The sequence below is a fragment of the Rhodospirillales bacterium genome, assembly GCA_016872535.1.
Classification (GTDB): Bacteria; Pseudomonadota; Alphaproteobacteria; order Rhodospirillales; family 2-12-FULL-67-15; genus 2-12-FULL-67-15.
The window spans coordinates 1-49228 of the sequence record VGZQ01000010.1 but is presented as its reverse complement, the minus strand read 5'-3'; the positions used below and the strand labels follow the sequence as shown (position 1 = coordinate 49228).

The 49228-nt window shown below is 62.2% G+C and carries 41 protein-coding genes and 1 tRNA gene; 7 read left to right on the top strand and 35 right to left on the bottom strand.

Annotated features, from left to right (window positions below; genetic code table 11):
• Nucleotides 1-290: 290 nt before the first annotated feature.
• Both FJ311_03615 and FJ311_03610 read left to right on the top strand, forming a co-directional pair.
• Nucleotides 291-364: transfer RNA gene (locus FJ311_03615), tRNA-Gln, on the top strand.
• Between the two features lie 37 nt (nucleotides 365-401).
• Nucleotides 402-1022: an SIS domain-containing protein gene (locus FJ311_03610; protein ID MBM3950522.1), complete on the top strand. Its 621-nt coding sequence runs from the start codon at nucleotides 402-404 to the stop codon at nucleotides 1020-1022.
• Nucleotides 1023-1092: 70 nt separating this feature from the next.
• On the opposite strand, the gene FJ311_03605 is transcribed toward FJ311_03610, so the two are convergent.
• From FJ311_03605 to FJ311_03550, 12 genes are all read right to left on the bottom strand, one after another.
• A complete protein-coding gene (locus FJ311_03605; GenBank protein ID MBM3950521.1) occupies nucleotides 1093-1830 on the bottom strand; it encodes a glycosyltransferase family 2 protein in 738 nt (245 codons plus the stop codon).
• A gap of 81 nt (nucleotides 1831-1911) precedes the next feature.
• A complete protein-coding gene (locus FJ311_03600; GenBank protein ID MBM3950520.1) occupies nucleotides 1912-2913 on the bottom strand; it encodes a glycosyltransferase family 2 protein in 1002 nt (333 codons plus the stop codon).
• Nucleotides 2825-4507, bottom strand: a complete 1683-nt coding sequence (locus FJ311_03595) for a hypothetical protein (protein ID MBM3950519.1) — start codon at nucleotides 4505-4507, stop codon at nucleotides 2825-2827. Before FJ311_03595 ends, FJ311_03600 begins: the two co-directional genes overlap by 89 nt.
• 17 nt (nucleotides 4508-4524) lie before the next feature.
• Nucleotides 4525-5463, bottom strand: coding sequence for a phosphoglycerate dehydrogenase (locus FJ311_03590; GenBank protein ID MBM3950518.1), 939 nt, complete (start codon nucleotides 5461-5463; stop codon nucleotides 4525-4527).
• Nucleotides 5463-6149: a phosphoglycolate phosphatase gene (gene gph, locus FJ311_03585; protein MBM3950517.1), complete on the bottom strand. Its 687-nt coding sequence runs from the start codon at nucleotides 6147-6149 to the stop codon at nucleotides 5463-5465. The genes FJ311_03590 and gph overlap by 1 nt, the downstream gene beginning before the upstream one ends.
• Nucleotides 6146-7213 (bottom strand): class I SAM-dependent methyltransferase, encoded by a 1068-nt coding sequence (locus FJ311_03580; GenBank protein MBM3950516.1) that lies wholly within the window; start codon nucleotides 7211-7213, stop codon nucleotides 6146-6148. Before FJ311_03580 ends, gph begins: the two co-directional genes overlap by 4 nt.
• Nucleotides 7210-7467: a hypothetical protein gene (locus FJ311_03575; protein MBM3950515.1), complete on the bottom strand. Its 258-nt coding sequence runs from the start codon at nucleotides 7465-7467 to the stop codon at nucleotides 7210-7212. The genes FJ311_03580 and FJ311_03575 overlap by 4 nt, the downstream gene beginning before the upstream one ends.
• 710 nt (nucleotides 7468-8177) lie before the next feature.
• Entirely contained in the window at nucleotides 8178-8951 is a 774-nt protein-coding gene (locus tag FJ311_03570; protein MBM3950514.1) for a 3-deoxy-manno-octulosonate cytidylyltransferase, read from the bottom strand.
• A gap of 1 nt (nucleotide 8952) precedes the next feature.
• Complete coding sequence (locus tag FJ311_03565) at nucleotides 8953-10020, bottom strand: hypothetical protein (GenBank protein ID MBM3950513.1); 1068 nt, start codon at nucleotides 10018-10020, stop codon at nucleotides 8953-8955.
• Nucleotides 10017-11108, bottom strand: a complete 1092-nt coding sequence (locus FJ311_03560) for a Gfo/Idh/MocA family oxidoreductase (protein MBM3950512.1) — start codon at nucleotides 11106-11108, stop codon at nucleotides 10017-10019. The genes FJ311_03565 and FJ311_03560 overlap by 4 nt, the downstream gene beginning before the upstream one ends.
• Complete coding sequence (locus FJ311_03555) at nucleotides 11065-12180, bottom strand: Gfo/Idh/MocA family oxidoreductase (GenBank protein ID MBM3950511.1); 1116 nt, start codon at nucleotides 12178-12180, stop codon at nucleotides 11065-11067. The genes FJ311_03560 and FJ311_03555 overlap by 44 nt, the downstream gene beginning before the upstream one ends.
• The gene (locus FJ311_03550; GenBank protein MBM3950510.1) at nucleotides 12173-13759 is read right to left on the bottom strand and encodes a hypothetical protein; all 1587 of its coding nucleotides are present in this window, start codon (nucleotides 13757-13759) and stop codon (nucleotides 12173-12175) included. The genes FJ311_03555 and FJ311_03550 overlap by 8 nt, the downstream gene beginning before the upstream one ends.
• 152 nt (nucleotides 13760-13911) lie before the next feature.
• Between FJ311_03550 and FJ311_03545 the strand changes: the two genes are divergently transcribed.
• A complete protein-coding gene (locus tag FJ311_03545; GenBank protein MBM3950509.1) occupies nucleotides 13912-14892 on the top strand; it encodes a class I SAM-dependent methyltransferase in 981 nt (326 codons plus the stop codon).
• Here the strand turns inward: FJ311_03545 and FJ311_03540 are convergent.
• The 3 genes from FJ311_03540 to asnB are packed head-to-tail and all read right to left on the bottom strand — an operon-like array spanning nucleotide 14873 to nucleotide 19189.
• Nucleotides 14873-16234 (bottom strand): MBOAT family protein, encoded by a 1362-nt coding sequence (locus FJ311_03540; GenBank protein MBM3950508.1) that lies wholly within the window; start codon nucleotides 16232-16234, stop codon nucleotides 14873-14875. The genes FJ311_03545 and FJ311_03540 overlap by 20 nt on opposite strands.
• Complete coding sequence (locus FJ311_03535) at nucleotides 16221-17276, bottom strand: hypothetical protein (GenBank protein MBM3950507.1); 1056 nt, start codon at nucleotides 17274-17276, stop codon at nucleotides 16221-16223. Before FJ311_03535 ends, FJ311_03540 begins: the two co-directional genes overlap by 14 nt.
• Entirely contained in the window at nucleotides 17273-19189 is a 1917-nt protein-coding gene (asnB, locus tag FJ311_03530; protein ID MBM3950506.1) for an asparagine synthase (glutamine-hydrolyzing), read from the bottom strand. Before asnB ends, FJ311_03535 begins: the two co-directional genes overlap by 4 nt.
• An 82-nt stretch (nucleotides 19190-19271) precedes the next feature.
• Between asnB and FJ311_03525 the strand changes: the two genes are divergently transcribed.
• The 3 genes from FJ311_03525 to FJ311_03515 are packed head-to-tail and all read left to right on the top strand — an operon-like array spanning nucleotide 19272 to nucleotide 23680.
• On the top strand, nucleotides 19272-20498 hold the full coding sequence (locus FJ311_03525) for an NAD-dependent epimerase/dehydratase family protein (protein ID MBM3950505.1): 1227 nt from the start codon (nucleotides 19272-19274) through the stop codon (nucleotides 20496-20498).
• Nucleotides 20495-22087, top strand: a complete 1593-nt coding sequence (locus tag FJ311_03520; GenBank protein MBM3950504.1) for a GMC family oxidoreductase — start codon at nucleotides 20495-20497, stop codon at nucleotides 22085-22087. Before FJ311_03525 ends, FJ311_03520 begins: the two co-directional genes overlap by 4 nt.
• 42 nt (nucleotides 22088-22129) lie before the next feature.
• Complete coding sequence (locus FJ311_03515; protein ID MBM3950503.1) at nucleotides 22130-23680, top strand: radical SAM protein; 1551 nt, start codon at nucleotides 22130-22132, stop codon at nucleotides 23678-23680.
• A 4-nt stretch (nucleotides 23681-23684) separates the two neighbouring features.
• Here FJ311_03515 and FJ311_03510 read toward each other — a convergent pair whose 3' ends face one another.
• The 3 genes from FJ311_03510 to FJ311_03500 form a co-directional block, all read right to left on the bottom strand.
• Nucleotides 23685-24557: a glycosyltransferase family 2 protein gene (locus FJ311_03510; GenBank protein MBM3950502.1), complete on the bottom strand. Its 873-nt coding sequence runs from the start codon at nucleotides 24555-24557 to the stop codon at nucleotides 23685-23687.
• 47 nt (nucleotides 24558-24604) lie between these two features.
• Nucleotides 24605-26356 (bottom strand): hypothetical protein, encoded by a 1752-nt coding sequence (locus FJ311_03505; GenBank protein ID MBM3950501.1) that lies wholly within the window; start codon nucleotides 26354-26356, stop codon nucleotides 24605-24607.
• A gap of 68 nt (nucleotides 26357-26424) precedes the next feature.
• Complete coding sequence (locus tag FJ311_03500; GenBank protein ID MBM3950500.1) at nucleotides 26425-27462, bottom strand: methyltransferase domain-containing protein; 1038 nt, start codon at nucleotides 27460-27462, stop codon at nucleotides 26425-26427.
• A gap of 322 nt (nucleotides 27463-27784) precedes the next feature.
• On the opposite strand from FJ311_03500, the gene FJ311_03495 reads away from it, so the two are divergent.
• Nucleotides 27785-29791: a radical SAM protein gene (locus tag FJ311_03495; protein MBM3950499.1), complete on the top strand. Its 2007-nt coding sequence runs from the start codon at nucleotides 27785-27787 to the stop codon at nucleotides 29789-29791.
• 29 nt (nucleotides 29792-29820) lie between these two features.
• On the opposite strand, the gene FJ311_03490 is transcribed toward FJ311_03495, so the two are convergent.
• The 17 genes from FJ311_03490 to hisH all read right to left on the bottom strand — a co-directional run.
• Nucleotides 29821-30600 carry an SDR family oxidoreductase gene (locus tag FJ311_03490; GenBank protein MBM3950498.1) on the bottom strand — a complete coding sequence of 260 codons (780 nt, stop codon included), beginning with the start codon at nucleotides 30598-30600 and terminating at the stop codon, nucleotides 29821-29823.
• The gene (locus FJ311_03485) at nucleotides 30588-31397 is read right to left on the bottom strand and encodes a sugar phosphate isomerase/epimerase (GenBank protein ID MBM3950497.1); all 810 of its coding nucleotides are present in this window, start codon (nucleotides 31395-31397) and stop codon (nucleotides 30588-30590) included. Before FJ311_03485 ends, FJ311_03490 begins: the two co-directional genes overlap by 13 nt.
• A gap of 3 nt (nucleotides 31398-31400) precedes the next feature.
• A complete protein-coding gene (locus FJ311_03480) occupies nucleotides 31401-32501 on the bottom strand; it encodes a hypothetical protein (GenBank protein ID MBM3950496.1) in 1101 nt (366 codons plus the stop codon).
• Nucleotides 32502-32506: 5 nt separating this feature from the next.
• The gene (locus FJ311_03475; protein ID MBM3950495.1) at nucleotides 32507-33040 is read right to left on the bottom strand and encodes an adenylyl-sulfate kinase; all 534 of its coding nucleotides are present in this window, start codon (nucleotides 33038-33040) and stop codon (nucleotides 32507-32509) included.
• Nucleotides 33037-35190 carry a sulfate adenylyltransferase gene (locus FJ311_03470; protein ID MBM3950494.1) on the bottom strand — a complete coding sequence of 718 codons (2154 nt, stop codon included), beginning with the start codon at nucleotides 35188-35190 and terminating at the stop codon, nucleotides 33037-33039. The genes FJ311_03475 and FJ311_03470 overlap by 4 nt, the downstream gene beginning before the upstream one ends.
• Nucleotides 35187-36467 (bottom strand): cation:proton antiporter, encoded by a 1281-nt coding sequence (locus FJ311_03465; GenBank protein ID MBM3950493.1) that lies wholly within the window; start codon nucleotides 36465-36467, stop codon nucleotides 35187-35189. The genes FJ311_03470 and FJ311_03465 overlap by 4 nt, the downstream gene beginning before the upstream one ends.
• On the bottom strand, nucleotides 36464-38257 hold the full coding sequence (locus tag FJ311_03460) for an ABC transporter ATP-binding protein (GenBank protein MBM3950492.1): 1794 nt from the start codon (nucleotides 38255-38257) through the stop codon (nucleotides 36464-36466). Before FJ311_03460 ends, FJ311_03465 begins: the two co-directional genes overlap by 4 nt.
• Before the next feature lie 25 nt (nucleotides 38258-38282).
• Complete coding sequence (locus FJ311_03455) at nucleotides 38283-39956, bottom strand: radical SAM protein (GenBank protein MBM3950491.1); 1674 nt, start codon at nucleotides 39954-39956, stop codon at nucleotides 38283-38285.
• A 30-nt stretch (nucleotides 39957-39986) separates the two neighbouring features.
• Nucleotides 39987-40886 carry an FkbM family methyltransferase gene (locus tag FJ311_03450; protein MBM3950490.1) on the bottom strand — a complete coding sequence of 300 codons (900 nt, stop codon included), beginning with the start codon at nucleotides 40884-40886 and terminating at the stop codon, nucleotides 39987-39989.
• 11 nt (nucleotides 40887-40897) lie between these two features.
• Nucleotides 40898-42640 (bottom strand): hypothetical protein, encoded by a 1743-nt coding sequence (locus FJ311_03445; protein ID MBM3950489.1) that lies wholly within the window; start codon nucleotides 42638-42640, stop codon nucleotides 40898-40900.
• A complete protein-coding gene (locus FJ311_03440; GenBank protein ID MBM3950488.1) occupies nucleotides 42637-44589 on the bottom strand; it encodes a glycosyltransferase in 1953 nt (650 codons plus the stop codon). Before FJ311_03440 ends, FJ311_03445 begins: the two co-directional genes overlap by 4 nt.
• 18 nt (nucleotides 44590-44607) lie before the next feature.
• Nucleotides 44608-45561 (bottom strand): dihydrofolate reductase, encoded by a 954-nt coding sequence (locus tag FJ311_03435; protein MBM3950487.1) that lies wholly within the window; start codon nucleotides 45559-45561, stop codon nucleotides 44608-44610.
• Between the two features lie 29 nt (nucleotides 45562-45590).
• A complete protein-coding gene (locus FJ311_03430) occupies nucleotides 45591-46346 on the bottom strand; it encodes a 3-deoxy-manno-octulosonate cytidylyltransferase (protein ID MBM3950486.1) in 756 nt (251 codons plus the stop codon).
• Nucleotides 46347-46375: 29 nt separating this feature from the next.
• Entirely contained in the window at nucleotides 46376-47011 is a 636-nt protein-coding gene (locus FJ311_03425) for a cyclase family protein (protein MBM3950485.1), read from the bottom strand.
• Nucleotides 47008-47991 carry a UDP-glucose 4-epimerase GalE gene (gene galE, locus FJ311_03420; GenBank protein ID MBM3950484.1) on the bottom strand — a complete coding sequence of 328 codons (984 nt, stop codon included), beginning with the start codon at nucleotides 47989-47991 and terminating at the stop codon, nucleotides 47008-47010. Before galE ends, FJ311_03425 begins: the two co-directional genes overlap by 4 nt.
• A gap of 5 nt (nucleotides 47992-47996) precedes the next feature.
• Nucleotides 47997-48677: an acylneuraminate cytidylyltransferase family protein gene (locus tag FJ311_03415; protein ID MBM3950483.1), complete on the bottom strand. Its 681-nt coding sequence runs from the start codon at nucleotides 48675-48677 to the stop codon at nucleotides 47997-47999.
• The coding region (gene hisH / locus FJ311_03410; protein ID MBM3950482.1) for an imidazole glycerol phosphate synthase subunit HisH at nucleotides 48674-49228 on the bottom strand (555 nt) is incomplete at its 5' end. The genes hisH and FJ311_03415, both read right to left, overlap by 4 nt.

The following is a 49228-nucleotide window of genomic DNA, read 5'->3' as shown; positions in this document are numbered from 1 at the left end:
TAGGTGGCGCCGCGGTTCGCATCGATCGGGCGCGGCGCGCGCGCCGGAGGACGGCGGCGGTGGCGGCGGGCGCGGGGTCGGGGCGACGCGGCGGGCATGGGCGGGACTCTATAATAAGCCGCGCCGTCGGCTCCGCCAGGGCCGCAGCGCGGGCGGGTTGGGGGGGCGGGTTGGCGCTAAATGTTGGCGGGGCGGCCCGGCCATGCTAAACCCCGGGCCTTCCCGTCTCGGCTTTCCCGCCCGGGCCGCGGCCGGGGCGAGGCCCCGCGTCTCGGGCGGGGTGTTCCGACTGGGGGATCGTCTAACGGTAGGACAGCGGACTCTGACTCCGCGAGTCTAGGTTCGAATCCTAGTCCCCCAGCCAATCCCGATTGGGCCAGCTTCGATCAGGATGGCGACGCATGACGTTCCCCGATAAACGGCCGACCGACATCGCGGCGTTCGCCGAGGCCTATTTCCAAAACGTGGCCAAGGCCGCCGGTTCCGTCGACCGCGCGCGGATCGCCGCCGCCGCGGCGATAGTGGAAGACGCGCACCGGCGGGGCAGCGCGATCTTCGCCTGCGGCAACGGCGGCTCGGCGGCGATCGCCAATCACCTGATGTGCGACCACTGCAAGGGCGCGGCGACCGACACCGCGCTTCGCCCGCGGGTCCATTCGCTCAGCGCCAATATCGAAATCATCACCGCCATCGCCAACGACGTATCGTACGCCGATATTTTCGCGTATCAGGTTCGCAATTTGGCTCGCCCAGGCGACGTTTTGGTTACGATCAGCTCGTCGGGCGATTCGGAAAACATCGTGCGCGCCGCCGACGTGGCCGCGAGCGGCGGGATGAAGGTAATCGCCCTGACCGGATTCGACGGCGGCCGTTCGGCCCGGATCGCCGACGTCAACCTGCACGTCGCCGCGGACAACTACGGCGTGATCGAGGACGTGCATCAATCGCTGATGCATATCCTGGCGCAATGGCTGCGCCTGGCGCACATGGATCCGGCGTTGATTCCGCAGCGGAAGTTCTAGGGAAAGTTCTACGAACAAAAAAACCGCGAGGGGCGCCTCGCGGTTTTTTCTTGGTCGTTGAGACGTTGTGCTATGGGAAAAGATTGTAACGCAAGATACACCAGATGGCGCGAATGCCGTCCTTGAAGCCGATTTTCTTTCCTTCCTCGTAGGTCCGACCGCTATAGCTGATGCCCACCTCGTAAATGCGAGGCGCCGGCCGCAAGCGCGCAATCTTGGCGGTAATCTCGGGCTCGAATCCGAACCGATTTTCGCAAATCGCTACTTTGGAAATTACTTCACGGCGAAAGACCTTATATCCGGTTTCCATGTCGGTAAGATTCAAATTGGTCATCATGTTCGAGAAGAACGTCAGCACCCTGTTGGCGAAGTCGTGCCAGAAGTAAATGACCCTGACTTCATCGGAGCTTCGAAACCGCGAGCCGAAAACGACATCTGCGCGACCGTCGATGATGGGTTTGAGCAGCTTCGGATAGTCTGCCGGGCTGTATTCGAGATCGGCGTCCTGAACGAGAAGAATGTCGCCGGTCGCCGAAGAAAATCCCGTGCGCAGCGCGGCGCCTTTGCCCTGGTTGCGCGTATGCCGGAGGAGGCGGACTTCCGGATGGGCGCGGGCAAGTCTTTCGATGGTTCCGTCGGTTCCGTCCCGTGATCCGTCATCAACGCATAAAATTTCGATTTCCAGCCCACTCCGGTCGGCCGCCAGAGCCTTGCCGATAACGGTTTCAATGGTGGCGATTTCGTTATAGCAGGGAATGATAACGGAAAGTTTGCGGAAACTAAGCGACGAGGACGATGAGGAAGTCATCAAGGAAAGGCTTTCAATAGCAATTGCCGACGGGTCGACCGATCGCGACGATTTCGCTCGAATATACTTGATCGATGCTAATCATGGCACGGACAAAAAATCGGGCCGCTGTCCGGCAGCCGGATTAGCCAACAAGCGCATGAGGGACGATGGGGTCGAAAGAATATCTAGCAGAGCAGCCACGGGGCGTCTCGCTCCGAGGTTCATGCCGGCGGCTTGCAGGTGGACGATCACGGTACGGGCGGCGGCAGCCAGTCGGGGGGAGGTCGTGCGACCTTCAAGGGCCAGCCTGTGCCGGGAAAGAGCCGCCAGGGACGCGGCGCGACGCAGGGCAACGTTGCTCGTAATTCCTCCCGCCATGATGTGGTAACGGGAAAGAGCCTCTGGGATCACGCAGAATCGAACGCCGTCGGCGGACAACAAAGCGAGCCAAAGCTCGTAATCGTGGCTGGAACGCAACCCTGGATCGAATCCGCCTGAGCGGACAATTAATTCCCGGCGCACGACTACGGTGGTGCTGGAGATGAATCCATACAGGAATTGAGCGACGAAGGGATCGGCGCCGGGCGGGCAATGACGGGCGCAGTTTACGGCGCGTTCGAACCCGTTTTCGGCATGGAGGTAGTCGTGCGAAACCATATCGGCGCCGCAATCGGCCAACTTGGCCATGCAGCGCTCGATTTTGGCGGGTAGCCATTCGTCATCGGCGTCGAGAAACGCGAGCCATTCGCCAACGGCGGCGCGAATGGCCGTGTTACGCGCCGCTGCGGCGCCTGCCGTTTCCTGGCGCAGGACCTTGAGGGCAATCCCCCCCATGCGGGGCGCGAACGCCTCAGCGACGGCGGCCGTTCCATCGGTCGAGCCGTCGTCGACGACGACCACTTCACGCGGGCGCAACGTTTGCGCCGCAATACTGGCCAGTGTGCGCGCAATGGTTCCCCCGGCATTGAGGGCCGGCGTGATGACGCTGATGTCGGCGAAGCCGTTGGGCATGTCAGGCGCGCTCGATCCGCAGACGACCCGACCAGGGCAACTTCGCGCGGGTTTTGAAGCCGATGCAATGGGCGGAATGACCGACGCCATACGCCGTCCAGCGCGTCGCCGGAGCGATCTGCGGTTCGGCGCCGTCGGCCCGCACGCGAAACGCGCCCGCGGGCGAGCGGATCACGGCGGCTTCGGCCGCGACCTCGCACGGCCATGGAGTGTGCAGTCGACGCATGACGACGGGTGAACCTTGTCCGTCGACGGAATCCCCGATCTCGAAGCCGTTTTGGAAAAACGTCCAATGCCGCCGCACCACGGGGGCGCCCATCCGGCCGTAACCGGCGAAGACGAGGGCGACTCCGTTCGCATCGACCCGCGACACCGGCGCCGCGCCGCCCTCGCGACGGCGAAAGCTTTCGTCGTAGTAGGGCTTGTTGGGGGGATAAGGATCGGCTTCGTCGAGAGTCAGCCCGTTATGGACGCGGGCAGAGCGATACAGCGCCGCCTCGCCGGTTTCGCCGTAGGCGCCGCGGCCGGTGTCGACGAACAACGGAACGTTCCCCCAATGAATTTCGAAAGAACCGATGTCCTGATGGCCGTGGCCGGGGATCGCGGACCAGCCGCCGGGGGCCGTGTGCCACAGCCCGTTCCACTCGCCGAAATCAGCGCGCAGCCAGCCGTCGGCCGCGAGGAGCGCGGACCCGGCGGGAGGCGTTCCGGCTTGCAACGAAAGAAACGCTGCGCGTTCCGCATCGTCGAGCAACGATCCCCAGCCCGTGCCGGTCGGGCCGCCCGGCAGGAACGCGGCCAGATGATCGGGCGGGCAATCGGGAGAGATGTCGCCGATCAGCGGCCATCCGCCCCTCAGGCAGAGGCGGGGGAGGGGGGCAAGCGTTTGAGCGGCGATGGCCTCCAATTCCGGCGCGGCGCCGTGACCGTGACGGCGTGCCCACAGCCAGGCCTCGACGTAGTTGCGGGCATAAAGCAGGTGATAATGGCTGGAGCCCTCGCGTAGGATGCCGGAGCGCATGAAAATCCGTTTCGCTTCCTCGATCAGGATTTTCGTGCCCATGTCGGCGTAGGAGGGCATGCCCAGTTCGAGGCCGATGGCCAACAGGCCCCGGCCGTTATTGGCAAGATGATTTCCGGTATTGTGCTCACCGAAATATTCCAGTCGTCCGGCGATGGCCGGCGCATGGATGGCCAGGAAGGCGCGGGTTTCGTCCGCCGGTTCGGGCCAGCCGTGCCGACGGAAAAATCCGAGGAAATTTACCGCCCGCTCCGCCGCCGTATAGGGGTGCCAGGCCCAGGAATCGTCCGGTATCGCAAATCGTCGACGCCACGCGTTCCACAGGGCGATCGCCCACGCCGGATCGGCGTTGTCGCCCATGATCGGGATCCAGGCGAAGCGATGGACCGCGAGCAGCGTTTCGACGTCGGCGTAGGTGCGCTCGAATAAGGACGATTCCATGCCGGGTGCGACGACGTCGGTCCCGCCCGGCAGCGGCAGGGAGATCGGCATGGCGGGCGCGGGAAAACAGCGTTCCCGTACCCGCGCGGCGCCGGGGACGGCGGCCGGCAAGGGCCCGTCGCCCAGATACGGCGGACGGTGCGGTGTCGGGCGCGGCGGCGCCGACACGCGACCTAACGCGCGGGCGGCCAGCCAGCGCCGCAGCGTCGGATCGGCGGCCAATTGTCTCAGTTTGCCGATCAAGATTTGACGATGGCCAACGGATCGCCGAAAGACTCGAGCCCGGCGATAGCCGCCCGGCCCATGGCGAGGATCGCTTCCTCGGCCGCGCCGCCGATGTGCGGTGTCGCGAGAAAATTGGGCAGCGTTAAAAGTTCCGCGTCCCGCGGCGGCTCGACGGCGAAAACGTCGAACGCGGCCGCCGCCAGCCGGTTGGTTTTGAGCACGGCCTTCAGGGCCGATTCATCGATAATTTCACCACGCGCGGTATTGATCAGGATCGCATCGGGGCGCATGAGAGCGAGCCGGTCCGCCGACAGCATGCCGCGCGTCGAGGAATCGAGGGGCAAATGCAGAGTCACGACGTCTGCTTCGCGCAGAAGCTCGTCCAGCGACGTCGCCCGGACGCCGTGACGGGCGTAGAAGTCGGGAAAATCGCGGATGTCATGGGCGAGAACCCGGCATCCGAACGCCCGCAACAAGACGGCCAGATCCTTGCCGACATGGCCGCATCCGACGATCCCGACGATCCGGTCCGACAACTGACGGCCGACGGGCTGCCGCCACGTTCCGCCGCGCAGTTCGGCGTTCGCCGCCGGCAGGTGACGCAACAGAGTGATGGCGAAAGCGATCACCAATTCGGAGACGGAGCGGCGGTTGACGCCGCCGGTCCAGCCCAGCTTGACGCCGCGCCGGGTCATCGCTTCCAGGTCGATCGCGTCGAAGCCGACGCCGTATTTGCTCACCACCTTCAATTCGGGCAGCGCGGCGAATGCGGAGTCGTCCAGCTTTTCCAGCCCGATGATCGCCCGTCCGTGCCCGCGCAGAAAGGCGATCAGCGATTCGCCGGCCAGGGCCAAGCCTTGATCGTTGAAGGTGACGTCGGGATACCGGGCCGTCAGTTCGGCGCGCAGGACCGGATGGCGCGAAAATGAGCGCGAGGTGACGGCAATGCGCATCAGGGGGTGGCCTCTCTTCGGGCCGCGATCCGAGCGACGGCCGCCGGCAATTCGTGGAAACGTTCGATGCGCGCCGCCGCGGGCATTGTGGCGGGATCGACGTAGCCATAACCGTAGGCGACGACGATGGCGGGTACGCCCGCGTCCCGGGCAGCGGCGAGATCGGGCGCGGAGTCGCCAACGAATATGGCGCTATTACGGTCCGCCTTCATCGCAGCGAGCGTTGCCAGCACGTGCCGGCCGTCGGGCTTGCGGTGGCGGGTGTCGTCGGCGGTGATGACGGCGGCGAAGTATTGACTCAGGTTCAATGCATCAAGGACGGGTCGCGTGGTCGCCCCGGGCTTATTGGTGCAAATGCCCATGACCGTGCCCAGGGCGCGGAATTTTCGAAGCACTTCGGTCACCCCGGGAAAAATCGTAGTGTGCGAGGAAGGGTCAGCCAGGTAGTGGATGAGATAGCGCTCGACCATCGCGTCGATATCGATGTCGTCAGTGCCGCCGGTCGTGGCGAAGGCTCGCACGAGGGTGGTGCGCGCGCCCTCGCCGATTATTCCGCGCACGGCGGTTATCGACAGTGCGGGCCGGGCCGCTTCCGTCAGGGTCATGTTGACGGCCGCCGCGACCTGCGGAACGCTGTCGATCAGGGTGCCGTCCAGATCGAAGACGAGAGCGGGGTGGGGGGTCATTTACGCACCACGATGGCCCAACCCCAACCCACGGTTGGCGCCAGTGCCAATTCGAGATCGGTTTCGGCATAGAATGGTTTTCCATAAACCAGCATACCGCCACCGCAAAATGGCTTATGGCCCAGAGTTTTCAAAGTCCAGTCGCGTATTTGGGTCAAGCGGGGAACGCAGAAGTTGTCGAATTGGAAGCTGAATTTACGAAGGCTCTCAACCGTGAAATCCCGAAAGAGATCGCGCAAGGCGCGCGCAGAATAGACCCGGGTAATGGGATTGCGCGTCGTGCTGTACTTGGGCGTTCCCTCGGTGACGCGGCCGACCCACTCGGCCTCGGGCAAGCAGAAAATGCCTCCTGTCAAAATCCCGCGCGGCACGATGCTCAGCCAGTAGTTTGCCGAATGGCGGGAATAGAGCATGATCACCGCCCGCCCGTCGGGCTTGAGCACGCGGCGCACTTCCGCGACGCAGGCGGCCGTGTCCTCGGAATGGTGCAGGACGCCGTTGGAATAGACGATATCGAAAGTTTCGTCGCGGAAGGGCAGATTTTCGGCGTCGGCTTGGTAGGCTCGCGCCGGACCCGGCCCGCGAGCCAGCGCGAGCTTGCGCGCTGTGGACAAGGCTCGGGTGGGAGTCAAGTCGATGGCCGTCACGTCGGCGCCGCGCCGCTTGAACAGGCATGAATGCGCGCCCGCGCCCGAGCCGATCTCAAGAACGCGCTGGCCGGCGAGATCGAGCGCGCCCATCTCGACCGACGCCACATGGCGGCGGCGGCGGAACATGGTCTCTAAATCATCGAGGTCGGTATCCAGACCGGTGCCAGTCATTGCTCGGTCGTAATCCTCGTAGATCTGATTGTAGAGATCGCCCCACCATTTCTGGATGTCGCTTTTGATCGCACCCTCGGCGTGATGGGCAGAAAAGGCGATGACGCCGGTTTCCGCATCGATGGGAAAAATCGCGTGGCAGGCGGAACACGTTACCGTAGAGACATCGGTCTGGCGCACGAGCTGCGCCCGGCAACAAGGCGAACAAAGCATATCCGCCGATGACGTTGAGGGGCCGTTCATGCTGGTGACGCGCTTCCCTTGGCCAACCGCGCCAATCGATGCCAGATCACGCGCCCCGCTCCCCGACGGTAATGCCAAAACGGCGGTTGCCGGGAATAGGTCCACTGAGCCCAGGGACAGACGGCGTCGACCCAGACCGCGTCTCCCGCGTGCCATGGATAATCGGCAAAGCGCGCCTCTGTTCCGTCGGGCAGGGGCTTGACCAGCTTGTTGGCGCAGTAAAAGACGGTTTCCGCCGCCGGATTGCCGCGCAGGATGGCGAAATAGGCGGCGATGACGTCCGCGTCCATTTCCTGCATGGACACGATATTGATCGCAAGCCCGATCGGTGCATGAACCAGGATGGCAGCGTTGTCGGCTTGTGCGGCGATGAAGCGGATCTCCGGATCGCCCAGCGCTTCGCGTACATCAAGCGCCGTTTCGACCAACGCGACCGTTTTTTCCGGCACGGCGCGGCGGATGTTGATGACGTCAAGTAGCAGAGACTTGGTCAGGTTGACGGCAATGACCTTGCGCGAAGGCGCCGCCAGCGCCAGCAAGGAGGACATTACTCCGAACCCATCGCCAATCACCATCGCTGCCGGTCCATCGCCGTCGAGCGACAGATGCTCGCGGATCAGGGCCAAGGACAGGACTTGGCGCAGGATATCGTACGTGAACAGCCGGTTCGTTCGGCGTGCGACGGTGCGGCCGAGGTCTAGGCATTCGCGAAAGTGGCGGTATTTGGCATAGCCCATCGCGACAAACGGTAGTTGCAGCGCGCGATGTGCGAAAATCCGGACCGGATCGGTTGCCGGCGCCGGCAGGCCGAGGACGGTTGAGCCGCGCAACGCACCTTCCCGGTCGACGACGAAATGATCCAGCGCCGCGCTCCAATAGGACGACGCGGCGCAATCCGTCCGGTTTTGGCGAGCATGCAGCGCCGCCAGGGCATCATTGTTCGTTCGCAAAACGGGAGGCCCGCCTAGTAATGGCCCCACAAGGGATCGGCTTCGATGACAGCCTCGACCCGGCCGATGTCCTCGGGGCTATCGACGGAAACATAAGGCCGGTGAGGAACCAGCGCGATACGCTGCCGGCGGCCGTGATCGCATATCCGGTTGGAATCGCAAGCTTCGGCGATTTCCAGGGGCGATTCGGGGATGGCGGTGAACCATTTCAAGAAATGCCAGCGGAACCCGAAGATGCCGCCTACCCGCTTCGCGCCCAAAGCCGGCGAAAACCGGCCCGGCTTGCAATAGGGCACCGGCGCGCGCGACGTGTACAGCACGTCACCCTTCATGTCGTGAACGATCTTGACGATATCCGGATTGAGAAAGATCCCTTCCTCGTGGATCGGCATGGCGAGCATGGTTCCTTCGATCGAGGCGTCCTTGCCGAAAAGTGCAATTACCGCATCGAGCATATCGGGGCCGAGCAGCGGCTCGTCGCCCTGCACGCAGACGACAATATCATCATCGGCAAGAGCGGGAGCAGCCCTGGGCGCGGCCTCGGCAACCCGATCGAGAGCACGGGTGTGACGGTCCGAGGTCATGATCACCGGCCAACCCCTCTGGTCGGCAAAATCCGCGATTTCTTTGTCGCAGGTTGCTAGCGCTAGTGCATCCCAGCGTGCGTACAGACGGGCCCGCAGATAACAGTGTTCGATCAAGGGGCGGCCGCAGATAGGGTACAGAGGCTTTCCGGGGAACCGGCTAGCGGCCATACGAGCGGGAACGATACCGACAACCTTCGTCATGTCAGTTCTTTATGGAATGGGCTGGCGATAAGTCAGCGGCATTTATGGAAAACCAGCGGGCGATCGCTTCGCCTGCAATGCGGTGGCCTCGCGCGTTCCAATGGCCGTCATGGGAAAAGTGAGTAGCTTCCAATCCTGCGCCCTGGATCGCGGAGAAAAGATCGAGCGTCGATATCCTACGCCAAGCGAGCGCCTCGGTAATGCCTAGCCGGAGATAGCGAAAATGACCAGATTGATCTCGCAGTTCGAAGCGGGCGGGGAATAGCACGACGACGAAAGGAATGCCTTTCGGTACCAGAGTGCGCAGCCGGTCGATCTCAATAGCTGTAGCGGCGATCATGGCGTCGGCCTTGGCTGGATCGTGACCATGCAGGATGATCCGTGAAGGATCCTCGATCAGGCCAACCCTCACTAGGATCGTATTGATGATCTCAATACGCTTCAGGGAAACAGAAACGACGTTGTAAAGAGCCGCATGCCGTGTCAGGAACGCTTTGACCGCCAATAATGAGAGTACCGTCGATTCTTCAGGTTGTGGCGCCATGGCAGTGGCAGCACAGTCGAGAAGCGCAACGCGATTTTCGATGGTCAGGCCGACAACGACGGCGGCGGGGCGAATTCCCTTCGGCATTCGGGCATAGAGCGCCTGCCAGCCGCATACGCTGGAGCCAGGCGTGGCGACATTGTAGGTTGGAAAACCCAGCTGGTCGGCAAGAACCTGGGTGTAAGATTCTTCCCGTGCAACGCCCCAGCCGAAGGAGAAGGAATCGCCCAGCACCCAGATGCGTCCATCGGCGGCGGCAACGGGCTCGTCATTACGTAGGCCGAAGGCGTTAATGCGGATACGGGTACGAAAGTCGCCGTTGTTCTGGGAAAACCAGCCATCGAAGCCAGGAGTGCCGATCGAAGTTATGCCGTAGCCCGGCACCTCGACAGACGTGAGAAAACGGGCTGAGGAAAAATTCCTCCATTCGGGCATTAATATGCGGATTGCACCTTCCAGAATAAGGATACTCACAACCGTAGCGGCGGCCGTTAACAACACATTCGGTAACAAGCGTCGAATCATTTTGTCGTCGAAATCGAATCGCTTAGCCCCCATCGTGCCTTCCAATTCGGATCGGCGCAATAAATGCGATAAACAAGCCGCATGGTCGCCAGTGCCTCGTCCGCTGAGCCATCGACAATGGGGCGATCGTGCATGATGGCTTCGGTGAAATCAGCGATCTCGTCGGCCCAGGAAGAGTCATGATCGTATCGGGTGATTTCTTCCTTGGGGTCGCCGGCGTCGTTGGGCGTAGCCCGAGCGACCGTTAATGTTTCGTCGCCGTAACTTTTCGACCCGGACAAAATACCGGAAAGGATCACGCTCCCCTTTTCCAGTGTCATTTCCAGCTCGAAACGGTGGCGCCATAGGGTCGCCGACGAATGCAGCATGGCGACGACCCCGGTGCGGGTGCGCATGAGGGCGTAGACATTATCCTCGACGTCGTGGTTCCAAAAGCCGTTCGAGACGAAACTGCGAATATCCTCGAAATTTTCACTGGTGAACAGACGCATCAAATCGACCATGTGAATGCCCTGGTCGAGAAGGATTCCGCCTCCGGCCTTGACGCGCATGGTGCGCCAGTGGGACGGCGAGCGAAAATCGATGATCGCCGACTTACCGTAAACGCCGCGCAGGTTGACGACGCGGCCGAGCGTACCCTCGCGTATAATCGCCAGCGCATCGCGGACCGAATCGTGATAGCGATGATTGAACCCGTATTTGAGTTTCAGATGCGGCCGCTCGCGCGCGCATTTCATGACGCGGGCGATGTCCGCCACATCACGGCCAGGTGGCTTTTCGCAAAATACGTGTAACCCCTTTCGCAGGCCCGCGACGGTGACGTCGGCCGCCAGATCGTTGGTCAAACAGACGAAAAGCACGTCGATGTCTTCGTTCAACACGTCGGAATAGTGCCGATAGCAACGGACGCCATCTTCCAGCGTTCCGTCGCTTTCGAATAACCGGTCGCACACGGCGACGGTACGCAAGTCAGGGCGCTTGTCGATGAAATGCCGACGGCGCTTGCCAACGACGCCGTATCCGGCGATGCCGACCTTCAGGGGTTCAGTCACGGCGTGGAGTCCGATAGAGGTTGGAAATCGAGTCATCGGCTCGGCCGAGCCTGGGCGATTCAGCGTCATCGTCGACATCGGCCCAGCCCCCGGATTCGTCGGAGCGGTAAAAAGCGTTGAGCAGCTTGAGCGTCCGCCATGCGTCGTCGCGGTCGACCGGATAGGGCGTACCGTCGCGGAAATACGCGACAATATCCCCGTACATTTGGGTATGGCCGTAGCCATAAACCGCGCCGTGTCCTTTGATGCCGACGAAGTCCTCGCTGGCGGTGGCGCAGGATGCGGGATCAGGCGTAAAAACCTGCAATTCGTTGACCGCGATTCCGCCGATCTGCGCCAAGCCTGACCCGCCGACGATGGACAACGACGCCTCGAAATCGTCGGGCCGTGCGGCGGTCGTGACCTCGACCGTGCCGATTGCACCGGAAGCGTACTCCATAATTGCGACTGCGGCGTCCTCGACCTCGATCTCGGCACCAAGGGTGCAGAGACGCGCCGCAACGCGCGAAACTTCTCCACCCAAATGGCGTAGCAGGTCAACATGATGGATTCCCTGGTTGGACAGGCAGCCGCCGTCGTGGGAAAAAGTGCCGCGCCACGGCGCTAGGTCGTAATAGCGTTGGGGACGGCACCAGCGCACGCGTACGGAAACGATGCGGATATCGCCCAACTCGCCCCGATCGAGTGCCTGCTTAACCCGCCGCACCGCTTTGTTATGGCGATTCTGGAAAACGGGGAACACCTGAAGTCCAAGCTGATCGGCGATGGCATACGCCGCGCTTAATTGCGACGGGCGCATGAACGTCGGTTTTTCCACGATCACGTGCTTGCCGTAACGCTCCAGAATTTCGAGGGAGTGTTCATAGTGCATTCCCGATGGAGTAATAATTGCAGCGACGTCAATTTCGGGGTGGGAAGCGAACATGGCGCGATAATCGATATATGCGGGAACGCCGGCCTCTTCGGCAAGCGCACGGGCCTTGGCTGCATCGAGATCAGACACCGCCGTCAGCCGCGCGCCTGGAACGGCGGCAATGGAACGGCAATGATGGCTGGCAATCCGGCCGCAGCCGATCAGGGCGATATGAATTGCGCGTTGGTCAGGCATGGGGGCGTTCGGCTGTCTTTCGCGGATCCTGGCCTTTCGTACTCGGATCATTGTCCAAAAGCGAGCGCCAAAGTGACCAGTCAACGGGGGCCAGGATATCGGTTTGAACGACCGGTCTGGGAGGTCGTACCGCGGCCAAGGCGGCGCGTAAGTCCCCGCATTCGGCCGACACGGCGGTCAGAGCCGCGGGCAGAACATCGATGGATACACGGTCCTCGCATAGTAAGCGCAAGGTCGGGATGCCAGCTAAAATCGCTTCCAGTCCCGAGGTTCCGGTTGCGTAGACGACGGCGGAAAGACCATTCTGGTGCGTTAAAGGTACATTGGTACGCCGAAGCATGTCCGATTCGGCAAAGGCGAACGGATACATGGGGTGCTCTTTCACCAGGACGCGCCGCCCGCTCGCGGCGATGTCGCGCGCGGCGTCGAGTTGTCGGGCCGCGATCACCGGGATCGCGGATAAGGGAACGAAGACCGGGCCTTTGGGGTCGAACAGGTTGCGGAATGCCGCCGGGAAGCGGAACGCTCCACCCACGATCAGGCGCGCGGGCGGAATTCCCCAAGCTCGCATCTCGTCGCGATAGGCCGGTCCGTTAGCGACGACCGTGTCGGGAATGCTGCCCAGACCGTCGGAATTGGAAAAAGTCGCATAGTTGATCTGGTGCGGGCCAATGACCGTGTGCTGATAGCCGACGGTTTGTGACCCAACAATGCGAGCTTGGCGGCAAAGCGCGCGCTCCCAGGCATGGTTTTCCCATGGCCAGGCGACTATACGCGGCTTCACGGCTGCCAACCAACGGCCTTGGCAATGGATTTGCCATCGGTTCATGGCCGGGCCACCGCCGCTGTTTTCCCGCGCGGCCGCGCGCCGGACCAGCCAGCCGTGCGGACTCCGCCGAAGCTCGTGGCGGGGTGCCCATGTTTCCGCGATCAAGCCTAAAGCGAAGATCGGATCGCCCCAGGCGTGTAAACTGACAGTGCGGCCATCGGCGCTCAATTGCCGCGCGCGCCATGCTGGGCAATCCGTGTGCAACACGCGTTGCACCGCTGGCATCTTGGTCATGAGCGCACCGAAATATGCATCGTGGCCGCTCGCGGTGCTGTTGGGATGACCATAGACGAGAACGACCGCCGCTCCCGGCCGGTACGTGCACCGCATGGGCCGTAGGCGCACCGCAGACCAGAAGAGACGGACGGCGAGTCGAACGCGCGCGGCGACCCCCCTCAGGCGCAATCGCCACTCGACCCTGGCCAACGGCGGAGCAGGACCCGCATGCACACCGGGAATCGCGGCTAGATGACGAAAGAGCCAGGGGTCATCGCATAGGACTAGGCAATCGGTGTTCGCGGCGGCTAGATCCTCCACCATGCGGCTCCATGCCAGCATTAAACCGAAGTCGGAACCGAACACGCCGCAGGTGGCGGCATGGGAGATGTCGGCCGTGGGGTCCTCGCCCATGGCGCGACCGAGGCGCCACCACAGATCGCTGATTTCGACGAACTTATCCTCCAATCGCCGCGCCGATCCGGGCAGCCGCCGTTCGCGCGGAAGATCGCTCTTCGCGCCGGCGACGGTCAACCAGCCAAGCCCGGCCGGGGCAAAGCTAGCGTGGCGGCTTTGTCGCAAGTACACGCTCACGGGATGACAGACAGGACAGGAAGAAATTGCAAATCGCCACTGTTGTGGCATGGTCTTGCGGCGCGGCGTCCGATCGGTGAAAGGTCTGGATCATGACAGCGGCAAACCGGGAATTCATACGAAGCGTTCTGTCCGCCGTCATTGAAACCGACCGCACCGGACTCTTGATCGACAATCGCGCCCGTGGTCTCACCGGCATTTCCGGATTGAAGACGGTTGGCTTGCTGCAGCGCCTGCAGCGGTTGTTCGCCGCCGATGCGGATGCATGCTACCTCGAGATCGGCGTCTTCCAAGGTTTGACCCTCATATCTGCGGCACTGGAAGCGCCTACAATGCCGTGCTTTGGCGTGGACAATTTTCGTATTCTCGATCCCGAGGGGAAAAACCTCTCGATCGTGCGGGAACGGATTGCGGCGTTCGCGGTGACGAATGCACGGCTTCTGAACATGGATTTCGAAGTTGCCCTGGAAAACCTCGAAGATCATCTCGGCGGGCGAAGGATCGCCGTCTATTTCGTCGATGGTCCGCACGATTATCGCAGCCAAATCGTATGTCTGCTGCTTGCCAAGAAGTTCCTGCACAAGAAGGCTGTGATCATCATCGATGACGCGAACTACGCCGACGTGCGCATGGCGACACGGGATTTTCTACTCGGGCATTCTGAGTTTCGGATGGTGTTCGAGGCTTATACTCCCGATCACCCCATGCATTTGGATGCCGTGACCAAAGCCCAGGCAGAGAGCGGATGGCTGAACGGAGTCAATGTTTTGGTGCGTGATGCCAACGGTCTTCTGCCGCCAATGCTGCCCGAGGTGCCCGCCGACAGGTCCCTGTATTTCAATGAATGGCTGACTCATCGCGCGCGTTTGGCGGAACTGGCGCCCGAGGCTCTGGCATTGGCGGATGCTGTCACGCGCAAGGATGAGGTCTCCGAGCGCACGGCGCGGGCGCGACTCGAGGCCGCGTATGCGATCGCGAGATCTCTTTTCGAGGAACGGCATTCGGACCGCAACGTCGTCAGCCGTGGCTTGACGGAAGGACGGATCAATCGGCTTAAAAGCGGAAGTAAATGAAATCATAGGAAACCCCCACGAACATGACCGCAAGGGCGGCGGCAATAGCCAGTGAGACAGTATGGATCCGCTGCAGCCAACTTCCGGTCGCTTCGGTCTCTGCCATACGTTCGACGCGGATTACGAAACAAACGCCAGCGGCGAGCGCAAGCAGGGCAAGGGCGGTTTCCGATACACCGTCCGCCCCACCGAACTTAGCGGTAGTGAAAAAAGCCCAAGCTCGATCAAAGTCAAACAAGAACAACGTCCAACCCAGAGAGACCAGGGCGAAGGTCAATAGTTTCTGCGCCAGCGTTGGCAGCGGATCCCAAACCGGACGTAGGGCCGCGTAACCGATGATCAAAAAAGCGTGATAAAGGCCCCAGGCGATGAAATTCCACCCCGCTCCATGCCATAAACCGCAAACGGCGAACACGATCAAGATATTGCGGACATAAGCACGATTGCCGCCCAGGCGGAAATAGAGATAATCGCGCAGCCACGACCCGAGCGTGATGTGCCAACGTCGCCAAAATTCTTTGGGGTTAAGGGATTCGTACGGACGGGCAAAATTATCGGGAAAGCGGAAGCCAAATAATCGCCCCAAACCGATGGCGATGAGCGAATAACCGTAAAAATCAAAATAGATCTGGAAACTGTAGGCACCGACGACGTACGCGGTCGCGCTCCAGCCGAGAGCGCCGATTTGCGCGATGATCGGTTGAATTTCGCGATGAAGGGGATCGGCGATCAATACCTTCATCACTAATCCCCAACCAACGTAAATGACGGCGGCCTTGATATCGGCAGGCCCGGCGCGGAAGCCGGGTAGGGCGGCAATCGGCTTCTCGACGTCGCTCCAACGAAGGATTGGCCCCGCCACCAAATGGGGAAAGAACGAGACGTAGAAGAAGAAATCTTGCAGCCGGGGCATCCGCCGGATCCGCCCGGACTTGAGATCGAGGACCAGGCAGATGATCTCGAAGGTGAAGAAAGAGATTCCCGCTGGCAGAATTAAACTACCCCAAATCGAAAAATTCTGATCCACCCAATCACGTCCGTTAGGAATATTATCTGCGATGAACGCGCGATACTTGAAGAACGCGAGCGTCAAGAGAGGCACCACGATGGCAAGCGCGATTCGCGTCCGCGGCAAGGGTGCATCGGGGTCGCGCAGAAGCAGCCAGACCAGCAAGACCTCGCCGATCAGCATCGCTGCGTGTAACGAGCCGGAATAGCCGTAAAAAACGAGTGACGCGACGACGAGCAGCTCGATACGCCAGGGCGCTAATATGGCCCAGCGGCTCAGAATCAACACCGCAGGCAGAAAGGCAAAAAGAAAAATGTAGCTATTGAACAGCATGGCGCGTGCGTCGCGGCGGTTGTTTCAAAAGACTATCGATCCAGGAGCCAAGCACCGGCGCTGGTGGATGATAATGGTCCATCCACAGGTTCGGCTCTTCGGGCTGGCCGATCAGCGGCGCGGCGTGGCATTCCAATCCATGGCGCGTGCATGCGGCGAAGAACATCTCACGCAATTGAGTGACACGCGGAATCGGGTGCGCCGCATATTCAGCATGAGACGCGGGCTCGACCGGAGATTCGTAAATAATGATTCGATGACGCGCTGCCAACACGGCTAAGCGCTTGACGTCGTGCACGAGTACGCCAGGCAGGACTTGGGGTTGGTCGTGGCGCGGCGCAATGGCGATTTTGCCGAACGTTCGCGCAGTCATGCCACCGCCGGAGCCATCCGGGTTGTAACCATCCCATAGCAGGCCGGGCCTCGGTCCAGGCGCCGCTAATGGCAGCCAGTCGGCCATGATCACGGCAAGATGCGCTTGCAGGACGCCAGGATTGAAAAATCGCACAAACAGCTCACCTTCCAGTTTGACCATCCGGGCCGTGAATCGGAGCTTTTCTCGAAGCGGGACATTTTCATCGACGAGAAGGGAAAAAACTTGCGCCGCGCTGTCGCGCCAGCGCAGTGACGCAGGCAGCATCGGCACCTGTTGTGTGAAGTGGTTAAAGTTCTCAACCATGATCACGACCACGGGAGCTAGCCTGTCCCTCTCGGCTAACGCCAGTGCGAGCGATACCGACGAACCAAACGACGAGCCCGGTACCGCAACATTAAAAAACCGACCGTATCTGTTGAGGTTCTCCTGGCTGAGAGCCAGGATCGAGCTGTTGCCGAATGCCATTACGTCATATACGGGGTTCGAGTTGATATGGTTGAGCTTGTAGGAAATCAAATGCGGGTTGAACAGTTGGTCGAGGCGGTAGCGCCGTTGTTCCTGCCTGGGGGCGAACGGATCAATTGGTGATATAATGGCCTGTCCGACGATTTGGACCAGGGCAAGGAACGCGAGCAGGGTGAAAAAGAAAAAGCGCAAGCTGATCATGATGGTGCGGCCGTGGGCCTGGTGGAAGCAGCGGCGGTTTTTTCGAGCCACAGTCCCAGGGACATAAGTGCGAACAGTCGGAAGCCGTGATCACGGCGGCGGCTTTCATGTTCGCGCCATAACATATCAACCGCTGACGGCTCGACCCACTCCCGCAGCGCTGGTGATTCGGTCGCGGCGCGAGCTAACTCCCGCATCGACCCGACCAGCCAGTGGGATACCGGGGCGTTGAATCCGGATTTGGGCCGACCAAGGACAACCGTGGGCAGCCGTTTGCCGAGATAGCGCCGGAAAAGCCACTTTCCTTGAAAGCCATTTAGTTTCCATTCTGGCGGCAACGCGGCCGCAAACTCAACTAGGCGGTGGTCGAGCAGTGGGGAACGCACTTCGAGGCCGTGTGCCATGCTCATCCGATCCGCCTTGACTAGGATATCGTCGACCAACCAGGTTTTAATGTCGACGTATTGCGCCCGGTCCAACCAATGGACGTCAGCCAGAGCCGCGAAGTGCGCGATGTGAAAGTGGAAGGGATCCGCCTCAATCGCCCGGTGGTGTTCAGGGTGGAACAGTCGGCTGCGTTCGCTACCGTCGAACAGTACGCGCCACGAACAATGCGCGCGGTCTGGTGGCAGGCCGATACCAGACAGGAACCGACTAAGCTTGTAGTCGAAGCTAACCTTGCCAAAGCTCGGACGAACCATGGCATCGACCCCTCGCTGCAAAAGGGAGGCGATTCCATTCGGAATAACGCGGCCGATACGCTGCAGACGGTCAGCGACATAGGTAACATAACCTGCGAATAACTCATCGCCGCCATCCCCACCCAGTGCGACAGTTACTGATTCGCGGGCGAAGGCGGAAAGATGGAAGAAAGGAATTATCGAAGTATCGGCGAAAGGCTCGTCGCAATATCCAATGGCTCGGACAAGCGAGTCAGGGGTGTCGACGTTGGAAGTCCGCACGGCATTGTTGACACCGAGAGCACGGGCAGTTTCGGCGGCACCTGCTGCCTCGGAAAAGGCTTTATGCTCGAAATCGATGGTGTAGGTCTTGATCTTGTCGCGGCCGCCAAGCCGACCCATAGACTCGACAACGGCGGCGGAATCGATACCACCCGAAAGAAACGCTCCCAATGGTACGTCGGCCGCCAAACGTAAGCGAACCGCATCATCGAACAGGGCACCCAACTTCTCGGCCGCTTCTTCGGGAGAACGATGGTGAGTTTTAATCCTAAAGGCGGCGGACAAATCCCAATAGCAGCGGGGCTTGAGGGATTCCCCCTCGCGGATGAGCGCAAAATGTGCGGGCGGCAGTTTGTCAATGCCGGCGAAGATGCAGCGCTCCGTCAGGGTGTAACCGAGCGTGGCGAAATGCCCGAGTGCGACCGGATCGAGTTGGGTCGCCGCGAGCGGATGGCGACATAGCGCCGAAAGTTCGGAAGCGAACAGAACAGCACCGTTACCGCATTGAATGTAAAGCGGCTTCTTGCCCAGCCGATCACGGGCGACCATCAATTCACGGCGAGCGGGATTCCAGAAGGCGAATGCGAACATGCCGATCAAGCGAGCGAGAAAGGCCTCACCATGGTGAACCAGTCCTTGCAGTAACACTTCGGTGTCTGATCGAGTGTGGAAGATGCAGCCCTTCGCCTCCAGCTCCCGGCGCAGTTCGCGGTAGTTGTAAATTTCACCGTTGAGAATGATCCAACAACCGCTGGCTTCGTCCTGCATCGGTTGGTCTGCGGCATGATCGACATCGATCACCGCCAGCCGCCGATGACCGAGCGTCGCCGGACCGGAGACGATAATTCTTTCCGCGTCTGGGCCGCGATGGGCCAACGCGCGTGTCATCGCGCCAACCGCCGCGCGGTCGTCGATGCCATCCCATCGAATGCTGCCAGCAATGCCGCACATGATGCTAGCGGACCTCGTGCCGAGTGACCCGGCGCATAAAAGGTGTTTGAAGGCTGGGAATTGTTTCGACTAACATCATAGGATGCCGGACGTACCGCACATCGTCGTCACGGGCGGGAACGGCTATATCGGTTCCCGCCTCGCCTTTCTTTTGCGCGCACGCGGCGCGCGAGTGACCGTTTTTAGTCGATCGGAAGGCGGATGGGCGCTTGGCCGATCCGTTCCCGTCGATGCGTTCAACGGCATAGATGCAATCGTTCACCTTGCCCACCAGTGGACCGGCCAAGGCCCAGTCGAAACGGACATCAACGTCGTCGGGACTCGCCAATTGTTGGATGCCGCGCGCCGGGCGGGCGTGCGCCGATTCGTGTTCGCATCTAGCGTCGCAGCGAGGCCCGACGCCCTCAATCGCTATGGCCGAATCAAGCATGCGATCGAAAGGACCCTCTCCGGACCGAATGAAATCACAGCACGGGTCGGTATGGTGTACGGCGGCCGTTCGGCGAGCCAGTGGGGCACGTTGCTGCGCTTGAGCCAGCTGCCGGTGTTGCCGATGTTGGAGCCGAAAAAGGCGGTGCAGCCGATCCATCTCGATGACCTGTGCGAGGGGCTGATACAGCTTGTGTTGCGGCCGTCCCTGACGCGAACCGTATACGGCTTGTGCGTTGCGCAACCGACAACATTGGATGCGGTTCTGAGGGTGATTGCTAGAATCAAGCACGGCTCGAACCTTTGGATTTTTCCGATTCCCGCGCGCCTCGCCCTTATGCTGGTCGATGTCATCGCTTGCATTCCCGGTCTACCACGCGTCGATCGGGAACGCATTCTCGGCATCATGGGGCTGCCGACCGTTGACAGCGCGGCGGATTTACGCGAACTCGGCATCGAGCCACGTTCTCTCGATGTCGGATTGGCGCTTGATGCACGCGAACGCCGTCGACGACTTTTGGTTGAAAGCCGAATTTTGCTGGCGGCGGTTGTTGGCGCGGCCCCACCAGGCGGATCTATGCGACGTTATGTGCACGCGATCGAACGGTTTGGCGATGGTCACGCGATTGATCTTCCATTCTTTGCCGCGTACGCGCCGACATGGCTGGCTGCATACGAACCGATCAGATGTTCCAGCAAACCCTTGGTGCGGCGACTTGCGCTCGCCGTTCGTGTCGCGACTGCAAGTCCGATCGGGGCTAAACATTGTTATTGCTACGCCGAAAGGGGGATACTCGCCGCTGTCCTGAGCTTGGGTCTGGTCGCTGTGCGCGAGGCGCTGTTATTGCCCCTGCGTCTTATGCTCGGCCGCATCCGATGAGTGAACCCGATATCATCATTGTCGGAACTGGGCCAGCCGGCGTTTCGGTCGCTTGGCCACTAGCCGAAGCCGGTTGGAGCGTACTGATGTTGGAGGGCGGTAAGCGCCATTCGTTCGCCCCCAAAAACAGTCGACCATCCCTGGCCGAGTTGCGCGGCGATATCGAAGGATGGCGGCATCTTCTCGGTACTGATTTACGGGGGCTGCGCGAAATGGACGCCGCTTCGCCCAGGGCGCGCCACGTGCCGCTGCCCGGCCTTGACGGCGAATATCTTACCCGTAATCGGCTGATACCTAACGGCTTTCGCGCGATCGGCGCGTTGGTTCCAGGTGGATTGTCGTTGGTCTGGGGTGCCGTCGTTCCCGCCTTCGACCGAACCGATATTGAGGGCTGGCCTATCGACCATGCGGCACTGCAGCCTTCGCTCGAGCGCGTCGCCGAACGGATCGGCATATCCGGCAGTAAAGACGATGACATGGCGACGACGCAGGGTGTCGACATTCCGTTGCAGCCGGCATTGCCTTTGTCGGCATGCGCTAAGAGTCTATTGCGGGGCTACGATGCGAGCGGTCGGCGAGAAGACTTCACTCTCGGTCGCGCACGCAACGCCGTCTTGACTTGCGACAAGGACGGTCGCCGAGCATGTGACCTTGGCAAGGGGTGTATGTGGGGATGTCCTCGGGACGCGGTCTATTCGAGCCGGAGTGATCTTGATCGGATGCTTGTACAGCACGACAACGTTCGGCTGGTGGATGAAGTTGTCGTCGAATCCCTTGCGCCGCGTGCTGCCGGTGGCTGGGAGGTATTCGGTTCCACCAGCGATGGCGGAATGGCGACGTTCGGCGCGGTCCATATCGTTCTTGCGGCGGGCGTGCTGCCCTCGACCCGTCTCGCTCTGGCTGCCACCAGCCGAATCGACGAAGATCGCAGGTTGTTGTCGACGCCAGCATTCGTGTTCGCGTTAGTGTTGCCCAGACGTCTCGGCCGTGCCCTCGAAACGACCGGCTTTGGGATGGCGCAGTTGGCGTTCCGCCTGCGTTTGTCACCGACACCGGGTGACGAAGCTTTCGGTATCCTCTATGACGCCGATTCCTTTCCAGCCGCCGATCTGGTTGAGAGAATGCCCTTTAGCCGCCGGGGGGCATTGGATGTGCTCGGGGTCGGCCTGCCGGCACTAATGGTTGGACTTGTCTATCTGCCGGGCGGATACTCGCGCAACCGCGCGCGCCTTGACCCATCGGGAACTCTGGTAATCGAAGGTGGTGTTGGCGACGGCCACGCCGCCACCGTCCGCGGCGTGGCGCGGCGGTTGGCTCGACATTTCCGGGCCTGCGGCGGTTGGATGGTGCCTGGCTCGGTCGGGTTTTTGCCGCCCGGCGCCGAAGTGCATTACGCCGGGACTTGGCCGATGGGCGAATCGACGACCGAAGACGGCGAAATATGCGAAGCTCCGGGCCTGTTCATCGCCGATGGCTCCGTGATACCATCCTTGCCTGCGAAGCATCATACGTTTTCGATGATGGCCAATGCCGACCGGATTGGACGTAATCTGGCATCAAAGCTTCGTCGGGACCGCGCAAATCGCTAGCGGAGCGCTGCCGGTGGTTCCGCGTCTGGAATCGCAAGACACATGGCGAAAGTTCTTCTGATCAATCCGTCCTACCGGCCGAGTTACGGCGGGGCCAAGGCTTCGATCGTAAACCCGGTCATGCCGACACTTGGGCTTGCGACTATCGCGGCCATGGCTCGCGACCGAGGGCATAAGGTTGAGATTTATGACCTGTCGTTTCAACCTTATGACTTCATGCGAGTACGTGACCGCATCAAGACGACGTCACCGGATATTGTTGGCATCACGGCGACGACACCGCTGATGAATCAGCTTCGCGACATGAGCGTATTGATCAAGGACATTTCCTCCCAAATCATGGTCGTCGGTGGCGGTCCGCATCCCTCGGCGCTGCCCGAAGAAACTTTGGGCGAATCCTTACTCGACGCCATTTGCATTGGCGAATCCGACTATTCGTTCGCGGATATTTGCGACGGTCGACCTTTTTCTACGATCAGGGGAATCTGGTATCGCGACGAAGGGGGTGTCGTATCCACTGGTATGCGCGCGCCGATCGAAAACCTGGACGAACTGCCGATGCCGGCATGGGACCTTTATGCTCTGCGCGATTACGAAGGGATGTCCCGCTTGCTTTGCCGTCGCCCGCCCTTGGCGATGGCCGAATTTTCACGCGGATGCGTTTTCAAGTGCGATTTTTGCGCGTCGAAGATCACCATGGCGCAGGGTTACCGCAAAAAAAGTCCCGAACGTTGCGCGGAGGAAGTGGAGCGGCTTCATCGCCTGGGATTCCGGGAATTCATGTTGGCCGACGATATTTTCACGTCCGACCAGGAGTGGGCGATTGCGGTTTGCGAGGCGATCTCCCGCCGCGCGCCTCGGGGTATCGACATGGCATGGTCGTGCACGAATGGCATTCGGGTCGAAAGTGCCAATGACCGCCTATTTCGGACCATGCGCGCCGCTGGGTGCTATCGGGTGTCGTTCGGCTTTGAAACCGGGAACGACCAGGTCCTGAAAAAATTTGGGAAAGGCGGACGAGCCACTATCGAGCAGGGCAAGACCGCCGTGCGCCTTGCCCGCGCCGCGAATATCGACACGTCCGGTTTTTTTCTGCTCGGACTTTCGCCTGACACTGAAGACAGCATGATGGATACGATCCGCTATGCCGCCGAGCTTCCGCTCGACTTGATCAAATTCGGCGTCACCATTGGGTTTCCAGGCACCAGCATGTTCGCCGATTACGCGGAAAAGGGGTTGATCCGGTCCTACGATTGGGACGATTACTTCATCTATACCGACAAACCGCTGTTCGCGCATCCGAACCTCGATTACGACACCATCATGCGGATGATGGACATCGCCTATAAGAAAGCGATTCTCTTCAATCCGGGATTTATCGGCCGGCGATTCCTGCGCGGAATCCGCACCGGCGAGTTTTTCTGGGACGCTTATTACGCCCTCAAGTTCTTTCTGATGCCGGCGATCGGTGAGCAACTCAAGACACCCTATTACGCCCGCGACCGTTGGCCAACGTGGGATTATGCCACTCGTCCGCCGCGACCCTCACGCTGGCAGATCGTGCGCAAACCGGCCCTGGAAAAGGTCGCCTGAACCGTCAATCCCGGTTGTCAGGCCGGATTCCCATCTGGCGAATGAGGTCGGCCAGCATGCCGATCGCGAACAACAGCGCCGCGGAGATCAGGCATTGGATAGCGAGGGTCGAGGCGAAGCCAAAACCGAAGAGTCCGAGCAGCAACAAGACGCCCGCGCCGACAACAAGCGCGAAGACCAGAACAAGAAATATCTTGAGCGGATTATAGAACAAGATCGCCTGCGTGATGTATTGCAGGGTCCTGAGCGAATCCCGGAACAATCGCACCTTGGTGCTGCCGATCCGTTGGTTATAGGGAATCGGCACATACTCGACGTATTTCCGGCGCAGCATGTAAGCCAACGTCGCCGACGTCGTGAAGCTGAAAGCGTCCGACAGGTGATCGAAGAACTGCATGATGGTTCTGCGCGAAAAAACGCGCAGACCCGAATTGACGTCGGGAATAGCGCGACCGGCTGTGAACTCGACCAGCGTTTGCAAGACGCGGCGGAGTGGGGCTTTCAACCACGATTCGCGGTAAAACTTTCCGGTTCGGCTTCCGACCACCATGTCGAAACCCTTTCGATATTGCTCCAGCAAATCGGGAATCGATTCGGCGGGATAAGTCCCGTCGGCATCGGTAATGACGATGGTGTCGTTGTTCGCGGCGAGGATGCCGATTTTGAGCGAATGCCCGTAGCCGATATTCTGGGGCTTGCGGATAACGCGCGCGCCCGCACGCTCGGCTTCTGCGGCCGTGCGATCGGACGAGCCGTCGTCGACAACTATGACTTCCGCGTTTCTGGCGTCGATTTTGGCCAGGACGGACCGCACGCTCTCCACGGTCGCGTGAACGGCGCGTTCTTCGTTGAAGGCGGGGATGACGACGGAAATCATCGGCGGTCCCTTGGGTTGCGACAGCTCATTATGCGCCGGGCGCCCCGCTAGAGCCAAGGGCCACGGCCGAAGCCGATCAGGACGTGGCCGTCGAAGCGGCGTCGTGGCAAGTCGCCAGGGAACAGTGAGTCGAGTTCCTGCCGGACCAGGACGCCCATGTCGCGTCGGGAAAGGAATGAAACGATTTCCGAATCGACCGTGACGGGCATCTTTTCTTTCAGCGAAACGACGGTTCCGATATGTACTCCACCTATGCTCTGACCGGCGTTGAGGCGGCGCATGACTTCCTCCATCACGATTTGGCGCCGGTGAGCTTCCCGCCATAGGTTTGCGTCGCCGTAGCCGTGAATGACCAACCCCTGGAAAGACGATTTATGGGCGGCGATCAAGGACTGCGGATGGCTCACCCATCGGTTCCGGGAGCGAAACTCGTGTAGTACCGGATGTGCGCGCGCGCGATTTTCATAGACCACGAACAACGGAAAATCCGGAAGCGGTGCCAAGGCTTTCCACGCGCGCCAATCTTCTTCCGCGGCGAAGACCATCGTGCTCCAACTGCCGCTATGGCGAAAAGCGACGGGGTCGGCCCATTGCGGGCTCGGATAGGTGATTCCCAACCGGAACAAAACGAAGAGGGTCAGCAAAATCGGCACGACGACGTCGACCGTTACCGCCTCGGGCAGTTTGGGAAACGGCCATTTTCGGCGTTCCCGTAGCCACACTGATGCCACCGCTGCCATGGCGAACGCGGCGGCCAAAGCGAAATGCAACGGATAGGGTCTAAGCGCGATCAAGGCGGCGATGCCAAGAATCTTCTCGTGCGCGATCAGTCGCTCGCTACGCAGGATCAGAATCGTACCTTGGGTCAAGACAAGCCAGCCGAAGAATTTGGTCGCCTGGGGAATCGAAACCATGACCAGGTAGGGAACCGGCACGCGCTCATGGAGGCCCAGCGGGTAAACGAGCATCAACAGCCAACCGACTGCGGTGGGAACGAGCGTGGCCCAGGCCAGAGCCCGTGCCGTTGGGTCGGCGAAGTGGCGCGCGATCGGGATTTGGGCCAGGAGCGCCGCCGGTAGAAGGATATTGGTCAGAAACGGCTGATCGGTGAAGACGCCATCGCCCTTTTCGCCGCGAATGGCGGCATCGAGAATGAACGCGGCATCGGCCGGCGACATGTCTCCGGCCGTTTCGAAGATCTTGAAGCCGATATAGAAAAAGGGAAGAAAACCCCACGCCAGCGCCCGGCGCGGAAGGGAACGGTCGAAGTAAATCCACAGCAGGAGGATGGGTGCGATCAGGACGTTGCCTTTGGGCGCGACGGCGATGCAGGCGGTCGCCAGCATGGCGGCAAGTGCCGGTCGGCGGGCGAGCATGGCGAACATAGCGGCCATGCCGAACGCATGGCCGATCCCCGACGGGGTCGGCGTGACATGGATGATCGGCGTTCCGCGCGCGCCCTCGACCAGCTTGGTATAGAAAAACCCGCTGACCAAAACGGAGGTCATGGCCAGCGTCAGCCGACCATCGGCCATGGTCCGGTGCACAACGGCGACCGCCGCCGCGAGCAGGACGGCATTGACAACGACATGCAGCGTGAGGCCGACGATGTCGTGTTCGATTTTCAGCCCGGTCCAGCCGATGACCGAATAAAAGACCGAGGCTTTGAGGTAAACCGAGTTGGCGAGAAAAATATCGTTGGGAAAAGCGGCTATATCGCGCGCCTTCGCCAACATCGGAAGATAGTAATGATAAGGCGGGCTATAGCCGAAATAGGTCGCGGCCACGAGCATAGCCATGGCGGCTGCCGCGAGAACGACGGCAGGGCGGGAGGAAATAGGCGAGTGGCTCATCGAATGGCGATCATTTAGCCGGAGAAATTCTCGTCGGGGTCGAAGCTGGCGGCGACCGACCAAGATTGGCGGCGATAGAAATGCAACGAAATTTTCTTGAAGCCAGCAGCGCGAAGCCACGCCTCTAGTTCGTTCCGGGAATAGTATTCGACGATTCGGGTGGTCAGGAAATCGTGGTACATCTGAAGACGATCGACGCGATTGTTGAACGCCGAGTCATACAGAAAGTCCATGAAGTATTCGCCGTAGTATAATTTACCCTTGATGCCGAAAAGGCGATCCAGCGGCCTGTAGACGGCGTTGGTCAGCACCCAGAATAGAAAATCGACGACCGACGCGACCATCCAGCGTCCTTTGTCGCCGATGCTGGCGCACGCCGTCCGCGCCGTCGCTATTAGCCGCGCCAGCAACCGGTTCCCTTCCTTGGCGTAGACCCAAAGGATCGTGATTCCTCGGGCGGGATCGAGCGCCCGCGCGATATTGCCCAGTACCCGTCGCGGGGCCCCGGTATGGTGAAGCACGCCATGGCAGAGAAAGATATCGAACGCCCCGACCTTCAACGGAGGATTCAAAAGATTGGCGCGCACGATGGTTACCCGGTCCCGATACGGCGCCAAATATTCGCGGGCGGCATACACCCCGTCGCTGGCGTCGACGAGAACCACGTGACGCGCGCCATAGTCGAGCATCAACTTGCTCAGGCGCCCGAATCCGCCGCCGCCGTCAACGATCACTTTGTCGCGGAAAAGTTCTTTCCGCACCGGCTGGATGGACGGCAGGAAAAATTCGGTGAGCGCCCCCATTCGTTTGAAAACAGCATTCCAGCGTCGTCCGAAGGCGGAAATCGTTTTTTTTATGTCGTAATCTCCGGACACCACGGCTTCGAACACATAGATGCCGTTTTCAAAACGTATGATTGTGCCGCAACCGCCGCACGACAAGTTGCCGCTGGCGCGATTTTCATCCAGATCGCCGCCGCAGCGCGGGCACACGAACAAGTCCGTGGGACCGATTGGTGCCTGGAGGGTGGAGCGGACCGACGTTTGATTCATGAATGGCTCTGAAAGGCGGCGGTGATAAAGAAGGTTCTTAAAACGTCATTCGTGTTTAGCACGACGGCCGGGAAAGGACTGCTCTCCGTAATTGGTAGTCCACATTGATGGTATGGGCTAGCGGCAATCGAATTCTGCGTGTGGACGCAACCAGTTGATATAGCTGCATTATCTGTCGAGTAGGCTTCTGTTGCCGGCATCTTCGCCAACCACACGAATCGGACCGGACCATCGGGTTCTTAACATTAAGACTTTCCATATTTAACATGGCAGCTTAAATCATTCGCCGTGTTCGGAAGCGTTTTGACCGGAGACAGCATAGATGACATCTCTCGCGACTGAAAATTTCGCCGCCGAAGTGCGCCGTCTACGCGCGAATCCCGCCACCGGTCGCATCGACCTTTCCGGGCGGAATTTCGCCGGCCAGCGGCTCGAGAAATTAGACCTCGGCGCGTGCAACCTTAGCGGCTGCGATTTCAGCGATACGACGATCATCGATTGCGATTTTTCCGGCTCCAACCTGGCTGGGTCCCTGTTCCAGCGCGCGCGGGTCGGCGGCTCAAAATTCCGGTCCGTCGAAATGAGCGGTGCGGATCTGGAAGGGGCAGATTTCGGTGGCGCCGATTTCACCGACGCCAATCTGTCCGGGGCGGATTTGCGCAAGACCAACTTGAAGGACGCGATTCTTGAAGGCGCTAAGCTTGGCGGCGCCGACTTCCTGCTCACCATCATGCCGGATGGCTCGGTGTACGAACCGCAGACACACGGGGGCACGCTTGTCCGGAGCGCCGGTGCGGGACGACATCTCAAAATCCTGCTGACCATGCCGACATGGACCGATGATTTGGGCGGGTTTTCCAAGATCGGCCGGATCCGCAACCCGCAGATTCCGCTGGGACTGCTGTACTTGGCGACAATCGCGGAAAACCACGGCCATCACGTAACGTTCATCGACTGCGATGTCGAGGGCGTGACGATCGACGAACTGACGCGCCGAACCGTCGCCAGCGGGTTCGACCTGGTCGGCCTGTCGGCGACCTCGCCGATTTTCCACAAGGCGGTCACGGCGGCGGATCGCATTAAGGCTGCACTCGGCGCGAAGGTCAAAATCATCGTCGGCGGCGATCACGTTAACATCTTCGGGACTAACGTCTTCTTCGACTGCTTCGATTTTCTCGCCATCGGCGAGGCGGAGGAAACCTGGCCGGAATTTCTAGAGGCCTTTGCCTCAGGCGCAACCGACTATTCGGGGATCGACGGCATAGCTTGGCGTCGCGACGGTCAAGTCGTGCGCAACAAACCTCGACGCATTTTCCCGGATCTCGACAAGCTGCCGCTGCCTGCGGTCCATCTTTCCCGAATGAAACAGTACCGGATGTCCTTCGCGCTGTGGAAAAATCGCAACATCGGCAAGTACGTTTCGATCATGATGTCGCGCGGCTGCCCCTTCAAGTGCTCGTTCTGCAGCGAAAGCTCCGATGTCAAATACGACGGCGAAGTGGCCAAGATGCGGTACCGTTCGGCGGAAAACATCGCCGACGAAATGGAGGCCCATTACCGGAACTATGGGATCAAGCACTTCTTTTTCATGGATTCAAACATCACCCTGAAGAAGAAGCACACCGTCGATCTCTGCAACGAAATTATCAAGCGCAAGCTGCCGATCACCTTCGAGGGTTGGACGCGTGCCAATCTCATCAACGACGAGATGATGGCGCTCTTGAGACGGGCGGGGTTGGTGCGCCTGAGCTGTGGCGTGGAAAGCGGCGATCCCGAGGTCCTGAAGATCATCAAGAAGGACGTGCCGCAGGAGGCAACGCGGGAATTCTTCCGCCTGTGCGAGAAGCACGGGGTCGAGGCCATGTGTTCGGCAATGCTCGGCTCGCCCGGCGAAACCAAGGCGTCGGTCCGGCGCACGATCCAGTTCCTGGACAGCATTCCCGAACTTCTGTTCACGAACTTCTCCATTGCCAACCCCTATCCCGGCACCGAAATGCTGAAGTGGGCGCGGGAAGGCAAATACGGCCTGCGACTGCGCTACGACGAGTTATCGAAGTACACCCGCTACGACGACAGTCCGATCGAGGTCAACGATCTGACCGCCAAAGATCTCGTCCGCTACCAGGCGCTGGGCCTAATCAAGATCCACCTACGGCCACGCCGGTTCATCGCCGCGATCCGGATGCTGGGCTTCGCGCCCTTGGTCCCCATCTTCATCAAGATGGTGCTGAAGGTGGTTCGCGGCGGGCGGGAAATGCTTTGGGCCTTCCTGTCTACGTCCCGCCCAGGCAAGGAATACGTCGCGCCTGCTCCGGCTAAGCTGTCCTGACGCGATTCATGTGACCGTTATTGCTAACGTCATAACCAGTCGCCGCCAGTGAGCGGGATCATCTGGCCGGTGATGAATTGTGCCCAGCCCGACAGCAGATAGACCATCAGGGCGGCTGCTTCCTCCGGTTCGCCGCCGCGTTTCAGCGGCACCAGCTTGGCGCGGGCCTTCAGGTCGTCTCGGGTTTTCGCGTGCCAGCGCTGGTGAAATCCGCTTTTGATGAACCCGAAACGAACCCCGTTGACCAAGATGTCATGCGGCGCGCCCTCCCTTGCCAACCCCTGCACCAGGCATTCGGTACCGCGCTTGGCCGTTGCGTAGGGCAGGGACAGCGCGCTGCCGCCGTGCAAGGCCGATTCGGTGCCGTTGAGGATGATACGCCCGCCTGTACCCTGCGCAATCATGTGCTTTATCGCGGCCCGCGCCAGGTAAAACGGCTGATGAAGGTTCACGGCCATGTCGCGCTCAAAATGTGCCGCGGGAACGTCCCTCCAATGACCCGAAAAATGGACCGCGCCCAAAAGTGCGACTAGGGCATCTATCCCGCCAGCCTTGGAACAAAATTCATCGACGACGGCGACGCAATCGGTTTCAGTTTCAAAGGCACGGCGGATTGGAATGACGCGCTTGCCCCTGGCGGCCGCCGTCCTGGTCGCGCCGTGCGCACCGATCACGCACTTCGATCCGTCCAGCAACATCGCCGTCAGCGCGCGCCCCAAGCCACCCGAAGCGCCAACGATCAAGATGCGCATGCCCGGATCGACTTTCGGAATCCAATCAGGAAACGATGGTTTGGTCACGCGTAGCATTCTTTCAATACGGCAACGGAGCGGCGAATATCGGACATGGGGTCGGATTCGTTCAGCATTCGTTGTTCAATTGTGATGAATCCGTCATATCCGATATGGCGCAGAAAATCCCCCATTTTCCGCTGGTCGACCGGCCCCTGATCGAGTCGTCCAAGCCCCGGCTGATTGGCATGAAAGTGGATTAGGTACTTTTGGGCGGCGACGAATGTGGCAAGATCGTCTTCGTCGTTTTCGTGCAGCGCCTTGGCATCCAACTGCACGGCGAAGGCGGGGTGATCAACGGCGTTCGCTATTTCGATAGCCTCGAAAGCGGAGTTGATAAAATCGCTATCCCTGGGGCCGAGCGGCTCAAAACACAGGCGCGTGCCGTGGCCTTCGATCCGGGGGCAAAGCTCGGTCAAGAAGCGGATCGATTCGGCGATAGCATCCTTATGGGCGACGGTGCCTCGACGCCGGCCTCCACCCCAGATCAGCGTCCGCCCGCCCAAATCACGGCAGAGCGCCGACAGATCGACGAGAAAATCAAGCGTCGCCGCGCGGGCCTCGGGCTTAAATAATCCCAGATCGGGACGCTCGAAGAATAACGAGTGCAATCCGACGATCGTCATCCCGGCGCCTTCGACTGCACGGCGATAGACCGCCGCCTGGGCGCCACCGACGCTGGGGCCAACACCGGGCCAGACCCGGCTTGGTGCAACTTCGATGCCGGCGACGCCCAGGGCCGCCACTGCTGGGAATAGCGCGGCATGATCACGGGGCGGCAAGGCGATGTTGGAGAGGGCTAGGGTCGGCACCATGCTCTACTCGACCACGGACATTCCGAAAAGCCGGCGGATCGGCCGCTCATAGCGAGGGGTCGGCATTGCGCGGGAATGGACCAGTTCATAAGCCCGGCCGTAATTGCGCCGCCGCGAAGGGATCAGCAGCGATATCTGCCAGTAAATCCGGCCAATCACCGAGCGCCGGCGGCGGAACACGGCGTTCGGGGCGCGAAAGTCTCCGGCAAACACGGCGTTGAGGCCGCGAATTTCACCGGCCCAACGGTGCAAGGAGTAGACAACCACGGAAACGGCGTTGTCGAGCGGCGAGGGAATCTCGGCGCGGTATCCGAATGCCGGTAAGGTGTCCGCGAGGTGCCGGACAACCTCGGCGACCCGGCGGCGAGGATAGCGGCGGTATTTGGCGATTTCGCCGTTGGCGAACGGGCTGGCGTCGAGATCCGTTTCGGTCAAGCCGCTGACGCGGGCGAGAATGTCCAAGGCGCCTCTGTCGCCGCGGCACAAATCCTCGTAGCGTACCATAGCGGTATTTGGTCTGCGTGCGTAATCGCGCGCTAGGCGTATGAACGCCTTGGTGCTTTCATAGAGCGCGACCTCGGGCGTATGCGTGCCAGTGCGCTCGAACACGCTCAAGAAAACGTCAACCGGATGGCGCAGAAGAATAAGCGTGTCCAAGCAGTAGCCGGCGGCGACGACCGCCCGCTCGAACAGTCCTCGTGCCTCGTCGCGCATGGCGAGATTCCATATCGGATCTCGCCCGTCGGCAAGCGGTCCCGGCGTGGGAGAGATCAACTCGTAATTATGGATGGAGGCAAGTCTCGGGCCGGCTTGGTTCAGCATCTGTCCGAATAACGCGACCGCGCCGGATTCGCTCAAGGAGTCGTTTCCCCAGTCGACACCGAAGCGCCGGTAGAAGCCTTTGACGGCGTCCAGTGCACCGAGGCCAGGGAATAGGTCCGAGCGTGCAATCGCGGCGGGATCATAACGCGCTTGGATATAAGTGACCCAGAACTCGACCAATCGGTGATCGAAAAACCGAACCGGGGCGCGTTTGTACAAATCAATTAGAAGATGCGTGCCGCAGCCACCGGTCGACAGCACGAACGTCAAGGTCTTGTCCACGTGGTTCACGCCGCAAGACGCTCGGAAATAAAGGCGACGAGACGTTGGGTGGCCGATCTTGGCGCCAGAGCGACAGTGTCCACGGTGAGATCGGCGTCTCCGGGCGGCTCATAGGGCGTCTCGGGAGAGTAACCGATCATGTCCGAGATTTCGCCCGCCAACGCACGGCGATAGAGTCCTTTTGGATCGCGACCTATGACCGTTTCGATGTCGGCGCGGACGTGGATCAAGAAAAAGCCAGGCGACAGGATCGACCGCGCTGCTGCGCGCCCTTCGACGTAAGGGGAAATGATCGGAACCAGCACAATGTCAGCCTTGGTCCGGTGCCGGGCGCAATGGCGCGCAACCCGGGTGTTGTTCTCGATCACGTCGGTCCGGCCGAAACCGAGGTTGGCGCTCAGAATCGGTCGCAGTCCGTCGCCGTCCAGCAGCATGACCGAGCGACCCCGGGCCTCAAGCGCCTCCCGCGTCGTTTGGGCGAGCGTCGTCTTGCCGGCGCCGGAAAGGCCGGTGAACCAGAAAACCAGGCCCTTGTTCATGACCGGACGATGCCGCGCCCCGCCGCGTGTTCAGCGCGGAGCATCTCGAGTACGGACGGGTGCAGCGCCCAGGGCGGAACCGGCTGGCCAGCGGCGATGGCCTGACGCAAGTCGGTGCTGCGAAGGATCTTGCTGTCCGGCGATTCGCGCCAGCTGAGGTAGCGCCCCGAGACTTCATGGTAACCGACCGGATCGAAAAAGACTGGCTCGATGCCGATGTCGCCCAGTGAGTCGAACAGGCGGCGATTGCCGTCAGCGCCGTAGAACTCGTCGAGACGGGCATAGTTGTGGCCAACGATGAAGTGGCTGCAGCCCATGTTCTTGCGGCACAGGGCGTCGAACACCGTCTCGCGCGGGCCAGCGTGCCGGCGATGGCTCGAGAAGGCGCCGAGGACAGCGCGCCCCTTGGGGTAGAGATCGAGCGCGAGCAAGATCTTGTAGGCCTCGATGATGACACCCGGTTGGAAGTCCCCGGGCTCGGCCGCGCCGATCGCCGGGCTGAGGAAAAGACCGTCGGCATGGGTGCGCTCCAGCGCCTCCAAGTGAATCCACTCGTGGGCACGATGGGGTACGTTGCGACCATGGAAGCCGACGATGCGCGTCCAGCCTTTTTGCATGAAGACGAATCGGCACTGTTGGGGGGTAAGCTCGTAGGCACTGAAGGCCGACGGCAGGCGTTCGATTAGAGTGACCTTGCCGGCGACGAACACATCGGGTCCAGCCAAAATTCGTGCTGCTCCCGGGTGAGCGGTAGAATCGGTTCCGAACCAGCGGGCGGCCAAGTCGCGGGCATCGAACGAAAACACCTCGGCGACGTCGAGAAGGGCGCGAACTGTTCCGCTCGGATCGGCGAGGGCCAAGCGTTGGCCGGCGGCGGGCTTGGGGATGCCGGCCGGCAACGGCATCAAGATGGGCATGGTCCAGACCTCGCCGCCGGGAAGGCGGCAATCGGCGAGGACGGATTTTAGGGTTTCCCGGTCCATGAATCCCTCGAGCGGCGAGAAAACACCGAGTGCGAGCTGCTCGGCGTCCTGCAGCACGGCGTACGGAACCGGGACGACGGGAAGGGCGCGCGCGGCGGCGCGCTCGTCCTCGGTCGCCTCGGCGACGCGTAAGCTGCCGCCGTGGGGCTCAGCCAGCAGCGAGAAAGCCTCGCTCGACGGCGCGGCGAGGCTGCCGCTCTCGAATTCGCGCACCAGCTTGCGGATCATGGCGGCGCAGTCGATTGGATATTTGCCGATCGCGGTTTCGGCCGCCAGGACCAGGCCGTCGGCGCCGTCATCCAGGGTGTTGAAGATGTCGTTGACCTCGGCGCGGGTCGGAATCGGCGCGGCGACCATTGTTTCCAGCAGATTGGTGGCGACGTAGACCTTGCGGCCAACCTGTTTCGCGGTGCGGATGATGTATTTTTGCGCGGAAGGGATGCGCTCGATCGGGATTTCGCGTGATAAATCGCCGCGGTCGATCAGGATAGCATCGGACCGCTCGGCGATGGAGGCGAGATGATCGAGACCGTTGCGGCATTCGATCTTGGAGATGACGAAAACGCCCTCGCCTGCCAGCGCCCGGGTCTCGTCGACGTCGCCGGGCCGGTTGGCGAAGGACAGGGCGACGTGGCGGATGCCGAGTTTGCGACCGATGGCGATGGCGGCGCGGTCCTTGTCTGTCAAGGCCGGCATGGTGAGGGAGCGGTAGACCGTGACCGCCTTGTTGGAGCCGACGGTGCCGCCGTTGACGACGCGCACTGTGACGCCTTTCTCGCTACCACCGACCACCTGGGTCAGGACGGCGTTGAAGTCGATGCTGATGAAATCGCCGGGTCGAAGTTCGGCAAGGATGTAGGGTGGGTAAAGTCCGATGTTGCGTTCGTCACCGGGGACCGGCACGGGATGCACCGTCACCAGGGTATTCTCGCGCAGGATGACGGTGCCGTCGGCAAGCCCGGTGGTGCGGACCTGGGCCCCCTCGGTGTCGAGGCAGACCGGGACGCGGGAATGTTCCTGGATGAAGCGGACTACCCGTTCGACGTCCTCGAGCCGGGTGTGAGACAAATTGACGCGGAACAGCGAGACGCCAAGATGTTCGAGGCGGGAAATGACCCGCGCGTTCATTGAGGCCGGGCCGAGGGTGCAAAGAAGTTCGATAGTCATGACGAAATTGTGCCGTTGGTGTTGAGGTGCCGGTCGGCGTACAGCGGCCGGCCCTGCGCCAGTTGATAACGAAACCAGACGCCGGCGATCAGCGAAGTCGCGATCGCGAGCGCGATCAAGGTCGAATAGAAGACCAGATTGACGATACCATATTCGAGAGCCACCGTTGCTAACACGATGCCCGGTCCGCCGCGGGTATTCATCGCCATGCCGAGGTTAAGGGCAGTGGCATTATCGCATCCGGCGGCGCGTGCGCTGACGAAGGTCGCGGTCAGCTGGCAGACGGTGCAAAACAGAATGAACCCCAGGGCGAACAACGGCTCGAACCCACCGATTAAGTCAATCTTGAAACCAACCATGGCGAAGTAGAACGGAATGAAGAAGGCCAAGGAGAAATCCGAGATGCGGGTCTTGACTTCCTCGACTTCGGGGTCGCCGGTCATGCCGAACACGATCCCGGCCAAAAGTGCGCCGAACACGACGTTGACTTCGAGTACGCTCGCCAGCGCCGCGAGCAGGAAGCAGATGATCAGGACCCAGCCGATCGGCGAGGCCTTGCGTACGATGTTGTAGCGGGTGCGGGTCAGTCGGTAGAGGAGCCACGGCCCGACCAGGGCGGCCGCACCGAAAAACAGGACCGTCTTGAGCACGATCATGGCGATCGAGGCGATATCGGGCTGGCCGAGGGCGACCAAGCCGGTAGCCACCGCCAACACCGCCCAGAGAAGGATGTCATGCCCGATGGCCGCTGACAGGACGATCTTGGCGAAGCGCCCCTCGGCGATACCGAGATCGATGAAAATCCGCGAAATCACCGGAATCGACGTCACCGCGACAGCGATCGCCACCACTAGGGACAGGGCAAGCGGATTGGCGGCCGGCCCGGTGTAGCGGGAGAAATCGACGCTCGCCGTTAGACCCCAGCCGGCGAGAAATGGTAAGATTGTAGTGCCTGCAATCAGCGTTAGGATAACGCGGCGGTCCGAGTGCTCGATTCTTTTTTCGATGCTGAAGCCCGAGGTGAACATCAAAAGAATCAGGCCGATCCAGTAGAAGGCCGCCAACGACACCGGCGTACCGGCGAAGTCCTCGAATAGCCAGGCGAAAAGTCCGGGAAACAGAGTTCCCAGCACCGACTTGCCTACCGCCAAGCCGCCCGCGATCTCGCCGACCACGCGCGGCAGGCCGAGGCGCTGGAAGACATAGCCGCCGAAATGTCCGGCGCCGAGCAGGACGACGACCGCGAGCAAGAACTGGCGCAGCTCGAAATCGCTCATCGGCCGGCGGCGGACGCCTCGCGGGCGCGGTTCAGGTCGGGATGGCGCCGGGCCATGTCAGTGAAGGCGCCGTCGTCGGCGATTCGGCCATCCGCCAGCATGACGATCCGGTCGCAGCTGGCGAGCGTGGTCAGGCGATGGGCGACGATAATCAGGGTACGCCCGCCCTTGAGGGAATCGATGGCGGCGACGATCTCGCGCTCGGTCTCGGCATCGAGCGCCGAGGTTGCCTCGTCGAACAGCAGGATCGGCGGATCGCGGTAAAGGGCCCGCGCGATGCCGATGCGCTGGCGTTGGCCGCCGGACAGTCGCGCTCCGTCCTCGCCGACGCGGGTTTCGATCCCCTCGGGCAAGCCGGCGGCGAAGGCATCGAGCCGGGCCAGACGCAACGCGCGTTCCACCCGCGTCGGATCGATTTCTTCGTCGGGCACGCCGAAGGCGACATTGCGGCGGATGGTGTCATCGAGCAGGTAAATTGATTGTGGCACATAGCCGATATTGGCGCGCCAGGCCCGGATCGCAGCAAAGGCGTCCGCGCCGTCCACCAAGAGACGGCCTCGGTCGGGCCTGAGCAGGCCGAGCAGGAGATCGACCAAGGTCGATTTGCCCGCCCCCGATGGGCCGACAACGCCGACTGCCTCGCCCTTACGGATTGTCAGGGAAAGATCGGTTAGCGCGGGGGCACGGTCGTCAGCGTAACGGAATGCGACGCCGTCGAGCCGGATGTCGTGGGCGAACGGCAGAGGCGCGGTCGGGCCGGGATCGCCGCCGCTCGGGCCGTCCGCCGGATGCCGTCCCAGTTCGTCGTGCAGCGTCGTTACCTCGGCGCCGAACTGGTGCATCTCGGCGATCAGGCCCAGCACCCGATTGACCGAGGGGATGATCCGCATCGCGCCCAGGCCGGCGACGCCGAGCGCGCCGAAGGCCTCGCCGGCCTGGGCGCGGTCAGCGTAGAGGAAAACGATCGCCCCGGTTCCGGCGACGACGATCAGCGTCTCGACCAGGGCGCGGGGCACGAGCTGACTGACCTGGCGCCAGGTGCGGACCCGGACGAGTTCGCGGGTCTCGGCCGCGAAGCGGGATTCGAAATAGGGGGCGCAGTCGAAGGCCTTGATGTCCTTGAGCGCGGCGATGCCCTGGACTGTCCAGCGCAGCAAGCCGGCATTGGCGGCGTTGGCCGCCTCGCCCCAGCGCCGGAAATAGGGTCCGGCGGCGAAGTGGAACGCGCCCGCCAGGACCAGGAACAGAAAAACCCCGGCCAGCGCCAGTCCGGGGACCAAAACGGCGACGGTGACGGCAGCGGCGGCGATCAACAATCCCTCCAGCGCCAGCGTCATCAGCGATCGCAAAGTGTCGAACACGGCGGTGCTGGCGGTGGCGATGTTGCGCAGTGGCACCGCCGAATGATCGGCCAGCTGCGCGGCGTAGGGACGCTCCAAGTAATGGCGGTAGAGCCGGTTCTGGAAGGCGGCCAGCTTCGTCAGGGTGAAGCGGCTGACGGCGTACTGGATCGCGAGCAGGGTGGCGTTCTTGCCGACGAAAACCAGGGCGAAAACCGCGCCGGCAGTCGCGGCCAAGGCGAATCCCTCGGCGCCGACAACGCGCCGAGCCGCCTCGGCCCAGGCCGGGCCCTCGCCGGCGGTGAAAATCAGCTGGACCAGCGGAAAAATCAGGGCGATGGACAACATCTCCAGCAGCGCCGAAAGCGCCATCAGGACCAGCAGTCCGGCGCCCTGGACGCGCGTGCGCGCGTCCAGAAACGAAAAAACCTTTTGGATAACCGGAATCACGAAGCGGAAAAGCCGTACGGAAGAATCAGCCCATCGACAGCATGGCGATTTCGTCGGCCGAAAGCCGCTTGGGGCTCAGGCGGAAGGCGTCCTTGGGGTTGGTCCGGCAGCCGGTGCCGCCTTCGACCAGGAAGGTCTTTCGCGAATCCTGGGTCTCGCCGAAGAAATTCTTGCGATAGATCTCGGCGTAGCGCTCGCGGATGGCGAGGCCCTCGGCGTCCGACCCCTCGGCGCGGCGCAAGGCGGGCCACTCGCTCTTGGGGAAGTAGCAGTACAGCGGCATGACTGCGGCCAGCCCGTCGATGTCGTCGGCGCTCAGGAACGGCGCCGGCATGGTCAAAATCGAGCGGGCAGTGGTGTGGCGGGTGATGGTCTGGGGGTCGAGCCAGCCGTTCTTGACCGCGACGTCGCGCAGCACGGTGCCGTGATAGGGCGTGAAGATGCTGACCGTCAGCGCGTCGTAGCCGTGCACCGAGCGCACCAGATCAACCGTGTCCATGACCAGTTCGCGGGTTTCGCCCGGCATGCCGACGATCAGGTTGAGGCTGAAGGCGATGCCGGAATCGGCGATCATCGCGAAGCGGTCGATCATCTCGGCGTTGGTGATCTTGCGCCGGAGCACGCGCTGGCGGTATTCCTCGTTGCCGCATTCGATGCCGAACGAGATGCGGTAGCAGCCGACTTCCTTGAGCCGCGCCAGGGCTTTGGCGTCGCAGTTTTCCGCCCGGGTGTTGAACCAGAATGGCAGGCGGAATTCCTCGTACATATCGCAGAAATCAAAAATCTCTTGGCGCGGCCGTGCCAGGAAGGAATCGTCAACGAAGTAGAAGAAGGTCGGCTTGTAGGCGGCGTAATGCTCGGTCAGTTCCGCCCGCAAGACGTCCATGCGCTTGCGGCGCAGGAAGTTGCCGAGTTCGTTGTCCTTGGAAAAGACCCGCTGCGCCGGCGAATTGCAGTAGGTGCAGGAGTAAGGACAGCCGCGATAGGTCTCGACCGGAATCATCTTAAACACTCGCCCGCCCATCGGCCGGTAAAAACGGCTTTCCTCGAACAGGCTGAAATCGGGTCGGTAGCGGTTGATGTCGGCCAGCGGCTGCACCGGATTCTTGCGGATGGTGCCGTCGGGGAGCCGCGACCAAGTGCCGGCGATAGTGTCGATCGCCTTGCCTTGGCGAACGGCCTCGGCGACGTCCACCACGGTCCGCTCGCCCTCGCCGAGCGCAATCATCTTGATCTCGGGGAAGTCGAAGCAGCGCTCCTTAGCGTTGGTCGGGAAAACGCCGCCGAAGACGTGGGGAATATTCAGATCCTGGACTCGCCGCAGCAGAGCGAGCGCCTGGAGGAAGGCGTCCTCGACCACCGAGAAGATCATCAAGTCGGGCCTGAACGACTCGACCTTGCGGCGGAAGTCCCCGAACATGTCGTGCTTGATCGTGATGCCAAGGTCCTCGGTGACGCTGAATTCCCGCACGTTCAGCATCTTGACCCGGTTCTCCGAGCTCGAGTCCTCCTCCTGGTCGAGGTAATGAGTGGTCTCGAACAGCTCGACCTGGTAGCCCTCCTCGCGCAGCACGCGGGTGAACAGCGCGATCGCCAGCGCCGGGATCAGCATCAAGGGCAAGTTCGGATAGACGATCAGGACGCGGAAGTCCGATCGGGCCTTCGCTCCGGGAAGATCGTTGTTCACTGCCTGGGTCATCGCGTCAACGCTCTCGTTCGTTGCCGATTTTCAAAGGGCGTGCCGTCCGCGCACGAAGAAATAGTTGTGTGCCAAGCCGTCGCGGATGTTCGCCAGGTTCCGGTAGCGCTCGCCGTCCAGTTTTTCGAACCCGTGGGCGAGAAGAAGATCGGCGACTTGGCGGTCGGCCTCGCGGAAGTCGGGATTGAGCTCGATGGCGACACTTTTCAGCCGCGGATCGTCCAGCAGCCCGCGCATTCCCTCTAGCACGACCGGATCGTTGCCGTCGACGTCGATCTTAACATGATTGGGAAAAGGGACATCGAAAGTATGGACAAAATCGTCGAGGCGATAGCCGATCACGCTCTGGCGAAAATCGGGGATGAAGGCGCTGTAATCGGATCCGGCGACGGCGATGGAGAAACCGTGGCCGGCCTTGCCGGGCATGAACGCCGACAAGTTCAACATCGACAGCGCGGTGCGGTCGTGCAGGGCGAGATTGAGCGCGATCACCCGATCGGCCAGCCCATTCATATAGATGTTGCGGTTGAGGATCGCGTAGTTTTCCGACGAGGGCTCGAAGGCCACCACCGCTGCCTTCTTGCGGGTTGCGGCGTAAAGGGTGAACACGCCGATGTTGGCGCCCACGTCGTAAAAGGAGTCACCCTCGGAAACGCAATCGTCGATCCAGGCGATGGTGTCGGGCTCCTTGGTAAATAGGGTCAGCGCGCGATAAAGCGGGATCTCGTGGCTGGCATCGAAGCGCAGACCGCCGACCTCAATGGTCGTGTCCATTTCGCGCCGAACGAAATGGACCAGCTTCAAGAATCGCGTCGGGCCGAGCAGGGCGTGCAGCAACCAAGCCAAGCCATGCGCCAATCGCGCGGCCAGCCAAAGCGCAGCCCGGTATGGTGGGCGCAAGATGTTCTTGACGACGGGGTGGAGCTTCATGGCGTTCGCTTTCAAGCCAAGTCGGAAAGCGGTTGGGCGGACTCGCGGGCGGGAAGACCTAGGCCCTCGCGGACGGCATCGAATATTGTGCACCCGGACAGATCGATCAGGTCGGCATAGAGCGCGCGCCGGTAGGGTTGGGTGCCGTTCTCGATTCCGGCGATGCGCTGGGCGGCCTCGGCGGCGCTCTTGACCGCCAGGCCCTCGAATTCGCGCAGCAGGGATGTTTTTTGCATCGGCGCCACGTCGGCGAAGAAGGAATAGAGGCCGAATTGAAGGGCCTCGACCACCACCGTCGAGGGGTCGGAGAAGGAATAGCGCGCCCGCTCGAATAGCTCGAACATCGGCGCGCGCACAGGCCGGACATTGGCCAGCCCCTCGGCGCAGGCGGCGGTGAAGCGCTGGCCGGCCTCGGTATCGACGAAAGTGCTCTTGACCTGGAGCAAGATGTCGCGGTCGGGAAAATGCCGGGCAAGGTCGCGGACAAAGGCGACCATCTCCGAATCCCAAATCAGCGCGGCGGCGAAGACGACGATGTTGCGCGGGCGCTCGATCACGCGGCGCTTGTATTGCGCGCGGCTGGCACCGAACGTACCGACCGGAACGACCTCCATGTCCGCCGCCCAGGTTTTACGCATGTAGCGGTCGTAAAGCGCGCGGCCGAAAACGTAATACCGGTCGAAGCCGATGTAGCGCCACATGGGAAAGACGGCCGAATAGGCGGGATAGCCATGATTGATGCCGTGGGATTGGCCGCCGATGCGGCGGATTTCTTCGCGTCGGATCAGGTGCTCGACGTTGTAATCGTCCCGACCCCAGAAGAAACGCGGGCGAAAACGGTGAAAAAACGCGCGCAATACCGAGCGGCGATAGGGCAAGGCGGCAAGCAGATAGAAGTGCGACGGTTCGACCCGACGGAACCGGCGCCAGATGGTGGCAGCTTCGGCGATGAGCGCCGGCAACAGCTTTGCCGCCGCAGCCAGGGTCAGGCGGCCATCGCCGGGTGCGGCGATACGGTATTTTGCACGCAACTCCGCCGGTACCTGGTAAGAACGGTTGCGCAACGCCAGCAGCAGGGGTCCGCCATCCTCGACTTCGCGGTAGAGTTCGGTTTCCCGTTCGTCCTCGATGTAGTCGGCAGCGAAGAAGAAGGATTCGGTTTCGACTCGCGCCCGTACGCGCGACAGAGTCCAGACGATGGCGTAAAGCGCAAACGCAAGCGAAAACAGGGCATTGATTGGCTCACGCGGAATCCGGCTAGCTGGCGCGGCATCAAACCGCCGTCCCCAATAGGCTTCGAGCATGTCCTTGGTGTCGCGCGGCAGGCCAATGACACGGGCGTCGGGGCGGGCACGCAGGACAGCCTCGACCATCAACAGGCTGTGGTGCTTCCAGCGCACATGATTGCAGGTGACCTGTTTATAGGCCATGGCCAGCGCCGGCGCCTCGCGCTCGGCCTTGGCGAAGCGATAATAGCGGTCGTGCCAAGGTTCGATCGTTCCGAAAACGTCATAGAGCAGGACGCGGGTCGGATAGTCGGCGAGCGGCTTCATCTCGGGGCACAACTCGACGACGGGCCGCAGATATCCCCGCCGCTGGGCCCAGGTGGCGAATCGGTCGAGCCAGCCGTGCAGCGGCGGCAGAACCGGTTCGACGGCGAGAAGATGGCTGATGCGGCCGGTCAGGCCGCGCCAGAGAATCGCCGGCATGGCGGCTTCGTTCAGCAGATAAACGTAAGTACGTGCGTCGCTCATCGATCCGCGACATTCAGCAGGACTTTCAGGACTTTGCCGCTTTTTGACTTGTCCCAGGCGTCGCGAAAGTTCTCAAGCGGTAGGGCGCAGCGGAAATAGGGGTCCAGGTCGATCTCGGGCAGCAGGCGGATCGCCGCCTCGAAATCAGCGGCGGTGCTACCGACCGAGCCGATCACGGTCTTGTCGAACGCGGCGATGGTTTCGAACGAGAAAGGCTGCTTACCGTAGGGCAGCCCGAGCAGCAGGATCGCAGCATTCGCCGGCGACTGGTGCAGGATCGAATCGAGCGACTGCGGATCGCCGGTGATCTCGACGATCAAGGGGAACCGGGCGATGGCCTCGGGCGCGGTCGTGGTCTTGATCCCGGTGCCGGCGAAAAAGTCGAGCCGCCGCGGGTCGCGGTCGTAGGCGGTCACGTCGTGCCCGCGATGCTTGAGGATCTTGGCACAGAGATGGCCGAGCGGGCCGGCGCCGGCGACGCCGACGGGCTTCCTCGCGCCGCCGTCGGGGCCGGCGACGGCGGAAAGCCGGCGCAGGGCCTTCAAGATCACGGCCGCCGGCTCGGCCAGCGCAGCGCGACGCAGGTCCATATCCTCCGGGACGCGATGGACGAACCGGGACGGCGCGATGACGTACTCGGCGTAGGCGCCGTTCAGGCCCATGACGCCCAGCTCTTTGCGCTCGGCGCAGCCGATAGCGTTGTCGGCGCGGCATTCGGCGCAGGCGCCGCATCCCTGGATGCACTCGACGACGACCGGATCGTGCTCTCTGAAGTCGGTGACGTTGCGGCCGACGGCGGCAACGCGGCCCGAGAACTCGTGGCCGGGCACGATGGGATATTGGGCCATGCCGCTGGCGTAGTAGCCGAGCGTGCCGTTGCGGATTTCGTGATCGGTAGCGCAGATAGCGACGTGCGCGACGTGGATCAGGACATCGCCTGGCTTCAGCTCGGGCAGTTCGACGCTCTCCAGTGCCGCCTGGCCCGGCCCCTTGATGACCACCGCCTTGACCGCGCGGTTGAATAGGACCGCCTCGTAGGAGGCCCGGGTTTCCAACGGATGGGATTCGAAAAATCCGCGCATCACGCCCGCGTTCTTGTGCAAGCGATAGGCGAGAATTTCGGCGAGCCGCGCCGGCTTCGACAGCCGCCGTGCGGCCGGATTGGCATCGGCCGTCAGGGCGCGGATGCAATCGACGGCCGCGCGGCCGGCTTCGCGGATCAGTTCCATCGGAATGTGACGGCGGCCGCGGATGCTCATGCGCCGCCAAGCGACCGCCTCGCGGTAGAAGCGACGGCGGATCTGCGGCCAGGTTTCCTCGTGGATGTGGTAAAGCGCGGCTTCGGGAACGTAGCGGACGATCAGCCCCTTTTTCATCCAGTGTCGGGCCCATTCGATGTCCTCGAGGCCGGGCAGCGCCTCGTCGAAGGGATGCTCCAGCCATAAGTCGCGGCGGACGGCGGAATTGGCGTTGTTGACGGCGAAGCGGGACGGATGCTCGTCGCGCGGCTCGGGTCCGAAGGTCCGCTCCATGTCCTCGGCCTCGCAGAACTTGGAGCTTTCAACGCTCACTTGCCGACCATAGGTCATGGCGACGTTGGAATCGACCAGCGGCGCGACTAGTCGGCCGAGCCAGTGTTCGTCGCACGGGACGGTGTGGGCCGATGCCATGACAATGTACCGGCCGCGCGCGGCGCGAATGCCGGCGTTGAGCGAATAGCCGAAGGTGAAGTCGTGGCTGGAAATCCGCAGCAGGCGGTCGGCCCGGGCGGCGGCGATGGCGCGGGTGTCGTCGAACGAGCCGGAATCGACGACGATGGTCTCGAAGTTCCGATACGCTTGGCGCGCGAGCGCGTCGAACAGGGCGGGGAGGTGCTTCTGCTCGTTGAACGCGCGAATGATGACCGACGTTTCCGGCGCTTCGGCTTGCGGGACAAGGCGGTCGTTCATGGCAGCCCGACGGCGAAATCAGCAGTGCGGGGCGCGCCCGGCCTTCAGGCCCGCCAGCAGTTGATCGAGCGTGCTCAGGTGAATCCGTTCCCACGCCTTGGGACTGGAATTGCTGTTGTGCGGGGCGAGCATGACGTTGTCCATGCCGCGCAGCGGGCTGTCGGCCGGCAGCGGCTCGTCCTCGAACACGTCCAGCGCCGCGCCGGCGATGGTTCTCGATTGCAGCGCGCGGACCAGGGCCTTTTCGTCGACCACCGGCCCGCGCGCGAGGTTGAGCAGCACGGCGGTCGGCTTCATCCTTTGGAACTGGGTGTCGCTCATCAAGTGATGCGAGGTCGGATTGAGGTCGCAGTGGGCGCAGACGAAGTCGGCGCGCGCCAGCAGTTCGTCCAGGGACACCATGTTCACACCCAGCGCCTTGACATGGCCGGGATGGATATCGCGGATGTCGGTGCCGAGCAGCTCGGCGCCGAAGGCTCGCGCCCGGCGCAGGGTGCCGCTGCCGGTCGCGCCGACGCCGATGACGCCGACGGTGCTTTCGTTCAGGGCGCGGCCGGGGATCTTGTCCCAGACGCCGCTTTTCATCTGCCGGTCCATCCACGGCAGGCGGCGGGCGAAGCAGAGGATGTAGCCCAGCGTCGAGTCGCCGACCGGCTCGGTGAAGGCGTCGAGCGTGCGGCAGACGCGGATGCCGCGCGCCTCGGCCGCCGCCTTGTCGATGGAATCGATGCCGGTCCCCCATTTCGAGATTACCTTGAGCTTGGGCGCGGCGTCCATGACCCGGGCGGTGAAGCGGTCGTCGCCGCAGGCGACGCCGTCGATATCGCCGACCAGCGGCAAGAGGTCGGCCTCCTCCATCCGTTCGTTGATGTTGGCGACCACCGGCTCGATGCCGTTCTCGGCGAACCAGGGGCGAAAGCGGTCGACGACCGGCAGCAGGTAGGGAGCAGTGACCAGGACTTTCCAGGGCATCGGGGCTTCCTTATGGCGGGGACAAACGATCAGCGGACATAGCGGGCGACCAGCGGGTCGTCGCGCAGCAGGGCCTCAACCTTGACCCGCTCGTCGGGCACGTCGACGGAATGGCTGTCGAAGGCGGTTTCGACCATGCGCACCGGCAGGCCATGCTCGAGGAAACGCAGCATGTCGATCGATTCAACGATTTCCAGGGGTGTCGGCGCGAGGCGGGTGTATTGGGCTAGCGCGTCGCGGCGGAACGGGATGACGCACACCTGCTTGTAGGCGGCAATCGCCGCGAAAGAACCCTTGGGCCGGGTCGGGATCGGCTGGCGGGACATGAACAGCGCATCGTTCTTCCCGTCCATCACCACCTTGATGGTGTTGGGGTTGAGAAACTCGGCCTCGGTCGCGATCCGCTTGGTCAGGTTGACGCAGCGCACGTCCCCCTCCTTGGCGAACGGCGCGATCGCGGCGGCGATCATTTCAGGATAGATCATCGGCTCGTCGCCCTGCAGCAACACGATCACGTCGGCATCCGACCGGGCGGCTGCCTCGGCGACGCGGTCGGAGGCGCGTTCGTGGCGGTCCGAGGTCATGGCGACCGGCGCGCCGAAGCCCTCGGCCGCGGCGCGAATCTCGTCGTCGCAGGTGGCGACGATCACCTCGGCCAGTCCCGCGCACAGCCGGGCGCGGCGATAGACGTGCTCGATCATCGGCCGACCGAGCAAAGGCGCGAGCGGCTTGCCGGGATAGCGGGACGAACCCATGCGGGCGGGAATGACGGCGATGGCTTTCATGGCGGATTCCGGGATGGAAACGTCAGTCGTTAACGATCAAGACGGCGCGCACCGGGGGCACCGTCGGCGCCCGCGAGCTTCAGCGGCAGGCAATAAAGATCGTAGTTGCCGGGTGCGGCCCGACGCAGATCCAGGCCTTCGACCGCGACGACGCCGGCGCCGGGCAGGAGTTTGTGGGTGCGGTGCCCGGGCTCGCGGAAGCGTTCGACGGAGAGATAGTCGATGCCGACCAGTCGAATGCCGCGATCGACGATCCACTGGGCGGCATCGGGCGTCAGCGCCACGTAATCCTCGCGGAACGCATAGCCGGGGTCGTTCCACAGTGTCGAGTTGCGGGTCTTGAGCAGCAGGCGAACGGTGCCGGCGGGCAAGGCCAGGGTATCCAGCATGGCGGCATCGATGGCGTCGGCGTCGGGAAAATGGACGACCCGCGCCGGACCGATCAGGACATCAAGCGCCAATTCGTCGACGCTGATGCGGCCCTTGATGAAATGGCGGGGCGCGTCGAGGTGCGTGCCGGTATGAACCCCGCCCTCGATGCGGCTGACGGTGCAGGAATCGCCCCGGTCCATGTCGCGCAGCAGGGAGGCGGTCAGTTTCGGCTCGCCCGGCCACGACGGCATTTGGGCAGAAACGGCGAGGGTGATGTCGATGATCCGTCTCACGGCGCGGCCTCCGCCAGCAACTTCCGCTCCCAAGTGATCGCCGAGGAAACGATTTTGCCGAGATCGTCGTGCTTGGGCGTCCAGCCGAGGACCCGGCCGATCCGCGTCGCATCCGCCACCAGTAGCGGCGGATCGCCCGGCCGGCGCGGGGCGACGGACAGTGGCAGCGCCCGGCCGAGGACCTCCCCGACCTTGTCCAGGACCTGGCGCACCGAATAGCCGTGGCCGTAGCCGCAATTCAAGGTCACGCTTTCGCCGCCGCCTTCCAGGTGTCTCAGCGCGGCCAGGTGCGCGTCGGCCAGATCGGAAACGTGGATGTAATCGCGCACGCAGGTGCCGTCGGGGGTATCGTAATCGTCGCCGTAGATGCTCATGCCCCCGCGCGCGCCGACGGCGAGCTGGGCCGCGATCTTGACCAGGTGCGAGGCGACGGGCTGGCATTCGCCGCTGCGCCCCTTCGGGTCGGCGCCGGCGACGTTGAAATAACGCAGCGCGGCGACGCGCAGGCCGTGGGCCCGGATCGCGTCCTCGAGCGCCCATTCGGTAATCAGCTTGGTCCGGCCGTAGGGGTTGATCGGCCGGGTCGGCGCCGTTTCGTCGACCGGACAGCGCTCGGGCATGCCGTAGACCGCGGCGCTGGAGGAAAAGACGAACGATTCGACTCCCGCCTCGACGCAGGCCTCGATCAACGCTTGGCTGGCGGCGACGTTGTTGCGGTAGTAGCGAAGCGGCTCGCGGGTCGATTCGGAAACGATGATCGAACCGGCAAAGTGCATGACTGCGCGGCAGCCATGCTCGGCCATGACGCGGCGCACGAGCGCGCCGTCGCCGACGTCGCCCCGGACAAAGGGAACGTCGTCCGGCACCAAATCGCGCCGCCCGGTCGAGAGGTCGTCGAGGACGACGACCGCGCGGCCGGCGTCGCGCAAGGCGAGCACGACGTGGCTGCCGATGTAGCCCGCGCCGCCGGTGACGAGAATGGGATTCACGCGTTGGCGCGCCTTTGCAGCAGAGCCTCGGCCGCGGCCAGATCAGCCTCGGTGTCCACGTCGATGGACCGTTCCGCCGGCATGACGTAGGGCACCGCGTTCGCGGGATAGAGCGTTCGGTCGCGCCGGAAAGCCGCGACGTCGATTATGAATATCGCGCCGTTGGGCATGTAGGCGGGTTCGGGAACCTGGTCGGGGGCGAAAGCCCGCCGCAGGCATCCCGCGCCGTTCTTGGTCATCAGCCAGGCCAGCGGCTTGGCCGGAACATGGACGGAAACGCAGGCCGGAGCCTCGGCTGCGACGCAAGTCTCAAGGGCGGCGTCGATATCCTCGGTCCGGCACAAGGGCGAGGTCGGCTGCAGCAAAACGGCCAGGGCGAAATCCCCGCCGACGGAATCGAGGGCGTGGATCAGGACATCCTCGCTGGTCGCGGTGTCGCTTGACAGCTCGGCCGGGCGTAGGAACGGGACCTCGACGCCAAGCCCGCGCGCCGCGTCGGCGATCCGCGGATCGTCGGTCGAAACGATCAGGCGGTCGATATATTTCGAGCCGCGTGCGGCGGCGACGGTCCAGGCGATCATTGGTCGGCCGGCCACGGGCAGAAGGTTTTTTCCAGGCAGCCGCTTCGAGCCGCCGCGGGCGGGGATGACGCCAAGAACGGTGCGGCCGTCGATCATTTTCCGTCGAGAAAGCCGCGCAGGATGCGTAATCCGACCGGCCCGCTTTTCTCGGGATGAAACTGGCAGCCGGCGAGATTGTCGCGCCGCGCCGCCGCCAGCAGGCGGATTCCTTCGTAGTCGCACTCCGCCAGCGTGTCGGCCCGCTCGGCCGGCTCGACCGCGAACGAGTGGACGAAATAGACGCTGTCGCCGGGCGCGATCTCGTTCATGAGCGGATCGTCCCAGCGGTTGGCCCCGTTCGCCGGTTGCAAGGCGTTCCAACCGATGTGCGGAACCTTGCGCCGGCGGCCGTCGCCGTCGGTTGTGGGAATGGCCCGAACCCAGCCGGGCAGCAGGCCGAGGCCGCGGGTCGTTCCGAATTCGTCACTGCCGTCGAACATCATCTGCATGCCGATGCAGATGCCGAGAAAAGGCTTGCCGGCGGCGGCGAAGCGGCGCACCGCGTCGGTCAGTCCCTTGTCCTCCAGCCCCGTCATGCAGGCGGCGAAGGCGCCGACGCCCGGCAGCACCAGCCGCGCGGCGCCGGCGACGGCGGCGGGGGTGTCGGC

What these genes read in the sequence shown, in the direction of transcription:
- FJ311_03590 (MBM3950518.1), bottom strand. Translation starts at nt 5,463, where the DNA reads ATGCGCATTGCCGTCACCTCGCGCTCATTTTCGCGCCATCCGGTCCTG.
- FJ311_03565 (MBM3950513.1), bottom strand. Translation starts at nt 10,020, where the DNA reads ATGATTCGACGCTTGTTACCGAATGTGTTGTTAACGGCCGCCGCTACG.
- FJ311_03500 (MBM3950500.1), bottom strand. Translation starts at nt 27,462, where the DNA reads ATGAATCAAACGTCGGTCCGCTCCACCCTCCAGGCACCAATCGGTCCC.
- FJ311_03485 (MBM3950497.1), bottom strand. Translation starts at nt 31,397, where the DNA reads ATGGTGCCGACCCTAGCCCTCTCCAACATCGCCTTGCCGCCCCGTGAT.
- FJ311_03580 (MBM3950516.1), bottom strand. Translation starts at nt 7,213, where the DNA reads ATGAACGGCCCCTCAACGTCATCGGCGGATATGCTTTGTTCGCCTTGT.
- FJ311_03470 (MBM3950494.1), bottom strand. Translation starts at nt 35,190, where the DNA reads ATGACTATCGAACTTCTTTGCACCCTCGGCCCGGCCTCAATGAACGCG.
- asnB (MBM3950506.1), bottom strand. Translation starts at nt 19,189, where the DNA reads ATGTGCGGCATTGCTGGCAGCATTCGATGGGATGGCATCGACGACCGC.
- FJ311_03600 (MBM3950520.1), bottom strand. Translation starts at nt 2,913, where the DNA reads ATGGCGTCGGTCATTCCGCCCATTGCATCGGCTTCAAAACCCGCGCGA.
- FJ311_03545 (MBM3950509.1), top strand. Translation starts at nt 13,912, where the DNA reads ATGACAGCGGCAAACCGGGAATTCATACGAAGCGTTCTGTCCGCCGTC.
- FJ311_03515 (MBM3950503.1), top strand. Translation starts at nt 22,130, where the DNA reads ATGGCGAAAGTTCTTCTGATCAATCCGTCCTACCGGCCGAGTTACGGC.
- FJ311_03445 (MBM3950489.1), bottom strand. Translation starts at nt 42,640, where the DNA reads ATGAGCGACGCACGTACTTACGTTTATCTGCTGAACGAAGCCGCCATG.
- FJ311_03440 (MBM3950488.1), bottom strand. Translation starts at nt 44,589, where the DNA reads ATGAACGACCGCCTTGTCCCGCAAGCCGAAGCGCCGGAAACGTCGGTC.
- FJ311_03535 (MBM3950507.1), bottom strand. Translation starts at nt 17,276, where the DNA reads ATGATCAGCTTGCGCTTTTTCTTTTTCACCCTGCTCGCGTTCCTTGCC.
- FJ311_03495 (MBM3950499.1), top strand. Translation starts at nt 27,785, where the DNA reads ATGACATCTCTCGCGACTGAAAATTTCGCCGCCGAAGTGCGCCGTCTA.
- FJ311_03610 (MBM3950522.1), top strand. Translation starts at nt 402, where the DNA reads ATGACGTTCCCCGATAAACGGCCGACCGACATCGCGGCGTTCGCCGAG.
- FJ311_03490 (MBM3950498.1), bottom strand. Translation starts at nt 30,600, where the DNA reads ATGCTACGCGTGACCAAACCATCGTTTCCTGATTGGATTCCGAAAGTC.
- FJ311_03475 (MBM3950495.1), bottom strand. Translation starts at nt 33,040, where the DNA reads ATGAACAAGGGCCTGGTTTTCTGGTTCACCGGCCTTTCCGGCGCCGGC.
- FJ311_03505 (MBM3950501.1), bottom strand. Translation starts at nt 26,356, where the DNA reads ATGGCTATGCTCGTGGCCGCGACCTATTTCGGCTATAGCCCGCCTTAT.
- FJ311_03520 (MBM3950504.1), top strand. Translation starts at nt 20,495, where the DNA reads ATGAGTGAACCCGATATCATCATTGTCGGAACTGGGCCAGCCGGCGTT.
- FJ311_03540 (MBM3950508.1), bottom strand. Translation starts at nt 16,234, where the DNA reads ATGCTGTTCAATAGCTACATTTTTCTTTTTGCCTTTCTGCCTGCGGTG.
- FJ311_03435 (MBM3950487.1), bottom strand. Translation starts at nt 45,561, where the DNA reads ATGCCCTGGAAAGTCCTGGTCACTGCTCCCTACCTGCTGCCGGTCGTC.
- FJ311_03570 (MBM3950514.1), bottom strand. Translation starts at nt 8,951, where the DNA reads ATGACGAAGGTTGTCGGTATCGTTCCCGCTCGTATGGCCGCTAGCCGG.
- FJ311_03560 (MBM3950512.1), bottom strand. Translation starts at nt 11,108, where the DNA reads ATGACTCGATTTCCAACCTCTATCGGACTCCACGCCGTGACTGAACCC.
- FJ311_03605 (MBM3950521.1), bottom strand. Translation starts at nt 1,830, where the DNA reads ATGACTTCCTCATCGTCCTCGTCGCTTAGTTTCCGCAAACTTTCCGTT.
- FJ311_03465 (MBM3950493.1), bottom strand. Translation starts at nt 36,467, where the DNA reads ATGAGCGATTTCGAGCTGCGCCAGTTCTTGCTCGCGGTCGTCGTCCTG.
- FJ311_03525 (MBM3950505.1), top strand. Translation starts at nt 19,272, where the DNA reads ATGCCGGACGTACCGCACATCGTCGTCACGGGCGGGAACGGCTATATC.
- FJ311_03555 (MBM3950511.1), bottom strand. Translation starts at nt 12,180, where the DNA reads ATGCCTGACCAACGCGCAATTCATATCGCCCTGATCGGCTGCGGCCGG.
- gph (MBM3950517.1), bottom strand. Translation starts at nt 6,149, where the DNA reads ATGACCCCCCACCCCGCTCTCGTCTTCGATCTGGACGGCACCCTGATC.
- FJ311_03415 (MBM3950483.1), bottom strand. Translation starts at nt 48,677, where the DNA reads ATGATCGACGGCCGCACCGTTCTTGGCGTCATCCCCGCCCGCGGCGGC.
- FJ311_03455 (MBM3950491.1), bottom strand. Translation starts at nt 39,956, where the DNA reads ATGACCCAGGCAGTGAACAACGATCTTCCCGGAGCGAAGGCCCGATCG.
- FJ311_03450 (MBM3950490.1), bottom strand. Translation starts at nt 40,886, where the DNA reads ATGAAGCTCCACCCCGTCGTCAAGAACATCTTGCGCCCACCATACCGG.
- FJ311_03510 (MBM3950502.1), bottom strand. Translation starts at nt 24,557, where the DNA reads ATGATTTCCGTCGTCATCCCCGCCTTCAACGAAGAACGCGCCGTTCAC.
- FJ311_03430 (MBM3950486.1), bottom strand. Translation starts at nt 46,346, where the DNA reads ATGAAAGCCATCGCCGTCATTCCCGCCCGCATGGGTTCGTCCCGCTAT.